Here is a 57,671-nt window from a genome sequence, read left to right as displayed (position 1 = left end):
CCATTAAGTGAATAGCATCAATATCTCAATCTAGGAAAATAGTTTGATCAATTTTATATTTGTTTGGAGTTTCAATTATGATGTTTTGCCCATTTACATCAACTTCGTAGTTGTAATAACTTCCACCATATGTTGATTTTGTTATAGTTCCTGTTAATTTAGCTTTACTTGAAAATTTAGTAATGTTAATATCTTCTGGTCTAATAAGAGCATCAACTTTTTGATTTGGTTCAAAGTTTTTGTGAATGGTATCAAAAACTTTACCCATAAATTTAACCTTGCCTTCTTTTACAAAAGTAGCATCAAAAAAGTTAGAATCACCAATAAAATTAGCAACTCATTTATTTTTAGGAAAGTCATATAGTTCTTTTGGTTCGCCAAATTGTTCAACTTTTCCATCCCTAATGATTGCTATTCTATCGCTTAATTGCAATGCTTCATTCCGGTCATGAGTAACAAAAATGAAAGTAAGTTTTAACTCTCTTTGAATATCTCTCAAAAAGTGTTGCATTTTTTCTCTAATTTTAGCATCTAATGCACTCAAAGGTTCATCTAGTAAAAGTAGTTCAGGTTCAATAACCAAAGAACGAGCTAATGCAACCCTTTGTTTCATACCACCCGACAAGAAATTAACATTTTTCTTTTCATTACCAGATAGTCCTACTAGGTCAACTATTTTTTTAACTTCAGCATTCATTTCAGCATTTGTAATTGAACGAGTTAAAAATTTCTTTTCATAGTTTTCAGTTTTTAAATCACAGTAGTTTTCTCAGTATGAGTATTTGAAGTCTAGATTATCGATTAGGTTTTGATATTTATCGATTTGTTTTTCAGATATTTTACCTTTTTCAATAATTGCTTGGTATTGTGACATTTGCTTGTCAAGTTTTTGCATTTCTTGACTAGCTTTTTTTCTTCAAAGAATTTGTTTAGTTAGAAGATTTTTTTCAAATGATTTATTTACATTTTCTCTTGGTAGTCTTTTTAGTCTAAGTCCGTATTTAATGTTATTTTCAACATTCAAATGTGGAAAAAGTGCATAATCTTGAAAAATTGTCGATACATTTCTCTTATGCGGGCTTAAATCTTTAATGTCTTTACCGAAAAATTTAACTTCACCACGAGTTACTCATTCAAAACCACCAATTATTCTTAAAATTGTAGTTTTTCCAGAACCGGAAGGCCCTAATAAAGTAATAAATTCACCTTTATTAATAGATAAATTTACATCATCTAAAACGAGTTTATCGTCAAACTCTTTAACGATGTCAACTAATTCAATGATTGGTAAGTTGTCTTGTTTTGTAACTTGTTTTCTTGCGTTCATATAAGTTTTTCTCCTTTCTTTTCCATAAATTAGTTAGAAGAAAATAGGGAGGCACAATCATAAATGTCTTGCGAATATTCAATGGTATAGCGATTTAAATTGCAAAAATTAAGGAAGAATTTTTCCTTATAAAAGTCCCATTTTATGTGGTCTAATAATAGAAATTTTTGCTTTTTTAACATAGTTTAAATTATAAATAAATTAATAAAAAATATCTTTTTTTATGAGCGTGTATTATTGTAATAATAATCGATAATTTCGGTCCTTAATTTTAATCCGATTGGTTGGTAAACTTGGTGATTAATAGTAGAATTATTTTCAATTGTGAAAATTCTTATTGCCTTCTCATCATCGGACATATCATCTTCTTTGAAATAATATTTTTTGATGAAATTATTCATATATTTAAAAGGTGGTGTGTAGTTAACTGAATCGAAATTATCAACGCTATTTAAGAAACCAAAATTGTCTTTAAATATATCGAATTTTTCCTTGTAAAAGTTTTTGTCAAGTTCATTTATGTCAAATGGAGCTTCTATATTTTTATTTTTGAAAAGTTTGGTTAAATATTCATATTTTTTATTAGGTTCATTATCTACCAAGTTTTCTAAAACACTTTGATAGTAATGTTTTATGTATTCACTTTCTGTGAATGTGCTACCAGTAATAACATTTTCTTTTCAAAATTTCAAAAATTTATCAGTGTCTTTGTCACTAACGTTATTGGAAATAATTCAAGCGTCCATTAGAATGTAATTATTTTTAGGTTTTACATAATCGATTTGTTTTTTATCTTCTAAAATTTCGAAGTTATCATTAGCATAATAAGAATCTAAAGTGTCACCATTGTACATAATTGCAATATCTGGTTTGGTTTTAATAGGTTCAATGATTTCATTAACTAATTGAAGACCATCAGTAACTAATTTATTGTGAAGAGGTTCTTTGATAGAAAATCCTGTTGATTTTTGAACAAAATCAAAGAAATAATTAAATATTTCTTTATAGTTTTTTTCGGTAATTTCTTCTACATAACCTTGTGAATTTATGTAATTTTTTAAACCTTGTTCAGTAGCATAAAATTGACCAATCATAGCATTGTCAAGATATGAGTTGGTTCAGTTGATCATTTTATAACCATGGTTATTAATTAATGTGGTTAAAATGTTGTGTCAAGTGTAATTATTTTTAAAATCAATTTTTGAAATATTTTTAATTTGAGGTCTATATTTTTGATTAATATTATAAGCGATGACTTTATCTTGTATAAAGTAAGGAAATAAAAATTCGTAAAAATGATCTATACCAATTTTTCCATCTGCTTCAAAGCCAATAACTTCTTTTGAAATGTCATCGTTTTTGTAATAAAGAAAAGGCCTAATGATTTTATTTTGCTTAGTTAACGTTGTTTTTATATTTTGAGGATTAGCTTTTTTAATAGCTTCAATAATTTTTTGTTCATAAATATCTATGTGTTTTTGAACAATATCTTCATAATGCGAGTAAACAAACTTTCTGAATTGTTTTTCTTTTTCGAATACATTCAGTCCATCTTCGTTTTCTTTATAATTATCAAAAATTTTTCTTAGTTCAATTTTTCTAAGTTTACCTTCTAAAATAAGTTGTGCTATTTGGTGATCTGAACCAACGCCTGCAACTGCCTTGTTGGTATGAATTGCTTTTGTAAATTCCTGAATTTCAGAAAATGTATGATAAGAATAGTGCTTTTTAATTTTAGATATTACATTTCTACTCAAATATGATTCGTAATTATAAATACTTACTTTAAATGGATTCATTATTCTAATAATAAGTATTCATAAAAAAATAGAAAATAAAATCACTATCAATATTGATAGTAAGATTTTCTTGATCATATAAGGTGGAAGATATCGCCTCTTTTTCATTAATACCCCAATTTTTTTATATCATCATCATTATTAACTCAGTTAGGCATAACTTTAACTGATATATTAATGTAAACATTCCGATCGAATATTTGTCTTAATTTCTTTCTACTTCTTATAGAAATGTCTTTAATTACACTAGCATCTTTTCCAATTATGATAGCTTTTTGTGAATTTCTTTTTACATATAAAGTAGCTAAGATTTTATAAATGGTTGGTTCTTCTATGAACTCATCAATTTTTATAGCTATAGAGTGTGGCAAGTCTTCGTATAAATTACGAACTGCATTTTCTCTAATAACTTCTTTAGCAATGAAAGTCATAGGAACATCGGTGATATAACTTTCATCATATAAAAGTTCACCTTCATTACCATAGTTTTTAATTTCTTCAATTAAGTCTTTGTAAGCTTGTTCGAATTTAAGTCCTACTCCAAAAACTTTTTCAAAGCCAAGCTTTTTTAACTTATTAACTTTTTCTTTTATAACTTCTTCATTATTTTCTAGATCTAGTTTAGTAATAACCGCAATTTTAGGAATATCTTTTACTTCTTTTAGTTTATCAATAATGTATTGATCGCCTTTACCTATTTCTTCATTAGCTGCGGTTAAGAATAAAATGACATCAACATTTTTTAAATTTTCATATGCTTTACTGTTTAATTTTTCAGAAAACTTATTAACTGATTTGTGAATACCTGGAGTGTCAATGAAAATGATTTGTGAATTTTCATCATTATAAATTCCTCGGATTTCATCTCTAGTAGTTTGAACAAAAGGTGAAATAATCGATAACTCTCATTTAATAAGGTTGTTCATTAATGTGCTTTTTCCAACATTAGGACGTCCAATTAATGATGCAATAACTATTTTTTTCATAATCTAATACCTCGTAATAGACATCATATTCATTATGTTATCAACGTGTTGATTCATAATTTTTTCTTCTTCAGGTGTTTGATGGTCAAAACCTAACAGATGCACAATACCATGGGCGAATATGTAACAAAATTCTCTTTTTAGTGAGTGGTTAAATTCTTTTGCTTGTTTTTTAATTTTTCAAGGAGAAATTATTATTTGACCTAATGGTCTAACCTCAAGAAAATCAAGGTTCATATCTGCTTCAATTGGGAAGCTAAGAATATCAGTTGTATAGTTTTTATTCCTGTACAAATTGTTCAATTTTTTCATTTTGAAACGATCGACAAACAAAACATCAACACTAATATTTTTAGTTAAATTAAATTCTTGAATAGTTTTCTCTAAGATTTCTTCAAATTCTTTCATAAAAATGAACTTTGAAAAACTCTTATTTAAAAAATTTAACTTGTTGTTCATACGGGATTATTATAAACTATTAAATATATTTATATATTTAAAAGTAAATTTTATCTGATTTGTTAATATAACGATTGCAGTGACTTGTTTCAATAAAAAGAGCATCTTTTTGTTCTTTTAAAATAGCTTTTTTCAAAAACTGTCAGTTTTTCTTGTCAATATTTTCTAATGCTTCATCCAAAAGTATGACATCATATTCAAAACAAAAGAGTTTTAGTATGTTTAATAGTTGTCTTTGGCCTGATGAAAGAAACATTCCTCCACTTGTAATTTTTTCATCAATTCGCAAATTGAAGTTATTTAATAATTTATCGAGTTTATATTTTTCGATATTTAATTTGAATCTATTAATAGCAAACTTATTATTGCAAGTAATGTATTCTAAAATATATTGATTTGGGAAGTATACATTATTAGAATTTATGAAGATTTTTTCACGATATTTTTGTAGATCAATATCTTTGATATTGACACCATTTACTAAAATATTTCCTTCATAACTATTATAGATACCAAATATCAATTTAAATAATGTAGTTTTGCCAATTCCATTTTTGCCATCAACTATCTTATTTTCGGTTATTTCAATATTAAGATTTTCGAAAATGTTTTTAACATTGTAGGCAAAACTAAAGTCTTCAAATTTAATGCTTTGAATCTTACCGATGATTTGTTTATCTTTGCTTTCGCTTTCTTCTTCGATAAATAAAATGAAATTAAGTCTTGAAATGTTTTCTTTATTAGTAGCTGAATTAATAATAATTTCAACTAATTCATCAGAAGGTGTTACTAAAAATGAAATTATTGTATTAAAAAGTAGGAAATCACCAAGTGTAATATCTCCATAAATTACATATTTAGTACCTAAATAAACCACAATAAATTGAACAATTACATTCAAAAATTTCGATGTCAAGTCTTTAATATTAATAGTTTTTCATAGAGCAAAATTATTGGATTGAAGTGTTTTGATGTTGTTTTGAACTTCGCTTACTATTTGCGTTTTATAAGTTGGATTTTTTGAATAGATGTTATTCAAAAAAATTTCTAAATTCTTATTAATAATTTCAATGTTGTTTGAAACTATTTTGGGATATTGTCTATGTACTCTTTTATTAAAAATAAAAGATATAGCAATGCTTATTAAAACAAAAGTTATTGAGATTAATAGTAGCCTCCAATTAATTGAACCCATACCAAGGAAAATTAAAATAATTGATACTAGATTACAAAAGACTAAGTTTATTATATTTGCATAATAATGTGAAATTTGGTCAATTGTAGAAAGGCGTTGCATAAAATCAGATTTAGAAATTTTTTCTAACATCTCGCTTTTACCATTCAAAGTTTTTCGGAAAAATAGTTCGAGTATTTCTTTTCGAATTCTGCTAAATATATTCTGCCGCAGAATAGTATTAAATAAATTAGCTATAAGGCGCAACACTATAATTCAACCAAACACCAAACTTATTTTAATGAGTAAATCATTCTTTCCTTCAACAATAACTTTATCAACAATATATTTGATAAAAAAAGATGAGGCAAAAAATAGTGCTTGACTTAAAAAACTTATGAAAGTAATTAAAATTACATATCCTATATTTTTGACTAAAAAATCATTTTTGAAATTCTTGGAAGTATAACTTAAATCTTCAGTATTTGATTTAGACACAGTAATTACTATATTCAAATATTTACTTTTAAACTCATCTATTGGAATTTTAATTTTTCCTTTAGCGGGGTCATTTATATAAATGTGATTTTGAGTCTTTTCTTCTACAACTACATAATGATAGTAGTTATTATCATTGATAATAGTGAAAAATTCACCATCTATTTTTAGATTCAAAAAAGATTCAAAATCACCTTCCATTACATTCAAACTAATTCCTAGTTTTGAAGCGAGTGAATTAAGGTCATATAAAGAAATTCCATTTTGTCCATAATTTATCTTTTGTTTCAATAAATTTATGTCAAGTCATTTCTTATAAAACATTTTATAAAAGCCTTGGAGTACTATAAGTCCACAGTCTTTTTCATCTAATTGCATTTTTAATCTCATACCTATATTTGTAGCACATAAGTTTTTGACATTATTTGAATTTGAGAAACATTTGAGAAAGTTTTGTGAAACTATGGTTCTAAGACATAAAAGAAATTCAAGTTTCACAAAAATATAAGTTAATAAGTTTTAAAAATTAATAATTGGTAAAATTTAATATAACTAAATATTGGAGGTATGTATGAGCAAATTACAAGTAGTAAATAAATCTAAAACTGAAGAAAAATTGCGTCTAAGTAAAAATCATTTAATTGAATGTTCTGATATGTCGCAAGATGATTTATTTGCTAAATTTAATACTAATCTCCGCGGAATAGAAACAGATGATCGCATTGAAGAAAATCGTGAAGAGTATGGTGAAAATAAAATCACTCGTAAAGGTGCAGACACTGTTTTAAAAAGAATAGTAAGATCATTTTTCAATTTATTTAATATTATTTTATTTATACTTGCAATGATTTCGATGGTAGCTGAAATCATTGTTCCAATAGTGCGTAAAACAGGCGATCAATCTTATACAACAATGATTATTATTTTGGTAATGATTTTTGTAAGTAGTATCATTCATTTTATTCAAGAGCAACGAAGTGCGACAAATGCTTCTAAACTCACACAAATGATTCAAACTACTTCGCTTGTTAAAAGAGCGGGTATATTAGAAGAAATTCCTTTAAAAGAAATAGTGGTAGGAGATATTATCCACCTTGCAGCTGGAGATATTATCCCAGCTGATGTGCGGATTTTATCAGCACGAGACCTTTTCGTATCGCAATCAGCTTTAACCGGTGAATCAGAGCCTATTGAAAAATACTCAATAAAAGACACCAAAAAAAATTATGACAATGTCACAGATTTAAGCAACATTGCTTTTATGGGAACTAACATTATTTCAGGCTCAGCAGTTGCGATTGTACTAGCTGTAGGAAATAGTACTTACCTTGGACAAATAGCATCTAAATTAAATGAAAAACCTGTGAAAACTAATTTTGAAAAGGGGATTAAAAAAATCTCACTTCTTTTAATGATCATAATTTCAATTATTGTTCCTATTGTATTTTTGATTGTTGGATTTTTAAATAAAGAACCTAATGCTAATCCATGAGTAAAAGCTTTATTATTTGGGATCACAATTTCAGTTGGTTTAACTCCCGAAATGCTGCCTATGATAATAATAAGTTGCTTATCAAAAGGTGCAATTGCAATGGGTAAGAAAAAAACCATTGTCAAGAATTTAAATAGTATCCAAAATTTTGGAACTATGGACATTCTTTGTACTGATAAAACAGGAACTATTACTCAGGATGAAGTTATATTGGAACGCCACTTGGATGTTACCGGCAAGGAAGATAGTTATGTTTTAAAATATGCTTTCTTGAATTCTTATTATCAAACAGGACTTAAAAACTTATTGGATAATTCTATAATTAATAGAACACTTGAACTTGCAGAAGAAGACAAAGAACTTGATAATCTAGAACTTCACTTTGAAAAAATCGATGAAATACCTTTTGATTTTAATCGTAAGAGAATGTCGGTTTTAGTACGTTCATTAAAAAATAATAAAATTAAAATGATTACCAAAGGTGCTGTTGAAGAAATTATTAACATATGTTCTACCATTTATAAAAATGGAAAAGTAATTCCACTTGACAAAAAAACTATCAATGATGTGCTTGAAAAAGTTGAAGAATTCAACAATGAAGGTATGCGTGTTATTGCAATAGCTTCAAAAAATAATGCATCAGCTGTTGGTAAGTTTTCTGTAGCTGATGAAAAAGAAATGACATTAATTGGCTATTTAACATTTTTAGACCCTCCAAAAGATTCAGCTGAAAGTGCAATCCGTGAACTTAATGCTAAAGGTGTTGAAATAAAAATTCTTACTGGTGATAGCCCATTAGTTACCAAAGCAATTTGTGCTAAGGTTGGGATTGATTATGAAAAAATCTTGCTTGGTAAAGAAGTGTCATCTATGAGTGATGAAAAACTTGCTAAAGAAGTTGAAAACACTCAAATATTTGCCAAATTAACTCCTGACCAAAAAGCACGTATTATTACTATTTTACGTAAAAATGGTCATGTGGTTGGTTATATGGGGGATGGTATTAATGACGCTCCTGCTATGAAAGTTGCCGATGTTTCTATTTCAGTAGATACTGCAACTGATATAGCAAAAGAAACTGCCAACATCATTTTGCTTGAAAAAGATTTAAATGTTTTAGCAACTGCTATTGTCGAAGGTAGAAAAACTCATGCCAACATCAACAAATACATTAAAATGACAGTTTCTTCAAATTTCGGAAACATTATTAGCATCTTGATCGCTTCAATCTTGTTACCATTTCTTCCAATGGCGCCTATTCAAATAATTTTACTTAACTTAATTTACGATCTATGTTGTGGTGCTATTCCATGAGATAATGTCGACAAACAATTTATTAAAAAACCTAAACAGTGAGAATATAAATCTATCCTCCGGTTTATGCTCTGATTTGGTCTTGTAAGTACAATAATTGACATTATGTCATTTCTAATCTTCTACTTTGTATTTATTCCAGCACAAATGAATGGAATGCAATACAAAGACATTCTAAAAGTAAGCCCTGCTCAAGCAAAACAATTTATGCATATGTTTTGAACTGCTTGACTTGTGACTTCAATGTGAACTCAAACTTTAGTAATGCATTTTTTAAGAACCGATAAAGTTCCATTCATAAAATCAAACGCTTCAACTTCAATATTTATAACAACCTTAATTGGTATCGGTGTAATTACAGCGCTTCAATACATTCCGAAAGTAAATTCTTTACTTTTAATGCATCCACTTCCACCAATATTTTATATGTGGTTAACTATTTTACTCGGAAGCTATATCATCTTAGTTTCAATTGTAAAACTCATTTACCGCAAGATATATAAACAGTTCTTGTAACTTAATTAATACGCACCCCAAAATTTGACTCATCTAGTGAGTCTTATTTTATTTAGTGGCACATTTTTTTGCTGTCTCATTTATTTTAAATTCTTATTTTCAAATTAATATAAGGTTTTTTAATAGAATTTTTTAAGTATAAATATCAAAGTAATGAAACAGCAAGTAAGAATAGAAAAATATATTGGTGATATAACAACACTTTCTCGCAAAGTGATTAAACAAAAGCTTAAACAAAAAGCTATTAAAGTTAATGGCATTTTAATCACTGAATTAATCAAAATAAATCCCGAAAAGGATATTGTTGAACTAGATGGTTCAAAACTAGAATACAATAAGTTTCAATATTATATGTTCAATAAGCCCGCTGGATTCATCACTGCAAATAATGATTGATATAGTTCAACTATATTTGACATTTTAGGTCTTAAAAGAGATAAATTTTTTGCTTTTGGAAGACTAGATAAAGACACTGAAGGACTTTTAATAATTAGTAATGATGGAAAAATGTGTCACACGCTTTTAAGTCCTAAAAATCATGTACCTAAAAAATACTTAGTTAGAGTAGACAAAAAACTTGATTCTGAAGTTTTAAACAAAAACCTTCCGATTAAAATAAATGATGAATTCACAGTAGAAAACTATTTGTTTGAAAAAATTAATGACAAAACTTGCTATATAACCATTTATGAAGGTAAATTTCACCAAGTCAAAAAAATGTTTGCAACCCAAGGCTGTTCTGTTCTTTATTTAAAAAGAATACAATTTGGTAAATTGCAATTAGATCCAAATTTGAAACTAGGATCAATTAGAAAATTAACTGAAGAAGAAATAAAACTTATGCAAGAAAAATAAAATTTTATTTTTTATTAGATATGTAAAATAAGTTTTTTTCTTCATTATTTTTTTATTTAAAAAAGATACTTATGCTATGAGTATTAGTAGGTTTCATATTGTATATTGTATAATTTATATAAGGAGACAATATGAATTACGACATACCTATTGAACACAAAATCGAGGTTAAAGGCAAAAAAATTAAATTTTTGACTAAGAAAGATTTAGAAGAGCGAAAAATACGTTTACTTGAAGATTTTAAGAAAAAAGTTGCGAAAAATAAAGATAATTATCAAAAATTAATGAGTTATCTAAAATTTGTTCTTGAACTTGCATATTTTGAAGATGGTTATATAAAACTTAATTGAAAAAAATATAGTCCACAAAATGATAAGAAGATAAGACCTGATTTTTTTGATAGAACAATAAGAAGTATAGATAAACATACAAAAAGTGAAGAAAATGATTCTAAAATAAAATGAACTGGCGAACTTGATTGATTAGAAGGTTTTGAGAGTTATAAATCCTGAGGTGGATATATACCATCAAGCCTTTGAAATCATCCAATTATTGTTAAAAGATCTTTAGTTTATATCATACCTTCATTTGCAAAAAATATATATTTTTATAATGAAAAATATTATGTAGGTGGAATAGGTGAACTTGTTAGAACTCTTGAAGATTATTTTTCACTTAAAAATATGTGAGCAAAAGCAACAAAGAGATCTGATAATTTGTATTTTGAATATTTAAAAACAGTTTTTGAAGCAGTACGTGAATTTAGAAATAATTATTTAAAATTTGCAATTAGAAAAGTGCCAGGAAGACAAATACATTATGAGTCAGTTGATGATAGAATTGTGATAGATAAACAAAGCGGTCAAATAATTTTATTAAAAAATGGCATATAAAATTAGCAAAAAAATATTTCTTTCATCAATTTTGATTTTGCCTTTCTTACTTTCATCATCTTGTGCTATCAAACCTGTAAAATTCAATAAGATTATCAAAAATAAAATTGAAAATTTTAAAGTTATTCCTAACAAAAACAATGATTTTGGAATTTATGGATTTAATAATCTAGCGCATCTTTCATTTGGCACATGAAAAACAATTGAAGGTAAATATATAGATGTAAATTTAAAATTAGAACTTCACAAAAAATTATTAGAAGGTGTTTCAACTTCATTTGGTGATGAAATTTTTAAAAATATGTTACTTAATCGTAAAGATTATATGTTAGATGATTTTACAAATGAAGAATATAAAAAATTATTTGATAATTACACATACCTTAATAAAGATATTCTTTCTGATTCTAGCGATGCACCATTTGACAGAAAATCCGCCTATGATTTTTATGATTATTTATTTCATCCAACATTTTTAAATTTTTCAAATTTAAATAATTTCTACATTGCCAAATATTTTGATGACTATCAAAAATTTATAAATCCATTTTGAGAAAGCACTAATCCTAAAGCAAAAGAATATAATGCTAAATGACAAAGTCTTCTTAAAAAATACGATGAAAAATTCTTTGAAGAAAATTATTTAATAATTTTCAGAGGTGCTAAATCTTTTATTTACACCAAGAAAAATAATGATAAAGTAGTTTCATATTTAATAAAACCCAAGAAAATACGTTCAATTAATTTAGACAAAAATCATCATATTTCTATCAACTATCAATGAGATTTTATAAATGTTAGTGGTCAGGATTTAAACAAAATCAATAACAACATTGAGCCTTATGAAATAATTTTTCCTAAAACCAAATGAAATGAAAAACTAATTGATCAATCAACTTATGTAAGAGTTTCGAGTGCTTATACAGATAATACTAACCTCAAATTCGTTTATTATGTTGAAAAATTATTTAATACAAAACTCTTCAAAGAAGTAATTCCAGGTATGTTTTAACTTCAAAAAAATAATTTCACTAAAATCCTGCAAAAATGATGTGGTATTGTAGGATTTTTCTACTTATAGTAAGGTATAAATTTCAAAAAATTTAATTAACCATAAGCATTAAAAAATCAGGGTTTTGCTTTATAATTTATATATTAATTTAATATATAAATTACTTACATTTATATTTGATAATTAATTACGAAAGGACTATATATGAGCAAAGAAGAAGATATAAAAAAATATGGTGCCGATAATATTCAAGTCTTAGAAGGACTTGAAGCCGTTAGAAAACGTCCTGGTATGTATATTGGCTCGATCGGTTTTCGTGGACTTCATCACCTTGTCTGAGAAATAGTGGATAACTCAGTTGATGAAGCTATGGCTGGATATGCTACCCAAATTAGTATTAAATTGCACCCTGGAAATATTATTGAAGTAACTGACAATGGTCGGGGAATGCCAGTCGATATTCACCCAAAAACTAAAAAATCTGCTGTTGAAACTATTTTGACTGTATTGCATGCTGGTGGAAAATTTGACAGCAGCAACTATAAAGTTTCTGGTGGCCTTCATGGTGTTGGTGCTTCTGTAGTAAATGCTTTGAGTGATTTATTTGAAGTTTGAATTAAAAGAGATGGAAAACTTTACTACCAAAAATACACCAAAGGTGGAAAACCTGCAAAACCATTGCAAGTAATAGGTAATGCTGAACCTGGTGAAACTGGAACAAGAATTAAATTCCATCCAGATTACACTATTATGGACAAAGTTGATTTTGACTTTGGAACAATTATTGACCATACCAAACAAATTGCTTATTTAAACAAAGGTTTAAATATTGCTTGTGAAGACATTGAAAAAAATGTTTTGAGAAGTTATTGTTTTGAAGGGGGAATCATAGATTATGTTAATGAACTTAACAAAGGTAAAAAACTTACCATTCCTAATGTAATTTATGCTGAAGGTGAATTCAAAGAAAAAACAAATAGCGAAAACTCTGTTATGGTTGAAGTTGCTATGCAATACAATGAAACTTATACTTCAAACATAGTTTCTTATGCTAACAACATTCAAACTGGTGATGGTGGTACACACGAACAAGGGTTTTACGATGCTTTAACTAGAATTTACAATAACTACTCAGAAACCAATAAATTATTCAAAAACAAAGATGAAAAAATATCAAGAGAAGATGTTAAAGACGGACTTGTTGCTATTATTTCAATCAAGCACACTGATCCTATTTTTGAAGGTCAAACAAAGGGCAAACTAGAAAACAAAGATGCCCGTATTGCAACTAACAAAGTTATTTCGTTAGTTCTTGAAAAATACATGGCAGAAAATCCTGACCACGCTCGTGCTATTATTGATAAATGTTTAATGACCCAACGTGCGCGTTTAGCTGCAAATGCTGCTCGTGAAGCATCAAGAAAAAAAGATGGTCTTGATATTGGAAACTTACCAGGTAAATTAGCTGATTGTACTTCAAAAAATGCTGAAATTAGTGAACTATTTATAGTCGAAGGTAACTCTGCTGGTGGTTCTGCTAAAATGGGTAGAGATAGAATGACTCAGGCGATCCTTCCACTACGTGGTAAGGTAATTAATGCTGAAAAAAATAATTTTGAAACTGTACTATCAAACAAAGAAATTGCAACTATTATCCATGCACTTGGTACAGGTATTACTGATGAATTTAACATCAATAAATTAAAATACCACAAAATAATCATTATGACTGATGCTGACGTCGATGGTGCCCACATTACTACATTATTGCTTACATTCTTGTACCGTTATATGCGTCCATTAATTGAATATGGATTTGTATACATTGCGCAACCTCCACTATATAAGATTTCTTCAAACAAAAGCACTTATTATGCCTACAATGACGCACAAAAAGAAGAAATACTTGCTAAATTAGATGACAAAAAATCAGTTGGTATTCAACGTTATAAAGGTCTTGGTGAAATGGATCCAGAACAATTATGAGAAACTACAATGGACCCACAAACTAGAAAAATGTTACAAGTTCAAATTGATGACCTTGCAAGATGTGATGCAGTATTTACAACATTGATGGGCGAAGAAATCGAACCACGTCATGACTTTATCCAAGAAAATGCTAAATATGCAGAAAATATAGATATTTAATTGCTCATATATATTTATATTAAAAATGGAACTTATAGAAAACCAAGGGTTTACTAATAAAACTTATAAAGATAAACAAAAAAACGAATTTATAAAAATTAAAACTTATGATGGGTTTAATCACAAAATTGATTATACTCTTTTGAATATTTTTCCCTTTTGCCCAAAAGTAAAACAAAACACATCTGAAAAACTTGTTACTGACTGAATTGATGGAAATACTTTATCAAGTCAAAATATAACTGATGAACAACTCACTAAAATAGGAAAAATATTAATTACACTACATAACTCAAAACAAAAGTTTCCTAAAGAAAATCAATTAGCTCGTAGATTTAAAACTTATTATAAAAAAATAAGTGAATTAGGTAAAAAAGTTGATGTGGTTAATAAGTATTACAACAAACTTAATTTATTTGTAAAAAACATTGATTGTTCTGCGCCTTGCCATAATGACTTGTGATTATTTAATATGATAGAAAATCAAAATGGTATTTATTTAACTGACTGAGAATATGCATCTATGGGAGATGTTCATTTTGATCTTGCTTATTTCATTGAAAGTAGCAATTTAACACCAGAACAAGAAAAAGTATTTTTCAAGGCTTATGGTGATGATTATGAAGAAAAGTATTTATTGGTGCATAAAATAATTGTAAATGCACTATTTGTATTGTGAAATAATTCACATATTAAAAATATATTCGATGACACTCCTTATAACAAAAGGATTGAAAAGTATATGAAACTATATACTGAAAAATATAATCAATAAAGAAAAAAATCAGAAAATAATAAAGATTAAATCAAACATAAAAATTATTGACAATATATGAAACTAATTGTCAAGTTCAAAGAAGAATAATATAGGACTATTTATAAGAGCATTTATTAATTAAAAGAAAGAAACTTATGAAAAAAAATAATATTTCTTTTGAAATCAAAGAAATAATAACAGAGCTAAAAGGAAAGTTTGGAAGTCAAGTAGTCTCAAAAATTAGAGACATAAGATTTTATTATGAAGGCTTTCATAATAAGACTTATATTGGAAAAATCGATGGTGTCTGAGTACAAATTAGAATACCTAAAAAAGTATTAAATGTAAATTATGAAAATGAAACAAAAATTGTTTCTGAATTTAAAGATTATCTATATTTCAAAGATGGTTATTTAATAAAAAAATGATTTCCAGGTCAAGATTTATTTAAAGTGAATTTAGATGAAAAAGTTAGAATTTCAATCTATAAATCAGTTTTACATTTTAGTAAAATGCATGTAAATGTTGATAAATTCAACTGACTTGCTTATCCCATAAAAGACCAAAAGTTTTTAGACATATTAGAAAAATATAAAGATGAAGAATTAGTATTAAGCCATAATAACCTTAAAAAGCATAACATTCTAATTAATAAATATGGTTTTATAAAACTTATTGATTATGAATTTGCCGGCTATAATTCAAGATATGTTGACCCTGTAACACTACATTTATTTTTTGACATTGATAAAAAAGAAATCATAGAATTCTTCAAACTTGATGAGGAAAAATTTGAAGATTATATTTACTTAGTTCAAACATTTAATCGCAATGCTTATAAAACAATTTATTCGAAAGTAAAAGCTCCACAAAATAGAATTACTGATTCATTTTTACAAATAACTAACAAAGATTATTCGATTTCTAATCGTTTCATTGTTCAAAAATATCATAACCAATTTGATAATCGTTTAAATTTATCAGTAATTGAAGATTTATATTTTGTTCCGACTTGTGTTTATGAAGATAAAAATAAAATCATCTGAAGATGATTAAATTGTTATCATATAAACCAATTTCAAAATTATCATATTAAATTACTTGCTCATGCTATGAGAACATTACATGATAGTAAAAAGGAATTTCCTTCTTATATCCTTAAAGATAAAATTGATTGATACATTAGCAAAATTGATTTAGAGTCACTTTATCAAGAAATTGGTGGCAAGCCAGTATGTGATAAGATTTTGGGTTGAGTTTCGAAAATTATAGTTGATGCTAATTGTCATAACAATCTTGGTCTTGATAATGTATTATTTACTGATACAAAAAATATTTATATTATTGATTGGTCAGTAGCTTATAGAAATAATAGATTCTTAGATATAGCTTATATGTTTGAAAACATTGGTCTTGGAAAAAGTGGTGAAAAACAATTTTGAATTTATTATGGTATTAATGAACCACAAGATTTTTATAAATATAGAGTAATTAGTCATTTTACAGCATATTTATATAATAAAATATTAAATGGCGATTATACAATGGCTGGTGTAAATATGCAAAGAATAACAGAGATATTAAAAGACCAAGGATAAGTTATGGCAACAAGTGAAGAAGAATTTAAACCCTCAGATATAAACGAGATTATAGAAGTAAGTGAATCTGAGAAAAAAGATGAAAAAAAACTAAAGCGTAAGAAAATTCTTTCTAACGTATTTGTTTTTACTACCCTTGTAACTTCTTTAGTTGCTGTGATTGCAATTCCACTTGCTATAAATAAGAAAAGGAAGATTAAAAGAACTAAATCATTTTTTGATGGTGATTTTTCTAAAAAAGTTGAAGCTAAAGAAACCGAAACCATAAAAGATAAAGAATATCAATTAGAAATCAAAAGCGAACCAAAAGTAAATATTGCTTCTAAAGTTTTAAATGATAAAGACAATATCTTACGTTCAAATATTGCTTGAAAGCAATATAATTTGCCTTTAATAAAATCATCAAAAAATATAAATTTCTTAAATGATAAAGCTTCTAAGTTTTATCCATTTTGAACTAGAATTCAAAATAATCCTAAAGAATATCCAGGTTATAATTTAATTAATTATTATGAAATCACTTCCAATAAAATTACAATTAATCACACTAATTTATTAAACTTCTTGACACTTTATTATGAAGATCAATACAAATCAATTACTGATTTTAAAGAAAAAAGCAAAATAGTAAAACAAGAAATTAGTAACTTTAATTTTTCTAATGTTCAAAATATTTTCAATAATTTCACCTTTGCTTATCAAAAAGATAATGAAGTGTTTTTTAAAGATTTAAAACAAGGTTATGATGGAATAATGGTTAATTCATTTTTAGATGAAGTAACCAATCACATAAAAGCTTTTAAGACTAAGTTTCAAGCTAAAAACGCAACCTTCGAATTCAAAGAAATTAACTTTTCACTTAATATTTCATTTAACTCTGAAAAAACTAAAATAACAGAAATTTTCTTTAATAATAAAGTCATTTTAAAAGCAATTATTGAATAAGGTTCTAATTTTCAATAAAAAGCTTATAGAAAGTAAAAAAATAAGTATTAAGTTGGCAAACAAAATACTTATTTTTCATCTTTTATTATTTATTATTTAAATCTTTTAATTGTGGGAATAATAGAACTTCACGAATAGAATCATTTTGGGTTAGAAGCATTATTAATCTATCAATTCCAATGCCACATCCACCTGTTGGAGGAAGACCATATTCAAGAGCGTTGATGTAATCTCAGTCAATTTCGTTAGCTTCTTCATTTCCTGATTCTTTTTCTTTCAATTGGTTTTCAAAACGTTCTAATTGATCGATTGGATCAGTTAACTCAGTGAACATATTAGCAAATTCTTTTTTATTTATAAATAGTTCAGCACGCAAAGTAAATCTAGGATCTTCAGGATCTTTTACGGCCAATGGACTTATTTCAATTGGATGACCATATACAAATGTAGGTTGAATTAATGTTTCTTCAATGTATTTTTCAAATAGTTCATTAATTAAATGCCCTAGTTTGTAGTAACTTTGTCATTTAATGTTATGCTTCTTAGCAAGTTCTTTAGCATCTTTATCATTTAATTTACGTAGATCAATTCCTAGTTTTTCATTTAATGCTTCTACAATGTTCAATTTTTTGAATGGACTTGCAAAAGAAATTTTTTCACCATTGAAATTAACAGTACTAATGTTTAGTTTTTTGGTAATGAATCTAAATAATTCTTCAGTTCTATCCATCATACCTCAAACATCTGAGTAAGCTTCATAAAATTCTATTGAAGTAAATTCAGGGTTATGGGTAGTATCTACACCTTCGTTTCTGAAAATTCTACCAATTTCATAAACTCTTTCATATCCACCAACAATAAGTTTCTTTAATGGAAGTTCAGTTGCAATTCTTAGATAAAAATTATGGTTTAATGCATTATAGAAAGTAACAAAAGGTTTGGCAGCTGCTCCACCTAAAATAGGATGTAATACAGGAGTATCAACTTCAAGGTAATCTAAATTATCAAAATATTCACGAATAAGCTTGATGATTTTAGTTCTTAAAATAAATGTATTTCTTGCTTTTTCATTAACAATAGTATCAACATAACGGTGTCTATATCTATCTTCAATGTCAATTAGCCCATGGAATTTGTCTGGCAATGGTTTTAATGCTTTTGTTAATAAAATAATATTGTTTGCTTTAACCACTAATGCATTAGTATGTGTTTTTGAAACACTACCCTCTACTGAAATAATGTCGCCCAGGTCAAGTTGTTTAAGAATGATTTGTGATTGTTCATTAATATTTTTTTTGTCACAATAAATTTGCATTGTGGTTCTTTTATCTTGGATAACCAAAAAAGGACCACGTTGCGCAATAACACGACCATTTAATATAACATTAATTGCTTTTTTTTCTAATTCTTCTCTTGCAAAATTTTGATATTTTTCTTCTATTTCAATACAAGTTATTGTTGGTTTTACTGTTGAGTTAAAAGCTTTAATGTTTTGCTCAGCAAGTGAGGGAATTTTATTCCGTCTATTAGTTTCCTGTTCTGTAAATTTTCTTTCCATAATTTTTCCTTTATATAAGAGTTATTTTGCTTTTAAGTTAATAAAATTTAAGTGTTTAAATAATACCAAAATAAAAAGTGTTAAACATAAATTTATTTATGTTTTTATTTATTGAAAAAATTTTGATTTTTACCTAATTTTACTAATTTTAGCTTTTTGGTTTAGATACAAATTTGGTTGTTAAGCGTAAAATAGTTTTCTTCAAAAATTTTTCTAGTTTATTTGCACCAGTATCAAATTTTTGGTTTGTACTTGAAGCATAAGTTAATAATGAATTTGACTTACTTATATCAATGGGTGTAGATACAAATATAGGTTTATAATTTCTTTCACGTTCTAAAAATATATTTAGCAGGTTATCTAAAAATCATTCGGGTTTAGTCCCAATACCAAATTTATCAAGGATTAAATAATCTACTTCTTCTAAATATGAATTAATGTCATTTATTAGTTGAACATTTTTAGCATTGTTGAAGTAAAAACTATAAAGGTTATTAGCTTCTATGAAGGCAACGGTTCTATTTTTATTTGTACCATATAAAACAGCAAGATATTTCAAAATATTACGTGCATCTGAAATATTTTCATCAATTAATAATAATCCTAAATTGCTTTTCTTCTTTGAAGTTAGTTCTGTTATGAATTCTTTTAATCCATAAAAATTTTGCATACTTTTATAAGCATCTTCTAAAATCTTTTTTGATTTCTTTTTATTGGTATAAAAGTATTCTTTTAAATCAGCATCGAGTGCAGTTATATTTGTAAGTCAGAAATTTTGCAAAAGTTTCTGTCTTTTAAAATGAGTTACATTGCTAATGTCCATTTCAATTTCATTAAATTCAGAAACATATAATTTTCATTGTGGATCTTTTTCATTGTAATATTTTTGAATAAAGCCCATTCCATTATTAATTTGAGATTCAGTAAGGTTTAATGAAATTATTAATTCCTTAACTCTTGGATCATTAAGAATTTTCTGTTTTTCTTCTTCTCGATTAAATTTATATTCTTCTGAATTGGTATTTATATCAATTGTTGGTTTTGTGAAGTCTTCCATAAAAATTCCTTATTTTAATCTCAACCGAATTCGCCGCTAATCGCAAGCATTTCTTTTTCAATTTTATCTTTATCGCCGGGTTTTTTTGAATTTTGACTACTTTCTTTTTGATCAGACAAAACATAGTTAAAGTGGCTTTGTTGATTTTGAAGCTTGTAGTTAATTGCAAAGTTTAATTCAGAATCAATTTCACTAAATTTAAGTAAATTACGTTTAGCATAATCTTTGGCTATTTTTAAAATATAGTTAGGAACAATTGAATTATTTATCTTAACCGAATAGTTGATAAATAAGTTAATTCCAGCATCATCAAAATTCAATTTCTTAAGGTTATTAATTAATACTAAATGCTGTTGTGTGGCTTTTTCGTTTGTTATATATTCGACATATTTTTTTGAATCTAGGTTCTTGCAAGCTTCATGATTATTACTTGCAACAAAGTTGAAATTTACTTCAAAATCATCATCAGCACATTCTTCAACTTTGAATATTTCATAGAATTTCTTTGATACATCATTAGCAGATTTTGTGTCATATTCATAAAATGCATTTTCAGTAACAAGTTGTGAATAAAGTTCATTACCAATTTTTGAAATAAGGGTTTTAGACATCAATGTGTTTTTGGTGAACTCGTTTGCTGTCATTGGTTTTTTGATTTCAATCAAAATTTCATTATTGTTAAAAAGATAAGTTTTAACTAAATTACATGCTTCAAGTTTTTCTTTAACTTGGTAAATTTCTTCAATTGAAATTTGCATTAATTTAGATATTTTTTGAAAATCATATTTTTTATTATTTTTGCTTGTCTTATCTAGTAAAGATATATCAACTAGCAAATGATATAAAATAGTTGCTCTATTTCCAATTATTGGAAAATAAAATGCACGAATTATTGATAAATCTTTATTTGTTATTTCTTGAGAATTCTGTAAATAGAAAATATTGTTTATCATAAACGCCCCTTATTAAAATGCATATATATTTATTTTAATTAATATGTAGTATTAATTTATTTTAATTAACTAAAAATTTTTAGTATTTATTTTGGTTCACAAAGTTATTGACAAGTTAAACAAAAAAAATGCTCTTGATATAAGGGGTAATTTTTTATTTATCAATAAAATTATGAGAATAAAATGTCAATAACTTAATTTTTTTCTAGTTCATATAATAGTTTTCCAAGTCCTGCTTTTTTGAAGTGAGGTCCAATATATACAGCCATTTTTTTTACATATTTCTGCGCATTTTTCATTGCTACAAAATTCTTTACATGCGGAAATACTGCTAAATCGTTTCCTGAATCTCCGATGTGAACTGCTCTTGAAGGATCTACATTAAGCAATTTACATACATAGTGATCTCCGAGACCTTTTGTTGCATTGAAATTTGTTATTTCAAGAGCATAACCTTTTGAAACTATTTGAATTGACAAGTTAATGAATTTTTCCATCAACATATTTCTAAGTTTGATAATACCTTTTTTACTCTTACCAAAGGTAAGAATTTTAGTGCATTCCTGAATCTTGGGTATGTTTTGGTAAGTTTCACGTCTTATATTTTTAGCTCATGAACTAATGAAAAATAATTTAACTGCTGTTCCATAAATAACATTTCCGCTATTGAAAATAAAAAGCATCTTTTCTTTTTGCAGAAATTCTGATATTTTAGAAACGTCATCTTTTTCAATTATGTATTTAACAACTAGTTTATTGTCTTGATCAACAATAACACCACCATTTTGACAAATAACATAAGGCGAACCAATTTTTTTTGCTAGGTTCATAACAAATTCTGAATTGGATCTACCAGTGGAAATAACAACTGGTGTTTTTTTGCAAACAGTTGAAATCATTTCAACGTTTTTAGAACTTATCTTTTGAATCTTTTTTGGAAGGTCTAATGCAGTTCCATCGAGGTCAATAAAATATACTTGTGGTTTAAAGTCGATCATAATAACTATTTTCCTAAATTGAATTATTTTTCTTGTGCAAAGATTTCAAACACTTGTGTAACTGATTCAGTAGTTCCGATAAGTGTTATTAAATCATTTTTTTCTAGTTTAAAATTACCGCTTGGAAGGTGGGATTCACTGCCACGTTTAACTATAACAATAGAAACTTCATATTTTTCACGGAAATTTAATTCAGCAATTGTTTTGCCTTCAAGCGATGAATTTTTAACATAAGTTGATCCAGTAACATATCCATCTTGAAGTTCAACAAGCATTTGTGAATATAAAGTAAAACTTGGGTTAGCAACGAGAAGAGCTGTTTTTTTACCAGCTTCATCTTCTGGGTTTATGATGCTGCTTACACCAATTTGTTTTAAAACATTAGCATGCCTTTTTGAAGTTGCACGAGCAATTATTTTATTTGTTCCAATTTCACATAAAGCGGCAACAATTTCAATGTTGTCGCTTGTTGCTACAATAACAACATCAAAATCAATAATGTTAATAGCTTCTAATGTTTTTCTTTCACCAGCATCTGCAACATAAATAGCATCTACTTCATCTTTATAAGTTAATAACTGTTTTTCATTTGAATCAACTAATGCGAGTTTTATTTTGTGATTTTTGTCTTCTAGTAATTTATCAGCAATGGTACTTCCAAATCTACCTAAACCAATAATACATATATCACGAGTTCTATTTTTCATTTGTCCTTCTTTATTTTAAGTTAAACAATAAGCTGCGTAATTTTGTATTAATAATTATAATTTATAATAGAAATATAAGTTATAAATTTGTTTTTGTAGGGATTAAATTATAGTATCTTTAATTAACTTTTTTTGAATTCAAAATATGTGATGTTATTATAAAAAGCAGGTAAAAAAATAGACTAATAAAAATTTAAAAAATATCTTTATGTAAGTGCTTTTTTTGAAATTTATTTTTATAAAAAATATTACTTTTGCAATTAATTCATCAGTAATAATATTCATAAATTAAGTTTCTATTTTGTGGTTATAATTACAAGATATCTAGAATCAAAACATACGAAAAAGTTATGAAAGATTTAGAACAAAACTAGCTTAATTAATTGACGATTATTTTGTATTGTATTTATTGATAAAATATTATGTTGCAGAAGTATATAAAACCATAGTAAATACAAAGTTATAAAAATGCAATTTTTTGCTTTATATAAAGAAAAATTTAAAAAAACAAAATAAAACTATACTAAATAAATGTTAGTGAAATTAACTATTATTTTAAAGTTGAATTAACAAAAAAATATCTGGAATAAATTGGTTTTATTGTATAGAATCTAATAAATAACTACATATATTCACTTTTCTTTTTAAATAAATTTATTCCATTGTTAACATCTTAAAAAGCTAATACAATTTTATACTCATATATATACTGAAAAAAATATGATTTTTTAATGTAAAAATAGTGTTAAAAATTATGAGATATTATGTTTTATGGTAGTATTTTTTGCAAAATTTCTTGCATAAAAATCATTTCATCAACTAATTTTATTTTCAAAAAATATATTAGATTTACCAAAAAATCTAAGTGTAATATATATGCAAAGCATATATATTTACCACAAAATTTCTTATTTTTTTTAAAAGTGTATATAATATTGCGCATGAAAAAGGAACATAAAATTAAAAGAAATTTGAAATTCTTTTTGTGATTCAAAAAAATAGGTGTCATAAAATACATTTTTTTGATTTATTTTATTGTTATCTTATTAATTTCTCTACTTTTATATTGACCTATTACTCATAGCACGTATCTTGAACAGTTAAGACAATCTGGGAAGATACGTTTTAATTATTTTGATGCAGTTTTTATAGCAGCTAGTGCTTTTAGTAACACTGGACTTTCAACATTTCCTATTAGTAGCTACTTGAACACTTTCGGACAAGCATTAATTGCAATTAGTATGTTACTCGGTGGGCTTGGTATCTTCACATTGAAAGTTTATATATTCCAAACTTTATTTGGAATTAAACTAAACATCTTCAATTCTGAAGTTACACAAGTTGAACGTGGCGGACAAAATCCTGGACAAACTAAGAGGATAATTACTGTATCAATCACTTTCTTATTAATCACTTTATTTATTACTTCTATTGTTTTCATATTAATTTTCTACTTATCACCTTATGGAAAATTCTCGGATAGTAAATGAGCGCAAACTAGCAATGTATTATTTAATCCTTATGAAAAAGAATTTAGAAACCCAAAAGGTAATCTTGATCTTTCGTTTAGATATGGTATATTCCACGCAATTAGTGCAATAACTAATTCGGGATTTGATATCATTGGTGAAAAAAGTTTGGCTCCATTTAATCAAGAATATGCTTTACAACTATTTACATTAATTTCGATTTTCATTGGTGGAGTAGGATATCCAGTTATTTATGATGTATATCGTAAAATTAAAAGTCTTAAAATAACTGAAAAGAATTACAAAATAACTTTATTTACCAAACTTACTTTGATTACTTATTTAATAGTTTCATTTTTTGGGTTACTGTTCACATTCATCTTTGAATTAATAAATAAAAATACAAATGGTTTTTGAAAACAAGAAAGTTATGGTAATAATTTCTCAAAAACATTTGCAATCTTTTTCCAAACATTTTCTACTCGTTCAGCTGGATTTACAACCATTGATTATTACCATTTCACACAACAATCAGTATTGGTTCATTCAATTTTGATGTTTATAGGATTTTCACCAGCTTCAACTGCCGGTGGGATTAGAAATATAACAGTATCAATAATCTTTTTAAGTGTAGTTTCTATGCTATTAGGTAAAAGAAGCATTAACGTCTTTAAAAGACAAATTGGAAAAGAAACTTTCATCCGTGCTGTTACAATATTCAGTATTGGAATCATATTAATTACTTTAAGCACTTTGATTTGCTATTCAACATTTAATTTATTTGACTCTGAAACAAATAAAAAATATGAAATGACGCATGTATTATTTGTAGTATGTTCGGCATTTGGTTCCTGCGGTTTTGATGTGGGGCTTGTACCAAGTATTAATAATTTTGGAAAAATTATTTTAATAGCCTTAATGGTAATTGGACAACTTGGTATTCAACAAACTCTATTAATTTGAGGTAAAAACCGTAAGAGAGCAGAATACTATCATTACATATATGAAGATGTAGTGTTAGGATAAAGGAGGAAATTATGAACAATAAAATAAAAAAAGAAAAGCATAACATATTAATTCCAATTGCTACAACATTGGTAGGACTTTCAGTTCCATCAGTGCTTTCAGTTGCATGTAAAAATAATACCGACATCAAAATTGAAAAACCTGAGATGTTCCAAAAGCCTATTAAAGGTGATGTTAAATATATAGCGTTAGGTGATCAATACTCTCGTAATCATAATGATTCTATGGCAGATTATTTTGACGCTTCATCTTCAACAGTTTATGGACTTTCGTATCCTTCATATATTGCTAACTATATAAAATTGCTTTCAAATAATGATACAAAACTAAAATCATATTACAACTTCTCGCTTTCTAAATCTGATATTGATACTTGACTATATCTTTTATCTTCAAATACTAAACCAACTGCAAATGTATCTAAAATACTAGCATTCAACAAAAATATTGACCAACATATTCAAATTCAACAAGAATCTAAGATTAAAAAATATTTCAATGATTTTGACAACCCAAACTCAAGTTCCTCATTTTTTATAAACCAAGTACAAAATGCAAACTTATTAACCTTGTCGCTTGGAATTAATGATTTTGTAGAATATGAAGAACTTGCTGGAGTTATTTGAAAATTAGTTTATTCTAATTTCACAACTGAGCAAGCTGATGCATTTTTTGAAAAGGAATTTACAAAATTCTTTGCAAATGAAAAACAAGTGGTTGAAAAATATAATGCTTTAATTACAAAAATTAGAGAATTGAATAAAAATGTTAATATCAACATTGTAGGGTATGTTCAACCATTTGTTAAGTTTTCAAAAATATTAGAAAACAAATATCAAACAAACTATATTGCTAAAATCACAAATAAAGTTAATTCTATTCTTGAAACAGTTTCGAAAGCTCATAGATTAAATTATTTAGATTTTTCAACTACTGAATTTTTAGAAAAAAATCTAAATTCAGTAAGTCTAGGTTTAACTGATGACACTTTAAATACCAAAGGTATTAAAAAAGTAAGTCAAGACATATTCATAAAAATGAGTTTGAGTTATGATGAATATGAAATTTTGATAAATCAAAAAGATGCTAAAGATATAAAACCAGAAGAGCAATTAAAACTTTCATTTGCTCGTGCTATTGATTTTGGTAAAAAAGGTAGTTTCATTAAAAATAATGTTGTTGGTATTGGGGTGGGTCAAGAAATTTCAAATAAAGAATTTGATTTTGAAAGACATAATAACAATCAAAAAATTATTCAATATGAACAAGATGTAAGACATAATAGTAAATATATAAGCCAGTTCACTGCTTATTTTAATGGTGGAAAAAACTTTTCAAATGAAGATATTTTGAAACTTATTAACTATTTATTTTCATTAACGGGAATTTATTTAGATGATTTACCTAATTTCAAAGAGTATATTAAAAAGAATTTAGATGATACCAAGAAAAAAGAAATTTTAATCAAGTTCTTGCTTGAAATGGTATCTAATGAAGAACTAAAAAACTCAGTTCATTTAATTAATGATGAAATTGAAAAACTATTTTTGAATAACCATATCAAAAATGTTTCACCTGAAAAAGTTTTCCAAACAATTTATGAAAATCTAAAATGAGATCAAATTGTATTTAATGCATTAAAAGAACTAGTTAAAAAAGACATTTTTAAAGATCCTGAAGTTAAAACTTGAATTTCAGATGTATTCAAATTGATACTAAAAGACTTTTTGAATAGTGAAACTTTTACAGGCAAATTAGGACAATTTGCTCCATTATTTAACAATTTAAAGAAAAATCCTGAGTTCCAAAATAAATTAGATAGTTTCATTACTTCAACAATTGACTTTGTTTTAAAAGATACAAATATAATTTTTGAATCTAAAGACATCATTGAACTGATTATTAAATTAATGAATAATGCTGAAGATTCATTCAAAGCATTAGTAAATCATTTGCTTTTAGAAATTAGTAAGGATAAAAAATTAGTCGAAGATTTAACAAATTCATTCATCGCAGTAGTTGCTAAAAAATATGAAATTCCATCAGATGTTATTGAAAATATCAAATATTCAGTTAATGCTATTCTAACTAATTTCCATGCTTATGAAGATAATTACAAATTTATTAAGTTATTTATAAAAAGTTATCTACAAGTTTTCAATACTAAAACCATTGATTTTAATTCACTACTTACAAGCAAAATTTTTGATAATTTACTCTTAGTTTCATCAGAAGAAAATGGTATAAATATCTTAATTTCAATTTTGGGATATATGCCAGTTAACCCTCAAATTGAAAAAGAAAAATACCTAAAAGGTATTAAGGATTTAATTCTACATTATCTTAAAAAAGAAGCAAAACTACTGAAATTTGTAGATGCTACTTCTCGTAATCTAGTGCTAAACTTGCTCTTTAACTACGTAAATAACCCCAATATCAACGTGCAAGCTAAAGATATCATTAAATTTATTGTTGAACAAGCACTTGATGACATATTAAGTAACAAGAGTCTATTTTATGAAATGTTGAAGAATATTTCTGAATGAAGCATCATAAGACCCTTGATTAATATGGTTGAAAAAAATGGACTTAAAGATAAGATTCTTGCTTTAAATCCGGGACATAATTCTGTTGAAGATCTTGCTAATAAAATCTTCAAAATTTTATATGAACAAATAACTTCAACCGATATGGTTTCTACTTTTAAAGAAACTATATTGCATGTTATTTATAATCAAACTTCTTATAAATCAAAAAACATTCTTCAATTTGTTTCGAAGATGGTCGAAAATTCTGAAGCCAATAGTTTGAACAAAATTGTGAATATGCTTTTTGAAAAGATTTCAAGCACAACCGAACTTTGAACTATTTTAAATAGTTTCATTACTTCATTTGTTGAAACTGAACTAAAAATTTCAATGACAGAAGAAGAAAAACAAACACTTCAAAAATATGTTGCTGATTTCTGAAAAAATATTCCAAAATCAAAACTATATGCTAATTTCTACAAGAAAATAGTTGACACCGCTAAAAAAGTAAATATTGATGACACTGATGAAGAAATTTCTAAATTATATATAACTGAACTTAAAAACTTTATAAGCATTAGTCAAAACCTAACTTTAGTAAGCGATATCTTTGATTTAATCTTCATCAAAGATAAATCAAGTCATAGTGAATATGACTTTAAGAAAGTATTAAAAATTTATGGCAAATTCTTAAGTAGTGAGCAATTTGTTAAATACATTTTTGAAAAAACACAAATTAAACAACTTTTACTAAAACTAGTAGCAAACATTGAAATTTCTGATCCAGCATTAAAAGAAATCATCACTGATTTCCAAAAGCAATTGAAAGAATTTATAGAAACTAACTGAGAAGCAAAAATTGAAAACAAGATTAGAGATATTTTAACTAAATCATTTTCAGATTCAGTTATTCAAAGTTCTGACACTTTTGCAAAATTTGTATCTAATGCTTTAACTACTGCAAATGATAATATCAAAGATATTATTAAATTCATCTTTGATGAATTCATTTTCAAAAGTGGAACCGATAATGCTAAGAAATTAGGACAACTATTAGTTGAAATTATTGATAAAGAAGTTAAAGGTTTCGAAATTAAAAGTCAATATAAAACTTCATTAGCATCAATAATTGAAAAAATATTAGTGTTCATTAAAGATAATGATCTATATACCAAGATTTCAGATAGTGTTATTAATGGTCTAAAAGAAAATATTGAAGCTAATGGATTTGATTTTTCAAAATTTGATTCAACAAAAATCTTCAAAGAAGATTTATTGAAAGAAATTTTCAACGTTAAATTTAAATCATTAATCGAAGATAAATTAACCAATCAAGAAATATCTGATTTAATTGCAGTTCTATTTGATAATATTGATCCAATTATTGAGTATGCATTTAGTGGCACAAGCAGTGGAATTTGATCTAAGATTTTCAAACCTAATTATGTATTTGACATAATTAAAGTTATTTACAATAAGCTAACTGAGCAGCAAAGAAAAGATACTGTTGAAAAACTTTTCAATCATTTAGATAAAATTGCAAAAATTCCTGTTGTTAGAGAGTATATAGAAACTACTATCAAATCTTCACTTGATAAACTAGATTCAAATGTTCAAACTATTTACAAGAAACATAATAAAGAATTTAACACTACAAAACTTTCAAAAGAACTAACTGATGTAATTTTCAATGTATTACTTACTGAAAGCAATTTAACTAATTTAAAAGAAATATTCTCACATATGTTGAATTTTTCACCACTATATCCAAATTCAAATCTAGAAGAATTCATCATAAAAGTGTTGAAAAATGCTAAAACTAATGGTTTTGAAAAATTAGTTTCAAATAATATTGATGCTTTAACTAAGCAATCTAATTTAATTGAATTTCTATCTAATTTATCACTTTCATTATTAGATAATGAATTTGAAATTAACTTTACCAAACAAGAATTTGATGACCTGAAGAATTATTTAACTTTACTATTTACCAACTTAAATAGTTTTGATTTCTTTAAAGAAACTTATGCTGAACTATTTACTTTCTTAGCTAATAATGATACCACTTCATTTGATACATTAAAATCAAAACTATTAAGCGAATTAACTCGCATTCTAACACCTGAAAGATTAGAAAAACTAGTTGATTTAATTATTTTAAATAAACCCGGAATTGAATTTTCAGCTAAGAAATTCATTGAAACTATTAAACCTATATTTACCAAAGGTAAATTGATAGATAAATTATTTGAAAAATATGATCTTAAAAAACAAATTCTTGACGCAATTAAGAAAATTAAATTAGATAGCTCATACACTCAAAGTGTTCAAAATGAATTTGCGAAAATTTTAGAAAATCTTACAAATGTATTAGAAACCAAATGAGATCCAAATATAAAGCCACTTCTAAAAACAATAATTGAAAATGCTTTCAAGCAAGAAAACATAAAAGATATAGATTCTATATATAAATGAATTTCTAAGATCTTAGTATTTTCAAGTGCAAATATTGAAACTAATTTAGATGAGATTTTCAAAGAATTATTGAAAACTGAAAATCTATTGGATGCTATTTCATCATTCTTAGTAGAACTTGCTGATCAAAATCTTGGAAACATTGACTGACAAGGTGCATCAAATGGTAAAGAAACACTAAAACAATCAATTAAGAAATTATTGAAAGTTCTACCTGAAATTAATTTAATTAAGCCATTAGCACACAGTTTAATAAAATCGCTTGAATTAAATATTTCTACTTTCCATTTCAATTACAAGAAATATGAAATAGCAGTCGGACTTGACATTCTTTATATTATTAATAATCTAAATTATGACAAAATCAATGAATGAGTTAAAACATTAACCAGTGAAGAAATTAGAAATATAACAATAATGTTGTTAAATAATCTTTCTAAGTTTTCTAATTTAATTAGTAATACTTCAAATTCATCAACCATTTCAAATAATTCAAATGAAACATTGAATGTTGGCGCTGATAAGTTCTATGAAATTCTTAAATCATTTATTTCATTGCTGAAAACTGAAGATAGACAAGCAATTAAAACAGCACTTCCAAAATTATATGATTGAATTAAATCAGATGAAAAAGTGAAGAAATTTATCAAAGATAAATTATCAATTATCACTAAGAAATTAGTTGAATTAGATCCTTCATATAAAGAATTAGCTGATAAAAGTATTGAGAAAATTGAAAAAATAATTTATGGAGATAAGTTTAAAGCCTTATTTAATAAGTTATTAGAAACATTTATTGGCTTAGAATCTACTAAGTTTAATGAATTAAATACATTAAATAAAGTCTTCCAACATTTACTTTCAGAAAATAAAAATGAAATTAAAGAAGTTGTAAAAGAAGCATTAGAAGTAGTTACAAAAGACAGTGATTATGTGGATAAATTGTTATCAGTTGCATTTACTTTATTTGAAAAGAAATACAAAATTTCATCTACATCAAATCAAGTAAATAATATTAAATCAATAATTAAGAGATTGATAACTAAAATAAATAGTTTAAATTTTGTATCTAAATTAACAGATGATTTTATTGATAATTTAGCAAAAACTGAATTCATTAACAATAATAAATTTGATTTAACTTTCTTCATTGAACAATTAGTTGAAACAATGAAGAAAGTTAAGATTGATGAATATATCACTTCTGATAATATAAAACAATTAATTGAAACTATATTTGATAAAAATATTATTGCTGATAAATTAGAAAATGAAATTTATGATTTATATACTTACATCAAACAAGCAATAGTCAAGATTAAAGAAAGTCAGCAAGAACAATCTTCAAATCAAAATCAAAGCGTACAAGGTTCACAACCAAGTCAAGAAGAATGATTGAAGAAAGTTGAAAAACTAATATTCAATTTGATGTCAGGTATGAATGGTGCTATAGCATCAGATAATCAAAATGGTAAAACTGCGTTAATTAATGTTATTTATAGAATTATAAAAAATGAAATAGATAGTATTGATTATGTTAATTTAACACAAGATATAATCAAGCCTGAAAAATTAAAATTAATCTTAAATAAAGTAATAAATTACGAAGAAATAAAAGCCTTAATCACTTCATTCGTAAATGATTTTATTGGTGGAGAAAAATTAGAAGCCAAAAATTTTGGTGAACTATTAAGTAAAATAATTGACAAAATTAAACCTAACTTAACTGATAATCTAACTAAGATTGCTAACAAATTCGCACAAGATGATGAACTATTAAATGAAGTTCTAGGCGAGCTAATTAATTTCTTAAAACTTGAAAATGTAACTGATGAAGATAAATCATTCTTAAAAGATCTAACTTCTAAACTTCTAGTTGAATTTATAAAAACTAATTTATATAAGAAAAAATTGTTAAATAGAACATTAACACAATTTTCAAATTATGCAAAACAGTTTGATATTAATAAGCCTCAAAAATGAATAAATGATGCTATTGAAAAAATCAAATCAGCATTTAGTATGACAGATGCACTATTTATAGCAAATTATATTGGTGAAGATAAGATTATCAATGGCGAAAAATTAGTTAAATTAATTAATTTATTACTTGGTAAAAGCAAAAATCCAGATTCTATAATATTTAATGCATTGCGTTCTTTGAACCAAGATCCTGATGAAAACAAATGGACAAACTTAGCAAGTTTAAACAAAATAATTAGTGAACAAATTAGTTTCAAACCTAAGCCAATTGGTGATCCTAATGATCCTGATAACATAACAGTTTCAATTGATCCTTTAACTACTATTAACACTATATTCAAATTATTAGCTCAAGAAGTAAACAAAGAATCACAAAAAATTAATGGATATAATGACCACTATAAAATAAGATCTAAACAAGAAGCTTATAAAGCTACATATCGTTTATTAGTAACTACAAAACTTGCATTATTTGAAATGTTTGGTCGTGAAACAAAAACAAGTGATCGTGATAGATCAACTGGAATTACAAGTGTTACTTTATACAAAGGCACAAGAGCTATCTTGTGAGAAATTCAAGAAGGCACAAACCTTAAAGCTATTCCATTCATTAGTTCTAAATTCTCTGGTATGCAAAGATATTTCACTAATGAAAAGATTAGAAGAGAATTTACAAATTACTGTATTGAAGAACATTCATCTTGATTTGGATTACATAAAACTTGAACTTATTATGAAGAAGATAATTACACACCAGATGCTATTGCTTACATCATAACTTCAAGTGGATATCATAGTTCTGAAAACCATTTATTAAAACCATTTAAATATAAAGTTACAGAAGATGGAACATCAAATTCTATTTCTAAAAAAGAATATATTCTACTTACAATCAAAGAAGGTGGATTTGGTAAATTTATGAAATTAAATAATGCTAAATCACTTTCAAAATGAAGTGGATTAAATTCTACTACTGAATGAGAATAATTCCTTTACAAAAGCAAAAATTTAGAAACTAAATAACCTCAAAAGTTTCTAAATTTTTTTATATCTTTGAACTAAAATTGGATCTTTTTAAATAATTACATAAAATCAAAAACTACTTTTAAAAAGATATATTTTGCTAAAATTTTATATACATATGCCTTTAAATTTAATCATAATTCTTATATCAATAATTCTTGGCGTTTTAATCTTTTCTTTAATTGTTTTTCTTGTAAAACGTAAACGTAAGAAAGATGTTGTACCCTATATTCCTGAAAACGATAGAGCGGGAATTAAGGGAGAACAAATAGTAAATTATTATTTAAGTAAGCTTATAAAAAAAGATGAATTTTTATTAACAAATCTTCTTTTACCACTTAAAAATGGTTATACTACTGAGATAGATTGTGTTTTAATATCCCATAAAGGAATATTCTGCATTGAAATAAAAAATTGGATTGGTCATATTAGTGGGAATGACGAATCTGAATATTGAATTCAAAAATATCGTGGTCCACATATGAGGGATAAAAACCATCCGAATCCAGTAAAACAAAATGAAGAACATTGTGAAATTCTTGAAAGAAGAATTCATGATAATTATCAAGTTGATAATGTAGTTATATTTCCTAAATTGGAAGTAAATGGTATTGAATCTGATTTTACTTATACAATTGAAAATTTCTTAAATTATTATCAAAAATTAAATGATGATCAGTTAAATTCATCTGAAATAAAAATATTATATCAAGCACTTTTGCCGTTTGTTGGAACGAAAGAAGAATTAAAAACGCATAGTGAAAACACTATAAGAAGATTTAATAAATAAAGTTATAGAGGTGTTAATTGCCTTGTTTTTTTTAATTTTTATTTATAATCAAAAATCATTTTGCAAAGATCGAAACACTCTTTTTATTAGTAAAAATTTTATTTTTTGTAAAAAGATAATAAAAATTCAATTTAAAGTAAAATATAAAGAAACAAACGAGAACAAATTTGGTTATTAACCATAGGATTTATATATATATGCAGAGAATGAAAAATAAAATTAACTTGCTATCACTAGCATCGGTAGTAGCAGTGGTAACACCTACTGCCCTAATTAGTGCTAGTTGTTTAGATAATTTTGATGGATTGAATGGAAATATTGAGAAGCAAAACAAAGAAAAACTAGAATGATCTGCCAAGATACTTGAAATAAGAGTTAGCCTTAAAAACTACACATTCAAAGAAGCTCAAATATTTGATGAAAAATATCAAATTGAAAATCTAGACAAAATTGATAAAAAATATAAGTTCAATTATGAAATAGCAGTTGATGGCAAACATATTGTTATAAATTATTGACTTACAGATCCTGAAAATAATTTAATCTCTACAAAACATACTGATAGATTTACTGGATTTAAAGACCAAGAAGAAGAAGCCCATGTTGATTTTGATTTGGACACTATGCAAGGGTTAACAGAATATGCAAAAAGCATAACTTTCTGAACCGATCCTGGTGTTAAAGGTGAAGAAGTTGTTTTAGATAAAAGAAAATTAAAATATACCAAGCTTGCACCAAATATCAATATGCAAATTAATGCTGTTGTTAGAAAATTAAATGAAAATAAAATCCTTATTTCATACTTACTTTGAAGAGTAAAAGGCATTGATCTTAAAAATGCCCAAATTAATCAATTACCAACAGGAAATCCACAATTCTTATATTCAGAACCTCAACTTGCAGAACTTCCTATTGACTTTTCTGAAGCAGGTCCAAGTTTGGAAAATTTGCTTAAATATAATCCAAATTTAGAATTTGATGCTAATAGTGGCAACTACCAAGGTATAAAATATAGAATTCAATTACTATATAAATTTTTAACTAACAATAAAAAACTTTCACCAGAAAAGGCCAATGTTGAAGATCCAACATCATCTGATGACATAGCAATTTGGAAACGTGGAATAAAAATATTTAATGATCTAGAAACACTAGTAATGCAAGAACTTGATTTATTCAAGAGATATGATATGTATCTAGAAGCAATTAGAGATTGACTTCAAGATCAAGCTATTGCAAAACAAAATTTCATATTGCAAACTCAACAAATTCAATATGACTGATGATATGTTTCAAATATATTGCAAAATAGTGATTACAGTAAATTCAAAGCAATAATAGCAGTTAAAGATAATAAACAAGTAATCAATACTATTTATGATAAAACAGAAGAATTTATAAATTCAATAGTAAGAAACAAAGACTTGATTTTCAATGATAAATCTAAATCATTTGATAATTTTGATGTAGATAAATATGAATGATATAAAGATGCTGTGACAAATGGATATTCAGATACAATTAAAAAATTAGAAGAAACATCAAATCTAGATTTAACTACTTATACTATTCCAACATCTGACTATACTGCCGATTCTAATTGAATGAATAGCAATGGTTTTGTAACTGATAAAGATAAAAGTGAAATTTTTGTAAGAAATGCATTGTATGAACTTTCGGGAAATGGAGCTAGTTATTTTGGTTCACCTAATGTTTACGGATATTCAAATAATGAATTTTTAGGTGGGTTTAGATACACAAATATATTCCAAGAAAATAATGAGAATAAATTCAGAATATCACTTACATATAGGAATAATCCAAAAAATTGAAATACTTTAAAAGAATATGCTAAAAAGGTAATTTCTAAGTATATTTCAAAAGATCACACCGACCTACAAAAAGCAAGAATTATTAATGACTTTATTACTTGAAAAGTTACATATGCTGATGAAGAATCAAAAGGTCAATATATAAATGATAAAAATCTACAAGTAAAAATAAGAGATCCTTATGAATTTGTAGTTTCAAGCAAGCCACGTGGTGTATGTGAAATGTATGCAAGAATGTTCAATTTACTAGCAAGTTATTCAAACTTTAAATCTTGATATATAACTGGCGATGTTTATTCTTATAAAGATGAAAATAACAATTCATCACCAATATTAGGTGCAGGTGGACAACAACATAAAACACCTCATGCTTGAAACTTGATTTATTCAAAACAAGAAAATAAATATTATTATCTAGATGCTACATTTAATGATCCAGTTTATGTTGAAACTCCTGGTTATATTTATTTTGAACGTTCAACATTTAAAAGCAAATATTTATTAAAAGAATGAAAAGATTTTGATCCTCTAAAAAGAAGAACTATTGATTCAGATTTCTATAACTTACAAAAATATAGAACACATAAATCAAAATCTTATATTCCTTTGCCAAATAAAAGCGAATTACACCAAAATTCTTAATTGAAAAATTTGAAATTTTGCTTATATATAAAGCTAATTTTAATTGTGCAAATATGTATAACAATATCCTAGATTAAAACTAATATTTTAGATTATAATTTTAAATAGGTTATAAAGGACATATAACCTAAGTTATGACGAAGGACGTTATAGATAAGAAAATATTTGTTATATTCGTTGTATTGAATATCTTTTTTGCGCTTATTTATTTGTCTTTAGCTTTCATTGATTGAACTTTGATATTAGGACATTTAACGGGATTCCTAGTAATAGTTTATTTTTCAATGACAAACTATTTTGCATTTAAAAAAGTGATGCAAAGGCAAAAAAATTCAAGCGATAAAAAAGTTGAAAAAAAGATATTGATATTTATATTTACGATTATAAGCATTACAACTTTATTATTGGTGACTTTGTTTTTCTCAGCAAACATTTTGTATGCTAAAATGAAAAACATTGAAATATCTTTTTTTAAACCAATAAATTTCATAACATTTATTACACCATCTATAATCTTTGTGATTTCTTCGCTTTTGGCTATTGTTAAGAAAAATAAAAATATAAATCAAATTCAAAACTAGAAAGTTAAACAAAATGGATATATTTTTTGAAAAAATATTTTTTAATTCATTGGGCAATTCAAAGATCAATGAAAACCATATTATTAGTCTTTCATTTCTAATAATCGTAACTTTCATTTTGTCAATTTTGATCTATGTAGCAGTAAAAAATCAAAAAGCAGAGAAAGCACCTTCTAATGCAATAATAATGATTGAAAGTTTGATTGTAACTTCTGATGAATATGTTGATGATCTATCAGAACATAAGCTGCAGAAAGCAACTCCTTATTTCATTTCATTATTTAGTTTCTTATTTCTCGGACATTTAGTTTCATTATTCGGTTTTGCTCCAATGGCAAGTAATATTAGTGTAGTATTGGCTGCCACTGCTGTAACTTGGATAGTAACTATGAGTTTGGGATTTATATATAAGAAAATAAGATTTCTAATTTCTTTAATTAACCCAATTGAATTAACAGGAAACTTTACCCCTATAATTTCACTAACGTTTCGTTTATTTGGAAACATTATTGGTGGTGTGGTTTTAATAATGCTCTTGCATTTTGCTCTAGATGCAGTATGAGTTAAAATGATAAAAGTTGCATTTACTGAAACTCCAGAAAGAATATTAAATCCAATGAAAGTTTTAATAACACCACTTTTTAATGCTTATTTAGATGTATTTGTTGGAGCAATTCAAGCGTTTATTTTTATGACGTTAACTATTTCTTATTGGTCACAAAATGCTGAAAAAGAAATTCGAAATAAAGAAAAAAACAAAACAGAAAAAATCAAAGAAAAATTAGTACAAGCTAATAATTAAATTTAAATTTAGGAAAGGAAAATTATGAATAATTTAATTGAAACTGTAAACAAATTTACAACTTCAAAGGCAACAACACCTGCCGAATCTTCAGCTTATGGTCTTGCTATGGTTAGTGCTGCCATCGCGATTTTAGGAACTTCAGTTGCTTCTGTTGCACAAGGACTAGGTGTTGCTAAAGCCGTTGATGCTGTTGGCAGAAATCCTGAAGCTATGAGCAAAGTTCGTTCAATTATGATTATCGGACTTTCAATTGTTGAAACTGGTTCTATTTATTGTTTTTTAATTGCTTTAATTTTAATTTTCGCATAACGATACAAAAAAGTAATTTAGATGCAAACACAACCATCAACAATCTCGGAACAAATTAATAATATTTTTTCGGGATTAAAATTAAACTGACCCTACTTTGTATTTGCCTTATTAACATTAGGATTATTAACATTATTCATCACATTCTTGGTTTATAAACCAATAAAGAAAATGCTTCAAAAGCGTCATGACTTAATTCAAAGTAACATTGATGAATCAATTGCTGCTAAGGAAAATGCTTCAAAAGTAAGGGAAGAAATTGATCAAAAATTAATTAATGCAAATGAAAAAGTAGCAAGTATCTTGCACAACGCTAAATCTGAAAGCGAAAAAATAATCAACGAAAGTATTCAACAAGCACAAAAACAATCGGAAATTTTGCTTGAACAAGCAAATTTGCTTGTAGAAAAAAAATATAAGGAATTTGAAGCAACGCAAAAAAAGATTATTGTTGAAAATGCTGTTGAACTTGCTAAACAAATTTTAAAACGTGAAATCAAAGATAAAGACAATAAAAAAATGTTGCAAGAATTTTTAGAAGGTTAATTTGCTTCACGTAAACGAAATAATATATAACTGATCATTTGCATTATATGATCTTGCAAACGAATTAAATCAATTAAAAAAACTTAAAGCAGAAGTAATTATCATAAATTCAGTACTACATGAAAATAAAAAGTATTTAAAATATTTAAATACACTTTGAATAAATCAAGAAGAAAAATTTAAAAATATCGACAAAGCGTTTTCTGCATTCAACAAATACTTGGTGAATTTTATAAAATTGATTGTAAAGGCTAATATTTCTAATTATTTAATAGCAATATTTAAAAAATTTTTGGAATTAGCTAACCAAAAACTAAATATCAAATACGGTGTAATTTATTCAACTTTACCGCTTACAAAACTCGAAATTGAAAAAATAACAAAAAAAGTATGTCAAAAGTTAAACTCAGAAGTTTATCTTGAAAACAAAATTGATTCAAATTTAATTGCAGGTATAAAAATTAAAATAGGTGATTATATAATTGAAAATTCGATTGATAATTATCTTAATAATTTTAAAAAATTCGCAACGGCAAAATAAGATTAAGGAGATAATATGGCAATAAAACCAACAGATTTATCAGCTATTATCAAAGAACAAATTAAAAACTTTGAACAAAATGTTTCATTTAATGAAACAGGGAAAGTTATTACCGTAGGTGACGGTATTGCACTAGTCAGTGGTCTTGAAAATGTTGAATACGGCGAATTAGTTAAATTTGAATCAAATGTGTTTGGTATGGCGTTAAATCTTGAAGAAGATATTGTTGGTATTGTTATTTTAGGCGACGACAAAGATATCATTGAAAATGAGCATGTTTATCGTACTAAAGAAGTTATATCAACAATAGTAGGTGAAGAATTATTAGGAAGAGTAGTTGATGCTTTTGCTCATCCAATTGATGGTAAAGGCAAAATTCAAAGTAAAATAAAAAGACCTATCTTTAAAATAGCACCTGGGGTTATGACGCGTTCAGAAGTTAATGAACCATTAAAAACCGGGTTATTATTGATAGATTCAATAATTCCAATTGGCAAAGGCCAACGTGAATTAATTATCGGTGATCGTCAAACTGGAAAAACTGCAATTGCATTGGATGCAATTTTGAACCAAAAAGGTAAAGATGTTTATTGTATTTATGTAGCAATAGGACAAAAAACATCAACAATTTCGCAAATTGTTGACACACTTTCAAAAAAAGACGCTTTGAAATATACAATCATAATTTCAGCTTCAGCTTCTGATTCGGCTCCATTACAATACATTGCTCCCTATACAGGTATAACCATAGCCGAAGAATTTATGTCGAAAGGTAAAGATGTTTTAATAGTATATGATGATTTATCAAAACATGCTGTAGCCTATCGTACACTTTCACTTTTGCTTAGAAGACCACCAGGACGTGAAGCTTATCCAGGAGATGTATTTTATTTACACTCGCAATTATTAGAACGTTCAGGTAAATTAAACAAAGAAAATGGTGGCGGGTCAATTACAGCGTTTCCTATTGTCGAAACACAAGCAGAAGATATTTCAGCTTATATACCAACCAATATAATTTCTATTACCGATGGTCAAATTTTTACCAAAGAAAGTTTATTTAATTCAGGGCAACGTCCTGCAATTGATATCGGATATTCTGTAAGTAGAGTAGGTTCATCTGCTCAAACTAATGTTATGAAGAAAACGGTTACTAGTTTAAAATTAGAACTTGCACAATACAATGATATGCTTGCGTTTTCACAATTTGGATCTGAACTTGATAAAAACACTAGAGATATTTTAGAACACGGTGAAAAAGTCTATGAACTTTTAAAACAACCACAATTTTCACCATACACTGAATTTGAACAAGTTTTAATTTTATTTACTTCAAAGTATAAACTTATTAATCCTATTCCGAAAAATCAAATTGAAAAATATCGTTACGAACTTTTAAAGTTCTTTAAACAAGATGAAGAAGCGATAAAAATTTCCAATGAAATAAGTAAGAACTTAAATATGAATAATGAACTCATTATTAAACTATGAGACATAGTTTATAAATTTAACGAGATTTTCATTAGTCATATTCCGCAATACAATAAAGTCGATTATAAACCAGTTCCTAAACTAGAAAATAATTAAAAATGTCAAATTTACAAGAAATTAAAAACCGAATATATTCTGTTTCTACAACTCAGAAAATTACAAAAGCAATGGAACTTATTTCCACTTCTAAATTTTCTAAGATTAAAAAGAATATGCAAAAAGTTGAAGATTACTATGTTAATATCAAAAACATATTTTTTGATTTACTTAAATATTCAAAACCAGGAATAGATATATTGCTTAATGAAAAGCTAACTTGGAAATTTGAAAAGAAAAGAAAATTATATATTGTCTTTGGTTCAGATCTTGGACTTTGCGGAGCATTCAACTTTAACTTACTTAAAAAAATTAATGAAGAAGTTACCAAAAATGACATTATGATAGTTGTAGGTTCAAAACTTTTGAATATGCTTGCAAAACGTCCCAACACACATATTATCCAATCGCTCATCAAAATAGGTGATGATCCTAATTATGAAGTGGCTAAAGAAATTGCTTCACGGATATTTGAAGTACTTCAAATATCAGATCTAGAATCAATTAAAGTTATTTATACTAAATATTTAAATCCTATTAAACTTGAACCTATTGTTAAAGAAATTTATCCTATTTCATTTGATGAAAATTATGAAACTAATGCGTTTTTAGATGATAAGTCATTTGAACCTTCTGCTGACATTATTATCAAAGACTCATTCAGTATGTTCTTCGAAGCATCTATTTATTATGTCCTTTATAATTCTAAGCTTTCTGAAATGAGCATGCGGAGACTAGCGATGGAACAAGCAACAGATAATGCCGTTGATTTAATAGATAATCTAAAAATAAAATATAATCAAACACGACAAGCAAAAATTACCCAAGAAATAACTGAAATTGTCAGCGGTTCAAATTCTAAAACAAAACAAGGAGTGTAGATAGTATGAAAAAACAAACTACTAAACAAGAAAATTATGGTGTCATTACACAGATCTTAGGATCTGTTATTGATGTGCGTTTTGAAGAAGAAAAAACACCAAAGATTTTGAATGCTCTTGAAGTTATTCAGGAAGATCCAAACGCTCCTATTCAAATTTTAGAAGTAGCACAACATATTGGAAATGATTCAGTGCGTACAATTGCAATGAATTTAACCATTGGACTTAGACGTGGAATGAAAGTACGTGATTTAGGAAAACCTATTTCAGTACCAGTAGGTGAACAAGTACTTTCAAGAATGTTCAATGTTTTAGGAGAACCAGTTGACAATAAACCCAACAAATTTGCAAAACATTGACCAATTCATCGTAAAGCACCAAGTTATGAAGACCAAAAACCAACCCTTGAAATCTTCGAAACTGGAATCAAAGTAATTGACCTTTTAATGCCTTATATTAAAGGTGGGAAGATTGGACTATTTGGTGGAGCTGGTGTTGGTAAAACGGTTTTAATTCAAGAATTAATTAACAACATTGTTAAACAACACGGCGGCCTTTCGGTATTTGCTGGTGTTGGTGAACGTACAAGAGAAGGAAATGATTTATACAATGAAATGCTCGCATCGGGTGTTTTAGAAAAAACCGCTCTTGTATTTGGACAAATGAATGAACCTCCCGGAGCTAGAATGCGTGCTCCTTATACAGCTTTAACTATGGCTGAATACTTCCGCGATGAACTAGGACAAGACATACTACTATTCATTGACAACATCTTCCGTTTCACTCAAGCAGGTTCTGAAGTGAGTGCCTTACTTGGCAGGATGCCTTCTGCTGTTGGTTATCAACCAACACTAGCAACTGAAATGGGGCAACTACAAGAAAGAATTACTTCAACCAATAAAGGCTCAATCACATCAGTTCAAGCAGTTTATGTTCCAGCAGATGATTTAACTGACCCTGCTCCTGCAACTACGTTTACACACTTAGATGCTAAAACTGTTTTAGACCGTGATATAGCTGCTCTTGGTATCTATCCTGCAATTAACCCACTAACTTCTTCTTCTAGAATCATGAACCCAAACATCATTGGTCTAGAACATTATCAGGTTGCAAGAAGTGTTCAAAACATTTTGCAACGTTTCAAAGAGCTTCAAGACATTATTGCAATTTTGGGAATGCATGAGTTAAATGATGAAGACAAAAAAATAGTTAACCGAGCAAGAAGAATTAGAAACTTTCTATCTCAACCATTTTTCGTAGCTGAAAAATTTTCAGGTAAAGTAGGTAAATATATTTCTTTAAAAGATAATATTAGATCATTTAAAGAAATCCTATCTGGTAAATATGACCTCCTACCTGAAGAAGCCTTTTTGTATGTAGGTACAATAGAAGAAGTTATAGAAAAAGCTAAGAAGATTGAAGAGGGTACTTTAAATGGCTAAGCTATTTAATATCACCATAAACACGCCAGATGGACTTTATTTAGATGAAGATATACAAATAGCCACTTTTAAAACTTCACAAGGTTATAAAGGAATTATGTCTAATGCAACAGAATTTACTGCTGCTATAATTCCTTCAAAACTTATTTTAAAATACGGCGATAACACTGAAAAAATTTATTATGTAGGAACCGGAATAATTCATTTTAAAGATAATTATATGTCAATTATTATCAATGAAATTTCATTAACTCCTCTTCAAAAAATCAAGTTTGAAGAAAATAAAGAAGCCAAGAAATATTCCATCATTGAACAATTCAGTATCAAACGTAACTTGATTAAATAACACTAATTTACTTTCAAAAAGTATGAAAATGTTGCCACATCATTTCGTGCTTTTTTCATATTTACACATATTTTAAAAATTGGAAAATTACTAGCTTATTTATAATTTCATATAAGGGTAGTTTTACCTAAAAATATCAAAGAATTTAATCAGATTTATATGGAAAAGAAATTCTTTAATGTTGTCTTAAAAAACACAGTACTTCAAATGGACGCGGTTGTTGCTATTGCAAGAGTTAAATATAGAATTAAAAAATAATAAATAAATTACTAATCAAAAACAAATTAAAGTTTTATTTGGTCAGAGAAAGCAAAATCCTCTGGTTTTTTTATTTCAAATTATGTTTTCTAAACACTTTTTTTTAATTTAAATTTATGATAAAAAATTTTAAATTTTTTTACCCATTATAATTTTATATAAGGGCAAAATTTGTCCAACAATATTAAAGAATTATTAATCCATTAACAAATGGTTTAAGAGGAAAAATTAACGATATAAATGAAACAGAAAAATAAAGTGTTAATTTCAACACTTAGTCTTATGGGAGGGGCATTTGTTGGAATTCTACCTGCTATGCTTCTTTCTAAAAAGTGTGGCAAGACAACTGATGACAAAGTTTCTGCTGAAGTTATGAAAGATGCGCGGAGGATTCTAGAAATCAAAAAAGAATCTGAAGAAGCATTACAAAAAGCTAACATTTATTTAGCTGGACCAACTAAAGAAGAAGCTCAAAAAGCAGCAGGTATTGTTCAAGAATATCTAGACAAAATTAAAACAGAATTTTCGCACTATTTAGGTGAAAAACTAGGCAAGGATATTAACTCAGATGTACTTGCTTGAATAAAAGGTATTCAATACAACCTTGAACTTCAAAAATCATCATTCACTAGTGGAATTAGATACTTACTTGGAAGATTGGATTGAGGACCATCAAGTTCATATCTTACATCAGGATATTATGGTTTAACACCTGAGCCATATGACAAAACTCAAGCTGAAAGATGACTAGCTACTTTAAAAGAAGCTGTTAGTCTAGAAATTGTACCTTCTAAAGTATTTATTAAAAATACTATTAACTCATTAGTAAATTCATTTCTTGAAAATGAAGGTGCAAAAGAAACACTTGACAAGTTTGTAAAAGAATCATCACAACAAGAATTAAAATTAACAGATCTAATAGATAAATTAAATGTAGATGAGAAAATCAAAGAATTCTATAAATACTATGTAACAGATTACTACAAAGCTTCTAAATATGGCCTTGGTGAAAATGCTACTGAACTAAAACTTACAAAAACTAATAATAGCACTTCACAAGAAATAGAAAATACTTTATACTATGGCACAACTCCACTTTATGGATTAGGTTTAACAGAAAAAGATCTAACTGCTGAAAAAGTCGGAATTGGTCATATGCCTGTATCAGAAGAAGCTAAAAAACAAGGTGTTACTGGACAAACAATTTACAGACACATGTTAAAAATGTGTACTACTTCTGATTTATCTGATCAACAAGTATTTGAAAAAGGTTACAAGACATCTCATTCTGCTGCTGAAAATATGAAGGAAATTGCTAATAAAGTAGCTACTTTAATTACTGGTGATAAAGCAAAAGACTGAAAACCAAAAATTAGATATGATGCAACTGGTGGCGGATCAATTCAAGAAGTTACTGTTAATGTAAGAGTGAGTGGTAAAGTTGATCTTGCAGAATTCAGTAAATGATTAAATGATGAAGCATTCTTCTTTGGTCGTGAAAAGAAAGAATATTATACAGATGAAAGAGTTAAAGAACTTCTAAATGGCGACCACTTAAAACCAGCTAGAGCTGAACTAAAGAAATTTGGTTATGATGATTTAATCAAAGATGAAACAACTAAGAAGCAAACATACCGTGGAATTACAAACGAACAATTCTACTATGGTGCACTAGAAGGTTTCAAAGCTTACTACCAATTTAAAGAACAAACTCAAAAATATGGTCAAACATTCTTTGATAAAATTGTTCCTGATTATGGTGTTCAAACCTATGAATACAAAAAACGTAATAACTCAGGTGTAGGTGCTTATGATTCAAGTGTAAGAAACTTTATGTTCAACTGTGACCCTTACTATGGACTACAAAAATGATCAGTAACATCATTTGCAAACCACGAATCAATGATGGGACACCACAACCAATTGATGTATGCTGAACACCACTTGAAGAAATTAAAAGATAAAAATAATCAAGAAGTTTCACTTCCTGTAAATACATTTAACTATACTGCTTATCTAGAAGGTTGAGCATTATTCATGGAATGATTTGGTATTGAAACTAAATTCTATGGTACTCCTGATTATGCTTCAAAAAATCTAGATTCACTTCCAGTTGATTTCGGTTGAGATAAATCTTATGGTATAACTTCATTCTTGAAGAATGCTAAAGTTAACTGAAACAATGATGAAGATGTTAAGAAAAATGAAGATGTTAAGAAAATTAAAGAACTTCATGGTGGAATTTACTGAGACAAAATAAATGAAGCAGAAGCAAGCGTATTTAAAACAGAAGCTGCTAAAGTAAAAGCTACAGCTGAATTAATTAATATGCTTCAATACTTTGGTGCATTAAATGAAGCTCAATTAAGAAATATGCGTCTATTAATTGATACAGGTTATCATGGAGGAGAAGTTACTGGTGTATCTGATGTAAAAGGTGGAATGTCAATTAAACAAGCACGTGAATATATGCTTAAAAACTCAGCTTTAGGTGCTGGTGATAGAGAATCAGAATCAAAAAGATATCTAAACTTTGTTGGACAAGCTACCGCATATAACTCAGGAAAAGAAATTCTAAAAGACTTATATGAAGAAGTAAGAGGGCATCTAAAACTTTCTCGTGAACAATTTGTTAACCACAATAACCACGAACATCCTAAAAAATTCTTTGATATTGTTTTAAGAAACTCAGCTCTTCCATTAGATGCTGTTGCTGCTATTGTTAGAGCAGAATACGGAATTACTAAAAAATAATTCAAAATTTATAAATTAGAATAAGAAATTAAATTAATAAAATTAAGAGCTAACTAAAAGTTTTACTTTTACCAGAGAGAGTGCAATCTCTGGTTTTTTTATTTTTAAGACAATGAATTTGGTTTTCTACATCCATTTCAAATGACGAAAAAATCTTTTAAAAAAATACAACTATAATTATATATAAGGCAATTTTTGCCCAAAACATCAAAGAATTCAATAAAAAGCCATCATTTATATATACAATTCATAAAAAATGGTTTTAATTAAGAGGAAAACTAACAAATATATGAAACAGAAAAATAAAGTATTATTTTCTACACTTGGGCTTATGGGAGGGGTATTTGTAGGAATTCTTCCTGCTGCACTTCTATCTAAGCAATGTAGTGATACAAAAGAAGTTAAAAATGCACGGAGGATTAAGGAAATTTATGAAAATACTCAAAAAGCCTTAAAAGATGCAAATATTTTTCTTCCTTCTCCTACAAAAGAAGAATCAGCTAAAGCAATTAAAATTATTGACCAACAAATTGCAAATATCGAAAAAGAATTTCCTGAATATTTAGGAAAAGAATTAGGCAAAGATATTGACACTAACGTTTTAGCCTGAATAAAAGGTATTAAATACAACCTTGAACTTCAAAAATCATCATTTACTAGTGGAATTAGATACTTACTTGCTAAGTTAGACTGAGGGCCAGCTTCTTCTTATCTATCATCAGGATATTCTTGAAATGCTCCTATTGCTAATACTGATGAAGTTGCTAAAAAATGATTAGAAACTTTAAAAGAAGCTGTTGCACTAAAAATAGTTCCTTCTAAAGTATGAATCAAAAATGCAATTAACCAAATAGTAAAACAAGCTATTTTTGATAATGATAAAAAATCACCAGCTGGATTTGAAGAATGATTAAAAGACACTACTAAAGAAGAAATCAGTCTTTTAGAATTAATTGAAAAATCTGAAATGTCTGCTGACCAAAAAGCATTCTATAAGTATTATGTAAATGACTATTACAATGCATCTACTTATGGTAAAGGTGAAGATTTAAAAGATTTAAAACTTTATAAGAAAAACGACACTTTAAAAGAACTTGAAAACACAGTTGTATATAAAGGTACTAAACTTTATGGTGTGGGTTTAACTGATAAAGACCTAAAACAAGACAAAGTTGGTATTGGTTTTATGGAAGTTTCAGAAGAAGCTAAAAAACAAGGTATAACAGGTGCTTCTATTTACAACCACTTACTAAAAATGTGTACAACTTCTGATTTAACTGACCAACAAGTATTTGAAAAAGGTTACAAAACATCTAAAGCAGCAGCTGAAAATATGAAAACCATTGCAAACAAAGTTGCAACCTTATTAACAGGATCAGAAACTGCTGACTGAACACCAAAAATTAGATATGATGAAAAAGCTGATGGTACCAACATACAAACAAACTTGACTGTTAATGTAAGAAAAGACAAAACCATTAACTTACCTGAATTCATCAAATGATTAAATGATGAATCATTCTTCTTTGGACGTGAAGAATCAACTTATTATTCAACAGATAAAGTTAAAGAACTTCTTGAAAGTCCTGAACTAAAACCAGCAAAAGCTGAATTAACAAAATTTGGTTATGACCACTTGTTAGAGAAAAAAGATGAAAAATATCGTGGAATTACAAATGGTCAATTCTACTATGGTGCATTAGAAGGATTCAAGGCTTACTACCAATTTAGAGAAACTACTCAAAATTATGGTAGAACATTCTTTGATAAAGCCGTTCCTGATTATGGTGTGCAAACTTATGATTTTAATGACCGTGATGCTGCAGGTGTAGGTGCTTATGAAACAGATGTAAGAAACTTTATGTTTAATGTTGACCCTTACTATGGACTACAAAAATGATCAGTAACATCATTTGCAAACCACGAATCAATGATGGGACACCACAACCAATTGATGTATGCTCAACATCACTTAACCAAATTCAAAGATAGAAAAGGCAATGAAATTACTTTAACTCCTGGTATCTTTGATTACACCTCATACATTGAAGGTTGAGCATTATTTATGGAATGATTTGGAATTGAAGCTAAATTCTATGGTACTCCTGATTATAAATCACAAAACTTAGACACACTACCAACTGATTTTGGTTGAGATAAATCTTATGGTATTACTTCATTCTTAAAGAATGCTAAAGTTGATTGAACAAAAGATGAAGAAGTTAATAAAAATCCAGAAGCTATAAAAATGAAAACCCTTCATGGTGGTGTATATTACGATAAAGTTAAAGAAGCTACAAACACCAACTTCAAAAATGAAGGTGACAAGATTAAAGCTTCTGCCGAGTTATGTAATATGCTTCAATACTTTGGTGCCTTAAATGAAGCTCAATTAAGAAATATGCGTCTATTATTTGATACTGCTTACCACGGAATAGGTGTAACTGGTATAGAAAATGTAAAAGGCGGAATGTCAATTGAGCAAGTACGTAAGTATATGTCAGAAAACTCAGCGCTAGGTGTTGGAGATAAAGAATCTGAAGCTAAAAGATATCTAAACTTTGTAGGTCAAGCTACTTCATATAACTCAGGAAAAGAAATTTTAAAAGACTTATATGAAGAAGTTAGAACGCATTTAAAACTTACTCGTGAAGAATTTATTAATAATAACAATCACGAACATCCTAAAAAATTCTTTGATATAGTATTAAGAAACTCAGCACTTCCAATGGACGCAGTTGTTGCAATTGTTAGAGCTGAATATGGAATCAAAAAATAATTCAAAATTTATAAACTAGAATAAATAAATTAAATTAAAGACTAATTAAAGTTTTACTTTTACCAGAGAGAGTGCAATCTCTGGTTTTTATTTTAATAAGTGTTTTTAAAGTTTTTTTTGAATTTAAATTCATGATAAAAATTTTTATTTTTTTAGCCTTTATAATTTTATGTAAGGGCAAATTTGTCCGAATATTAAATTTAGATTTCAGTATTTAAACAAACACAAAACCATCTATTTATATAAAAATCCATTCAGATGGTTAAAAGGAAAAACAAAATATATGAAACAGAAAAATAGAGTGTTACTTTCAACTCTTGGACTTGTGGGGGGGGGCATTTTAGGCATTTTACCTACTGCTCTTCTTTCTAAAAAATGTGGTGAAACAAAACCAGAAATAAAACAAGATACAAAAGAAGTTCAAAGTGCTAAAAAAATTAAGGAAATTTACGAAAATACTCAAAAAGCCTTAAAAGAAGCAAATATTTTCTTAGCAGCTCCAACAGAAGAAGAAGCTGATAAAGCAGTTAAAATTATTGACCAACAAATTGCAAATATCGAAAAAGAATTCCCAGAATATTTAGGAAAAGAATTAGGCAAAGATATTAACACTAACGTTTTAGCTTGAATTAAAGGTATTAAATACAACCTTGAACTTCAAAAATCATCATTTACTAGTGGAATTAGGTATCTACTTGCTAGATTTAATTGAGGTCCTGCATCTTCTTATCTATCATCAGGATATGCATGAAATGCACCAGTTCCTAAAACTGAAGAAATTGCTAAAAAATGATTGGATACTTTAAAAGAAGCAGTTAGATTAAAAATAGTTCCTTCAAAAGTATGAATCAAAAATGCAATTAACCAAATTGTAAGACAAGCACTATTTGGAAACCCTGGATCAGCTAAAAAAATTGAAGATTGATTAAAAGAAACTTCAAATAAAGAAATCAATCTAAATGACTTAATTGATGCTGGTGATTTTGGACCTAATACAAAAGCTTTCTATAAATATTATATAAATGACTACTATAAAGCTTCAACTTATGGTGTGGGTCAAAACATTGATGAATTCAAAATTCTAAAAGAAAATTCTTTAAATGAAAAAGAAAACTTTGTTGAATTTGAAGATAGTCAAAAGAAGAAAACCACTCTTTATGGTGTAGGATTAACCGAAACTGACTTAAAACAAGAAAAAGTTGGTATTGGTTTTATGGAAGTATCTGATGAAGCTAAAGCTAAAGGAATAACTGGTGCTTCTATTTATAACCACCTGCTAAAAATGTGTACAACCTCTGATTTAACTGACCAACAAGTATTTGAAAAAGGGTACAACACATCTAAAGCAGCTGCTGAAAATATGACAAAAATAGCTGACAAAGTTGCTACTTTATTAACCGGATCAGCTGATGCTGACTGAAAACCAAAAATTAAATTCGATGAAAATGCTACTGGTGACATCAAAGATGTTGAATTAAAAGTAAGAGAAGGTAAAAAAGTAAATTTACCTGATTTTATCAAATGACTAAATGATGAATCATTCTTTTTTGGACGTGAAGAAAAATCATACTACTCTGAAGCTAAAGTTAAAGAACTTCTTGATAGTACTGAATTAAAACCAGCCAGAGATGAACTAACAAAATTTGGTTATAACCACTTATTAGAACCTGCTAATAAAGACCAAAAATATCGTGGAATCACAAATGGTCAATTTTACTATGGTGCATTAGAAGGTTTTAAAGCTTACTATCAATTTAGAGAAGCTACTCAAAATTATGGTAGAACATTCTTTGATAAAGCAGTTCCTGATTATGGTGTGCAAACCTATGATTTTGGTGATCGTGATGCTGCTGGTGTAGGTGCCTATGAAACAGCAGTTAGAAACTTTATGTTCAATGCCGATCCTTATTATGGACTACAAAAATGATCAGTAACATCATTTGCAAACCACGAATCAATGATGGGACACCACAACCAATTAATGTATGCTGAACATCACTTAACCAAATTCAAAGACAAAGATGGTAATGAAATAGCATTAACTCCTGGTATCTTTGATTACACCTCATACATTGAAGGTTGAGCATTATTCATGGAATGATTTGGAATTGAAGCTAAATTCTATGGAACTCCTGATTATGTTTCAACAAATCTAGATTCGCTTCCAACTGATTTTGGATGAAATAAATCTTATGGTATAACTAGCTTCTTGAAAGATGTTAATATCAATTGAGATAAAGAAGAAGAAGTTAATAAGAGTGCAGAAGCTCAAAAAATGAAAACACTTCATGGTGGAGTTTACTATAATAAAGTAAATGAAGCTGGAAACAGTGTATTTACCACTGAAGGTGCAAAAATTAAAGCTGCTGCCGAATTATGTAATATGCTTCAATATTTTGGTGCATTAAATGAAGCTCAATTAAGAAATATGCGTCTATTATTTGATACTGCTTATCATGGTGCTACTGTAAAAGGTGCTGCTGATTTAACTGGTGGATGATCAATTGAAAAAGTACGTAAGTATATGTCAGATAACTCAGCATTAGGTGTTGGAGATAAAGAATCTGAAGCTAAAAGATATCTAAACTTTGTAGGCCAAGCTACTTCATATAACTCAGGAAAAGAAATTCTAAAAGATTTATATGAAGAAGTTAGAGCAACTACAAAATTATCACGTGAAGACTTTGTAAACAAAGATAACCACACAAATACAAAGAAATTCTTTGATATATTATTAAGAAACTCAGCGCTTCCAATGGACGCAGTTGTTGCAATTGTTAGAGCTGAATATGGAATCAAAAAATAATCCTTACATAAAGACTAGAATAAAAAATTAAGAATTAATTTTATCGACACAAAAAATACAGTATTGGGGGTACAATATTGTATTTTTCATTTAATTTTCATCTTTTAAATAATTTAAATTATTTGTTATACAATTTAGATAATTCTAATATCTAACTAATTTGAATCTCTTCTTTTTCAAGCGATAATAATTAATTCACATAATAGAATATATTTAAAAAGGCACCATTTAAAAGATAATTAATGAAAAAATATTTAAGCACAATCTTGTTGCTACCTGTTGTAGCAACTCCTTTGGTTGTTGCTGCAAAATGCGGAAATAAAAAAGTCCAGGTGAACCCTACTCCTACTCCAACTCCTACACCAACCCCAAACCCAACTCCCAATCCAAATCCAACACCTGATCCAAAAGATCCAGTTGATCCTAATCAAGAAGTTGAAAACCAGAAGATTTTAAACAATTATGCTAAAGAAATAAAAGATCAAATCCAATTAAAAAATTCACAAATTGAATTAAAAGATGCTTTAACTTCTGATGCATACTCTATTCCTTCGTTGAAAGAAGGACATAAATATGAAAATCTAAAAGTAGAAAAAACTAGTGAAACTACTGTAAAACTATCTTTTAATATAAAAGATACTAAAAACAATTTAACTTCAGAACTACAAGAAAAACAATTTACTAACTTTGGAACTCAAAACCAACCACAAGCTCCAACAGATATTATCAAAGGTAAAACTTTAGATGGAATTACAATTGATAAATTTGGTGATTTTCTAGATTTATTTGCTTTAAATAGTCAAATGCATACATCACCTAGTGCATATAAAATTAAAGCAATTCCAAGCGGTGAGGTATTAAATAAATTTCAATTTCAAAATTTAACTTTAACAAGTTATGATGATGAAAATTCCTTTGTTTCATTTGATGTTGAAATTAAAATCAAAGATGAAACTTCATTTAAAAAATATTCTCTAACTTGTACAGGATTTGCTAAGCATAAAGTCTTTATTTCAAATACAGTTGAAGCAATTGCCGACCAAGAAAAATTAATTGAAGAAAAAACTACTCTTAAAGAACAAAAAGATAAACCTTTTGATTACATCAAAAACGTTATTGTATTCACAAGTGATTATAACGAAAATATTGATATTCTGATTTATAAAAATAATCCACAATACAAATTTGCTAATTTCTCAATTAATGAAAATCAACAACTAAACGTAGATCTAAAATTCTTATCAAAATCATTTAATAAAGCAGTAAGTGCAGATGAACAAACAAAAGAAATTACATTAGTTTCTTCATTTAGACAACAAATCAAATTTGCAACATATAATGATAAAGATGTTTTAAACTATATTTTTAAAAAAATGAAACGTAAAATAGTTAATGTTTCAGAAAGTTACGCTTCTGCTGATTTAGCTTTATTTAATACAACAGATAAAGTAGTTCATAAATATTTTGAAATCGAAAAAAAATATGAAGATTACTTTACTTTCGATAAAGTAAAATTCGGAAGTCAATCAATAATAGCAGATGATATTGAAGGAACTATAGTACTTGGATTTCAATTAGAAATTGATAAAGATGGACAAAAAATAACTTCTGAACCAGCATATGAAAAAATTACTGGCTTTAAAAAAATAACAGTTGATACATTAGGTAAAAATGGATATAATTTTAAACTTCTAAATGTAAAAACTCCATCTGAACTAATTAAAAAAATGGATGAAATTAAAACCAAATATCAAAATAGTCCTACTCCCGATAAATTTGAAATATCTGCAGAAGATATGACAAATTATTTAATGCTTCAATATAATGAATTTGCAATAGTTAGAGTTCAAAAAGACGCTCAAGAAAAATTAACTCTTGTATTAGAAAATTCAATAAGTTCAAAATTTGAAATTACTTTAAAAGAAGGGCAACATTTGAAAGATAATATTGACCTTCAAAAAATGACATTTACTCAAAACGGTCAAGATGTGTTTATGTTTCAAACTATCATCGGAAAAATTCTAGGCGCGAATAATTTTGTTAAAAATGGCAATAGAGTAACATTTAATTTAAATTATGAACTTCAATTTGAAATTGTGGGTTCAAATACTCCTCTTTCACTACAAGGTTCTATTTCTTTATGATTTGATGTTGTTTAACAATTAATAATTAACCTTAAAAATTCTGTTTTAGCGTTCAAAGACAGAATTTTTATTTTTAGTGCCAACTTTTATTTAAAATATTGAATACTATGGTTTTAAAAGAGGTGATTGATAATTTTTTAGTTGAAGGTAAAATATGTCCAGTAAAGGTTATTATTACCGATAACAAAAAAACTTATTTTGAAAGCAAAGATGGAATGTATATACTAAAAGTAAATACATTTGATTTTCATAAAAAAGAAATTGAAAATTTTGTCTCACGTTCGATAACTTCTTTTAAATTTCAAAAATCTAAAACTAAACCCTCACTAGAAGTTAATTTAATTGAAAAATATTTTTATTTATTCGGCGAAAAAATCACCTATTTTGTTTCAAACAACAAATTAAATTTTTCTTTTGAAGATGAATTAATCACTTTCAACAATATCGAAGAAGAAGATGATATTAAAATTGAAAAAACACTTTGAAATTGAATGAGACAAAAATTAGAAGAAAAACTTAATTTTTTGATTTTAAAACATTTTTTTATAATTTGTCCTAAGAAGAAAATAGATGACTTAACAATAAAAATTATCAAAAAGAAAACTGCTTGAGGAACTAATTATGTGATTGAAAATCAAATAATTTTTTCTCAGTATTTAGCATTATTTGAACCTTATATTATTGAATATGTTGTAGTTCATGAACTTGTACATTTCAATTTTCCTAACCATTCCAAAGAATTTTGAGCTAGTGTTAAAAATATCTTACCAGACTATAAAAAGCGAAAATCTAATCTAAATAATCATATTTTTAAATATAATTAATGATAGAAATAAAGAGAGATAAATAAATGCTAGAAAAAGTTGAAAATGTATTAAAAAATCAAAATGTTCCAAATAAAAATTATGTTTTAGGAATTTCACTTGGTATAACTTTATTTATTCTTTTTATTGGGCTTTTCATCTTTTTTTACATTTTCTTAAAAAAGAAAATGCAAAAAAAACAACAAGAAAAATCACAAAATTCAGAAGCTTTATTTGGACTACTAAAAAAATATAGCAATGAATATGGATTTAAATTTTTATCAAAAACAAGTTTTACGTATGATAAAGATAAATTTATTTTTCTTAATGGACCAATATTACTATTTTCACAAGCTCTTGTTTTAACTCATCCAATCTATTTAACTTCAGATATTGAAGGAAATTGTATTGAAAGAGAATGATTTAAAAAATTAGATGATGGTAAAAAAAATAAAATTTTTCCTAATCCAATATTAAGTAATGATCTAATTATCAAACAACTTCAAAACATAGTTCCTAAAAAAACACCTATCATTATCTTATTTGTATTTTTAAATGAAGAATACAATATTGACATTTATAATGAACCAGGACATGCTATTTTTGCTAAACTAAGTGAACTAGATAAAGCATTTGGTCAAATCACAACCGAACTTACAGAAACACTATCGGCTAATGAAATTAATGCAATAATTGATAAATTTAATAAACTTGCTTCTAAAAAATAAAGCAAAAAGATAAATATGAATGATATAGATAATTTAGCCAATAAATTAAGACCCAATAACCTTGAAGATTTTGTGTGCAGTCCTGAACACAAAATCTTATTTGAAAACATAATTAAAAATAAAAACACTAGTTCATTTATCTTCTTCGGACCTCCCGGTGTAGGCAAAACCACAATTTCTTTTATTTTGGCAAAAGCAATGAAAAAAAGTTTTGATTATTTCAATGCCGCTAATGAAACTAAAGAAAATTTGATTACAAAATTAAAGAATAATGAAATTTTGATTATTGATGAAATTCATAGGTTAAATAAAGATAAACAAGATATTTTGCTTTACTATCTTGAAAATTCTTTAATTATCGTTTATGCAACTACAACTGAAAATCCTTATTTTAAAGTGAATCCAGCTCTAAGAAGTCGTAGTTTTTTAATAGAATTAAAAAAACCTATGCAAGGTCAAATAAAACCTTTATTAAAAAAATACGCTGATTCACTAAAAATCAAAAACAAAATAGATGATGAAATTTATGATTATCTAGAACTTCAATCAGGTTTTGATTGAAGAGTGGCACTAAATAATTTTGGTTTGATTTTGACTTTTTCTAAAACCAAAAAAATTGATTTAGAAACTATAAAAAAAATTATTCCAGCACTACAATTTGCTTCTGATAAAGATGGTGAAAACCATTATAACTACTTATCTGCTTTTCACAAATCACTTCGAGGAAGTGATCCAGATGCAAGTTTATATTATGGTTTTTTACTTGCTAAAGCAAATGATTTTGATGGGCTTTTTCGTAGAATGCTATGTGCTAGTTATGAAGATGTAGGGCTTGCTAATCCTCATCTTGCAACTGATGTTCTTGCTGCAATTCAAGCTTTTGAACGCTTAGGCATGCCAGAAGGATATTTGCCGATTGGATATGCAATTTTAGCAATAGCATTAAGTCCAAAATCAAACTCAGTTTATAAAGCGTCTTCTTCTGCTATGCAAGATATAGATAGCGGTAAAATCTATGATGTGCCAAATTATTTGAAAGATGGGCACTATAAATCTGCCGGAAAATTAAATCGTGGGATTGGATATAAATATCCACATGATTACCCTAATCACTACATTTCTCAAACTTATTTGCCACGAGAGTTAAAGGAAAAGAAGTATTATAATTTTAATGATAAAGTAGAAGGCTATGAAGCTAAAATAAAAGAATATTGAAAGAAAGTAATGGGAGAATAAAATGAAATTTGACTTAGAAAAAATAAATAACTTAGAAGATTTAAAACAAGCAAAAAATGCTTTTGCCACTAGTTCTGAAATGCAAGAACTTATGCAAGAATTAAAAAAAGCTGCACCTGATCAAAAAGCTGCACTTGGTCGTAAGATTCAAGAACTAAAACTACAAGCAGAAGAATTTTTTGAAAAAGCTAAAGCTAAAATAAACTCACTAGAAGCTCAAAAAATTATGGCTTCTGAATTTTATGATTATGCTACTCCCCATAATTTCTATGGTTCAATTCATCCAGTAGAAAAAATAGCTTCTATGTTTC

The 57,671-nt window shown here is 27.0% G+C and carries 38 protein-coding genes (2 of these 38 cut by a window edge); 28 read left to right on the top strand and 10 right to left on the bottom strand.

Annotated features, from left to right (window positions below):
• The 5 genes from JN03_RS09615 to JN03_RS09605 form a co-directional block, all read right to left on the bottom strand.
• Positions 1-1,327: the 5' portion of an ABC transporter ATP-binding protein gene (locus JN03_RS09615; RefSeq protein WP_036457949.1), read on the bottom strand. Its footprint begins 29 nt before the window's first position; the window shows 1,327 of its 1,356 coding nt (coding positions 1-1,327); its start codon is at positions 1,325-1,327; its stop codon lies off the left edge, out of view.
• Positions 1,328-1,548: 221 nt separating this feature from the next.
• The gene (locus JN03_RS09610) at positions 1,549-3,234 is read right to left on the bottom strand and encodes a hypothetical protein (RefSeq protein WP_134076664.1); all 1,686 of its coding nucleotides are present in this window, start codon (positions 3,232-3,234) and stop codon (positions 1,549-1,551) included.
• Positions 3,234-4,112, bottom strand: coding sequence for a GTPase Era (gene era, locus JN03_RS02510; protein ID WP_036440435.1), 879 nt, complete (start codon positions 4,110-4,112; stop codon positions 3,234-3,236). The genes JN03_RS09610 and era overlap by 1 nt, the downstream gene beginning before the upstream one ends.
• Before the next feature lie 3 nt (positions 4,113-4,115).
• Positions 4,116-4,520 carry an rRNA maturation RNase YbeY gene (ybeY, locus tag JN03_RS02505; RefSeq protein WP_235187858.1) on the bottom strand — a complete coding sequence of 135 codons (405 nt, stop codon included), beginning with the start codon at positions 4,518-4,520 and terminating at the stop codon, positions 4,116-4,118.
• An 88-nt stretch (positions 4,521-4,608) separates the two neighbouring features.
• Complete coding sequence (locus JN03_RS09605) at positions 4,609-6,621, bottom strand: Mbov_0121 family peptidase domain-containing ABC transporter (protein WP_166666763.1); 2,013 nt, start codon at positions 6,619-6,621, stop codon at positions 4,609-4,611.
• 193 nt (positions 6,622-6,814) lie between these two features.
• On the opposite strand from JN03_RS09605, the gene mgtA reads away from it, so the two are divergent.
• The 8 genes from mgtA (at position 6,815) to JN03_RS09570 (ending at position 17,773) form a co-directional block, all read left to right on the top strand.
• Positions 6,815-9,565, top strand: coding sequence for a magnesium-translocating P-type ATPase (mgtA, locus tag JN03_RS09600; protein ID WP_166666762.1), 2,751 nt, complete (start codon positions 6,815-6,817; stop codon positions 9,563-9,565).
• A 153-nt stretch (positions 9,566-9,718) separates the two neighbouring features.
• Positions 9,719-10,420, top strand: coding sequence for a pseudouridine synthase (locus JN03_RS09595; protein WP_036440447.1), 702 nt, complete (start codon positions 9,719-9,721; stop codon positions 10,418-10,420).
• A 131-nt stretch (positions 10,421-10,551) separates the two neighbouring features.
• Positions 10,552-11,313, top strand: a complete 762-nt coding sequence (locus JN03_RS09590; RefSeq protein WP_036440450.1) for a hypothetical protein — start codon at positions 10,552-10,554, stop codon at positions 11,311-11,313.
• A complete protein-coding gene (locus JN03_RS09585; protein ID WP_036440453.1) occupies positions 11,303-12,325 on the top strand; it encodes a hypothetical protein in 1,023 nt (340 codons plus the stop codon). Before JN03_RS09590 ends, JN03_RS09585 begins: the two co-directional genes overlap by 11 nt.
• Before the next feature lie 204 nt (positions 12,326-12,529).
• On the top strand, positions 12,530-14,473 hold the full coding sequence (gene gyrB, locus JN03_RS02475; protein ID WP_134076662.1) for a DNA topoisomerase (ATP-hydrolyzing) subunit B: 1,944 nt from the start codon (positions 12,530-12,532) through the stop codon (positions 14,471-14,473).
• 25 nt (positions 14,474-14,498) lie between these two features.
• The gene (locus JN03_RS09580; protein ID WP_134076661.1) at positions 14,499-15,248 is read left to right on the top strand and encodes a phosphotransferase; all 750 of its coding nucleotides are present in this window, start codon (positions 14,499-14,501) and stop codon (positions 15,246-15,248) included.
• A 137-nt stretch (positions 15,249-15,385) separates the two neighbouring features.
• Positions 15,386-16,828, top strand: a complete 1,443-nt coding sequence (locus JN03_RS09575; protein ID WP_254735441.1) for a hypothetical protein — start codon at positions 15,386-15,388, stop codon at positions 16,826-16,828.
• Between the two features lie 3 nt (positions 16,829-16,831).
• Positions 16,832-17,773: a hypothetical protein gene (locus JN03_RS09570; RefSeq protein WP_134076660.1), complete on the top strand. Its 942-nt coding sequence runs from the start codon at positions 16,832-16,834 to the stop codon at positions 17,771-17,773.
• Between the two features lie 85 nt (positions 17,774-17,858).
• Here JN03_RS09570 and lysS read toward each other — a convergent pair whose 3' ends face one another.
• The 5 genes from lysS to JN03_RS02435 form a co-directional block, all read right to left on the bottom strand.
• The gene (gene lysS, locus JN03_RS09565) at positions 17,859-19,331 is read right to left on the bottom strand and encodes a lysine--tRNA ligase (protein WP_134076659.1); all 1,473 of its coding nucleotides are present in this window, start codon (positions 19,329-19,331) and stop codon (positions 17,859-17,861) included.
• 148 nt (positions 19,332-19,479) lie between these two features.
• Positions 19,480-20,388 carry a hypothetical protein gene (locus JN03_RS09560; protein ID WP_036440471.1) on the bottom strand — a complete coding sequence of 303 codons (909 nt, stop codon included), beginning with the start codon at positions 20,386-20,388 and terminating at the stop codon, positions 19,480-19,482.
• 14 nt (positions 20,389-20,402) lie between these two features.
• The gene (locus tag JN03_RS02445; RefSeq protein ID WP_036440474.1) at positions 20,403-21,341 is read right to left on the bottom strand and encodes a replication initiation and membrane attachment family protein; all 939 of its coding nucleotides are present in this window, start codon (positions 21,339-21,341) and stop codon (positions 20,403-20,405) included.
• A 194-nt stretch (positions 21,342-21,535) separates the two neighbouring features.
• Positions 21,536-22,339 (bottom strand): HAD-IIB family hydrolase, encoded by an 804-nt coding sequence (locus JN03_RS02440; protein WP_134076658.1) that lies wholly within the window; start codon positions 22,337-22,339, stop codon positions 21,536-21,538.
• 23 nt (positions 22,340-22,362) lie between these two features.
• On the bottom strand, positions 22,363-23,046 hold the full coding sequence (locus JN03_RS02435; RefSeq protein ID WP_036440479.1) for a potassium channel family protein: 684 nt from the start codon (positions 23,044-23,046) through the stop codon (positions 22,363-22,365).
• 941 nt (positions 23,047-23,987) lie between these two features.
• On the opposite strand from JN03_RS02435, the gene JN03_RS02430 reads away from it, so the two are divergent.
• The 20 genes from JN03_RS02430 to pheS all read left to right on the top strand — a co-directional run.
• Positions 23,988-25,541 (top strand): TrkH family potassium uptake protein, encoded by a 1,554-nt coding sequence (locus JN03_RS02430; RefSeq protein ID WP_036445057.1) that lies wholly within the window; start codon positions 23,988-23,990, stop codon positions 25,539-25,541.
• Between the two features lie 11 nt (positions 25,542-25,552).
• Positions 25,553-33,514: a hypothetical protein gene (locus JN03_RS09555; RefSeq protein WP_134076657.1), complete on the top strand. Its 7,962-nt coding sequence runs from the start codon at positions 25,553-25,555 to the stop codon at positions 33,512-33,514.
• A gap of 133 nt (positions 33,515-33,647) precedes the next feature.
• A complete protein-coding gene (locus tag JN03_RS09550; RefSeq protein ID WP_134076656.1) occupies positions 33,648-34,340 on the top strand; it encodes a nuclease-related domain-containing protein in 693 nt (230 codons plus the stop codon).
• A 197-nt stretch (positions 34,341-34,537) separates the two neighbouring features.
• On the top strand, positions 34,538-36,814 hold the full coding sequence (locus tag JN03_RS09545) for a transglutaminase domain-containing protein (protein ID WP_134076655.1): 2,277 nt from the start codon (positions 34,538-34,540) through the stop codon (positions 36,812-36,814).
• Positions 36,815-37,408: 594 nt separating this feature from the next.
• The gene (locus JN03_RS02410; RefSeq protein WP_051599378.1) at positions 37,409-38,197 is read left to right on the top strand and encodes a F0F1 ATP synthase subunit A; all 789 of its coding nucleotides are present in this window, start codon (positions 37,409-37,411) and stop codon (positions 38,195-38,197) included.
• 24 nt (positions 38,198-38,221) lie between these two features.
• Positions 38,222-38,509, top strand: coding sequence for an ATP synthase subunit C (locus tag JN03_RS02405; protein WP_036445046.1), 288 nt, complete (start codon positions 38,222-38,224; stop codon positions 38,507-38,509).
• A 21-nt stretch (positions 38,510-38,530) separates the two neighbouring features.
• The gene (locus JN03_RS02400; RefSeq protein WP_036443382.1) at positions 38,531-39,055 is read left to right on the top strand and encodes a F0F1 ATP synthase subunit B family protein; all 525 of its coding nucleotides are present in this window, start codon (positions 38,531-38,533) and stop codon (positions 39,053-39,055) included.
• A gap of 1 nt (position 39,056) precedes the next feature.
• On the top strand, positions 39,057-39,596 hold the full coding sequence (locus JN03_RS09540) for a F0F1 ATP synthase subunit delta (RefSeq protein ID WP_036445044.1): 540 nt from the start codon (positions 39,057-39,059) through the stop codon (positions 39,594-39,596).
• Positions 39,597-39,611: 15 nt separating this feature from the next.
• On the top strand, positions 39,612-41,183 hold the full coding sequence (gene atpA / locus JN03_RS02390; RefSeq protein WP_036443376.1) for a F0F1 ATP synthase subunit alpha: 1,572 nt from the start codon (positions 39,612-39,614) through the stop codon (positions 41,181-41,183).
• 2 nt (positions 41,184-41,185) lie between these two features.
• On the top strand, positions 41,186-42,064 hold the full coding sequence (atpG, locus tag JN03_RS02385; RefSeq protein WP_134076654.1) for an ATP synthase F1 subunit gamma: 879 nt from the start codon (positions 41,186-41,188) through the stop codon (positions 42,062-42,064).
• A gap of 5 nt (positions 42,065-42,069) precedes the next feature.
• A complete protein-coding gene (atpD, locus tag JN03_RS02380) occupies positions 42,070-43,506 on the top strand; it encodes a F0F1 ATP synthase subunit beta (RefSeq protein ID WP_134076653.1) in 1,437 nt (478 codons plus the stop codon).
• Positions 43,499-43,852, top strand: coding sequence for a hypothetical protein (locus JN03_RS02375; RefSeq protein WP_036440521.1), 354 nt, complete (start codon positions 43,499-43,501; stop codon positions 43,850-43,852). The genes atpD and JN03_RS02375 overlap by 8 nt, the downstream gene beginning before the upstream one ends.
• Positions 43,853-44,350: 498 nt before the next feature.
• Entirely contained in the window at positions 44,351-46,864 is a 2,514-nt protein-coding gene (locus JN03_RS09535; protein ID WP_134076652.1) for a DUF885 family protein, read from the top strand.
• A gap of 289 nt (positions 46,865-47,153) precedes the next feature.
• Positions 47,154-49,643: a DUF885 family protein gene (locus JN03_RS09530; protein ID WP_166666761.1), complete on the top strand. Its 2,490-nt coding sequence runs from the start codon at positions 47,154-47,156 to the stop codon at positions 49,641-49,643.
• Between the two features lie 283 nt (positions 49,644-49,926).
• Positions 49,927-52,449: a DUF885 family protein gene (locus JN03_RS09525; protein ID WP_134076650.1), complete on the top strand. Its 2,523-nt coding sequence runs from the start codon at positions 49,927-49,929 to the stop codon at positions 52,447-52,449.
• Positions 52,450-52,691: 242 nt separating this feature from the next.
• A complete protein-coding gene (locus JN03_RS02355) occupies positions 52,692-54,608 on the top strand; it encodes a hypothetical protein (protein WP_134076649.1) in 1,917 nt (638 codons plus the stop codon).
• A 92-nt stretch (positions 54,609-54,700) separates the two neighbouring features.
• Positions 54,701-55,417: a YgjP-like metallopeptidase domain-containing protein gene (locus JN03_RS09520; RefSeq protein WP_051599431.1), complete on the top strand. Its 717-nt coding sequence runs from the start codon at positions 54,701-54,703 to the stop codon at positions 55,415-55,417.
• 26 nt (positions 55,418-55,443) lie between these two features.
• Positions 55,444-56,124: a hypothetical protein gene (locus JN03_RS09515; RefSeq protein ID WP_036443357.1), complete on the top strand. Its 681-nt coding sequence runs from the start codon at positions 55,444-55,446 to the stop codon at positions 56,122-56,124.
• Between the two features lie 15 nt (positions 56,125-56,139).
• A complete protein-coding gene (locus JN03_RS09510) occupies positions 56,140-57,360 on the top strand; it encodes a replication-associated recombination protein A (RefSeq protein ID WP_208317688.1) in 1,221 nt (406 codons plus the stop codon).
• A gap of 1 nt (position 57,361) precedes the next feature.
• Positions 57,362-57,671: the 5' portion of a phenylalanine--tRNA ligase subunit alpha gene (pheS, locus tag JN03_RS09505; RefSeq protein ID WP_134076648.1), read on the top strand. It continues 632 nt past the right edge of the window; the window shows 310 of its 942 coding nt (coding positions 1-310); the start codon lies at positions 57,362-57,364; its stop codon lies beyond the right edge, outside the window.

Origin of the sequence: Metamycoplasma hyosynoviae (assembly GCF_004365165.1) — a bacterium.
GTDB classification, from domain to species: Bacteria; Bacillota_I; Bacilli_A; order Mycoplasmatales; family Metamycoplasmataceae; genus Metamycoplasma; species Metamycoplasma hyosynoviae.
The sequence above is the reverse complement of the archived record's forward strand: the minus strand, read 5'-3'. Positions and strand labels throughout refer to the sequence as shown.